Origin of the sequence: Fructilactobacillus lindneri DSM 20690 = JCM 11027 (assembly GCF_002907375.1) — a bacterium.
GTDB lineage: Bacteria > Bacillota > Bacilli > Lactobacillales > Lactobacillaceae > Fructilactobacillus > Fructilactobacillus lindneri.
Genome location: NZ_MIYK01000001.1, coordinates 461372 through 519042, shown reverse-complemented (window position 1 = coordinate 519042; position 57671 = coordinate 461372). Strand labels below are relative to the sequence as shown.

The 57671-nt window shown below is 32.5% G+C and carries 55 protein-coding genes, 1 tRNA gene, 1 riboswitch and 1 other annotated feature (2 of these 58 running past the window's edge); of the genes, 46 read left to right on the top strand and 10 right to left on the bottom strand.

Annotation, left to right across the window (positions count from 1 at the left end):
• From BHU33_RS02690 to BHU33_RS02640, 11 genes are all read left to right on the top strand, one after another.
• Positions 1-2392, top strand: the 3' portion of a protein-coding gene (locus BHU33_RS02690) for a tape measure protein (protein WP_056997534.1). 2045 nt of this gene lie to the left of the window's left edge; 2392 of the gene's 4437 nt are visible here — the last part of the coding sequence; its start codon lies beyond the left edge, outside the window; its stop codon occupies positions 2390-2392.
• Positions 2392-3228, top strand: a complete 837-nt coding sequence (locus BHU33_RS02685; protein ID WP_054646924.1) for a phage tail domain-containing protein — start codon at positions 2392-2394, stop codon at positions 3226-3228. Before BHU33_RS02690 ends, BHU33_RS02685 begins: the two co-directional genes overlap by 1 nt.
• Positions 3229-3239: 11 nt before the next feature.
• Positions 3240-4469, top strand: coding sequence for a hypothetical protein (locus tag BHU33_RS02680; protein ID WP_054646923.1), 1230 nt, complete (start codon positions 3240-3242; stop codon positions 4467-4469).
• Entirely contained in the window at positions 4469-6220 is a 1752-nt protein-coding gene (locus BHU33_RS02675) for a phage tail protein (RefSeq protein ID WP_056997535.1), read from the top strand. The genes BHU33_RS02680 and BHU33_RS02675 overlap by 1 nt, the downstream gene beginning before the upstream one ends.
• A 13-nt stretch (positions 6221-6233) precedes the next feature.
• Entirely contained in the window at positions 6234-6767 is a 534-nt protein-coding gene (locus BHU33_RS02670; protein WP_054646919.1) for a hypothetical protein, read from the top strand.
• A gap of 2 nt (positions 6768-6769) precedes the next feature.
• A complete protein-coding gene (locus tag BHU33_RS02665) occupies positions 6770-7354 on the top strand; it encodes a pyocin knob domain-containing protein (protein ID WP_054646918.1) in 585 nt (194 codons plus the stop codon).
• Positions 7355-7371: 17 nt separating this feature from the next.
• Positions 7372-7809, top strand: coding sequence for a hypothetical protein (locus tag BHU33_RS02660; protein ID WP_054646917.1), 438 nt, complete (start codon positions 7372-7374; stop codon positions 7807-7809).
• A gap of 10 nt (positions 7810-7819) precedes the next feature.
• Positions 7820-8275, top strand: coding sequence for a hypothetical protein (locus tag BHU33_RS02655; protein WP_054646916.1), 456 nt, complete (start codon positions 7820-7822; stop codon positions 8273-8275).
• Positions 8276-8456: 181 nt separating this feature from the next.
• Entirely contained in the window at positions 8457-8750 is a 294-nt protein-coding gene (locus tag BHU33_RS02650) for a hypothetical protein (protein ID WP_054646915.1), read from the top strand.
• Positions 8725-8976: a phage holin gene (locus tag BHU33_RS02645; RefSeq protein WP_054646914.1), complete on the top strand. Its 252-nt coding sequence runs from the start codon at positions 8725-8727 to the stop codon at positions 8974-8976. Before BHU33_RS02650 ends, BHU33_RS02645 begins: the two co-directional genes overlap by 26 nt.
• A gap of 16 nt (positions 8977-8992) precedes the next feature.
• Complete coding sequence (locus BHU33_RS02640) at positions 8993-10117, top strand: GH25 family lysozyme (RefSeq protein WP_054646913.1); 1125 nt, start codon at positions 8993-8995, stop codon at positions 10115-10117.
• A 63-nt stretch (positions 10118-10180) separates the two neighbouring features.
• Here the strand turns inward: BHU33_RS02640 and BHU33_RS07695 are convergent, their stop codons facing one another.
• Positions 10181-10306, bottom strand: coding sequence for a hypothetical protein (locus tag BHU33_RS07695; RefSeq protein ID WP_263850552.1), 126 nt, complete (start codon positions 10304-10306; stop codon positions 10181-10183).
• 194 nt (positions 10307-10500) lie between these two features.
• Here BHU33_RS07695 and BHU33_RS02635 point away from each other — a divergent pair, with 194 nt between their 5' ends.
• Both BHU33_RS02635 and holA read left to right on the top strand, forming a co-directional pair.
• On the top strand, positions 10501-11076 hold the full coding sequence (locus BHU33_RS02635) for a ComEC/Rec2 family competence protein (protein WP_056997536.1): 576 nt from the start codon (positions 10501-10503) through the stop codon (positions 11074-11076).
• Entirely contained in the window at positions 11063-12091 is a 1029-nt protein-coding gene (gene holA, locus BHU33_RS02630) for a DNA polymerase III subunit delta (protein WP_054646864.1), read from the top strand. The genes BHU33_RS02635 and holA overlap by 14 nt, the downstream gene beginning before the upstream one ends.
• A gap of 19 nt (positions 12092-12110) precedes the next feature.
• Here the strand turns inward: holA and rpsT are convergent, their stop codons facing one another.
• Entirely contained in the window at positions 12111-12368 is a 258-nt protein-coding gene (rpsT, locus tag BHU33_RS02625; RefSeq protein ID WP_054646865.1) for a 30S ribosomal protein S20, read from the bottom strand.
• 230 nt (positions 12369-12598) lie between these two features.
• On the opposite strand from rpsT, the gene rpsO reads away from it, so the two are divergent.
• From rpsO to yihA, 7 genes are all read left to right on the top strand, one after another.
• Positions 12599-12868 (top strand): 30S ribosomal protein S15, encoded by a 270-nt coding sequence (rpsO, locus tag BHU33_RS02620; RefSeq protein ID WP_054646866.1) that lies wholly within the window; start codon positions 12599-12601, stop codon positions 12866-12868.
• Between the two features lie 157 nt (positions 12869-13025).
• Entirely contained in the window at positions 13026-14735 is a 1710-nt protein-coding gene (locus BHU33_RS02615) for a ribonuclease J (protein ID WP_056997537.1), read from the top strand.
• A gap of 55 nt (positions 14736-14790) precedes the next feature.
• Positions 14791-15696, top strand: coding sequence for a hypothetical protein (locus tag BHU33_RS02610; protein ID WP_054646867.1), 906 nt, complete (start codon positions 14791-14793; stop codon positions 15694-15696).
• 172 nt (positions 15697-15868) lie between these two features.
• Entirely contained in the window at positions 15869-17056 is a 1188-nt protein-coding gene (gene tuf, locus BHU33_RS02605) for an elongation factor Tu (RefSeq protein ID WP_054646868.1), read from the top strand.
• Between the two features lie 154 nt (positions 17057-17210).
• The gene (gene tig / locus BHU33_RS02600; RefSeq protein WP_054646869.1) at positions 17211-18533 is read left to right on the top strand and encodes a trigger factor; all 1323 of its coding nucleotides are present in this window, start codon (positions 17211-17213) and stop codon (positions 18531-18533) included.
• 151 nt (positions 18534-18684) lie between these two features.
• A complete protein-coding gene (clpX, locus tag BHU33_RS02595; RefSeq protein WP_054646870.1) occupies positions 18685-19974 on the top strand; it encodes an ATP-dependent Clp protease ATP-binding subunit ClpX in 1290 nt (429 codons plus the stop codon).
• A 20-nt stretch (positions 19975-19994) separates the two neighbouring features.
• Entirely contained in the window at positions 19995-20582 is a 588-nt protein-coding gene (gene yihA / locus BHU33_RS02590) for a ribosome biogenesis GTP-binding protein YihA/YsxC (RefSeq protein ID WP_054646871.1), read from the top strand.
• A gap of 34 nt (positions 20583-20616) precedes the next feature.
• On the opposite strand, the gene BHU33_RS07500 is transcribed toward yihA, so the two are convergent.
• Positions 20617-20790, bottom strand: coding sequence for an SPJ_0845 family protein (locus tag BHU33_RS07500; protein ID WP_156405620.1), 174 nt, complete (start codon positions 20788-20790; stop codon positions 20617-20619).
• Between the two features lie 122 nt (positions 20791-20912).
• Between BHU33_RS07500 and uvrC the strand changes: the two genes are divergently transcribed.
• Positions 20913-22721: an excinuclease ABC subunit UvrC gene (uvrC, locus tag BHU33_RS02585; RefSeq protein WP_054646872.1), complete on the top strand. Its 1809-nt coding sequence runs from the start codon at positions 20913-20915 to the stop codon at positions 22719-22721.
• A gap of 20 nt (positions 22722-22741) precedes the next feature.
• A complete protein-coding gene (gene obgE, locus BHU33_RS02580) occupies positions 22742-24049 on the top strand; it encodes a GTPase ObgE (protein WP_054646873.1) in 1308 nt (435 codons plus the stop codon).
• A gap of 33 nt (positions 24050-24082) precedes the next feature.
• Here obgE and BHU33_RS02575 read toward each other — a convergent pair whose 3' ends face one another.
• The gene (locus BHU33_RS02575) at positions 24083-24370 is read right to left on the bottom strand and encodes a hypothetical protein (RefSeq protein WP_054646874.1); all 288 of its coding nucleotides are present in this window, start codon (positions 24368-24370) and stop codon (positions 24083-24085) included.
• A gap of 95 nt (positions 24371-24465) precedes the next feature.
• Here BHU33_RS02575 and rnz point away from each other — a divergent pair, with 95 nt between their 5' ends.
• The 6 genes from rnz to BHU33_RS02545 all read left to right on the top strand — a co-directional run bounded on the left by rnz (position 24466) and on the right by BHU33_RS02545 (position 29242).
• On the top strand, positions 24466-25407 hold the full coding sequence (rnz, locus tag BHU33_RS02570) for a ribonuclease Z (RefSeq protein WP_054646875.1): 942 nt from the start codon (positions 24466-24468) through the stop codon (positions 25405-25407).
• Between the two features lies 1 nt (position 25408).
• The gene (locus tag BHU33_RS02565; protein ID WP_054646876.1) at positions 25409-25777 is read left to right on the top strand and encodes a lipopolysaccharide assembly protein LapA domain-containing protein; all 369 of its coding nucleotides are present in this window, start codon (positions 25409-25411) and stop codon (positions 25775-25777) included.
• A gap of 21 nt (positions 25778-25798) precedes the next feature.
• The gene (gene recJ / locus BHU33_RS02560; RefSeq protein ID WP_056997538.1) at positions 25799-28114 is read left to right on the top strand and encodes a single-stranded-DNA-specific exonuclease RecJ; all 2316 of its coding nucleotides are present in this window, start codon (positions 25799-25801) and stop codon (positions 28112-28114) included.
• A gap of 17 nt (positions 28115-28131) precedes the next feature.
• The gene (locus tag BHU33_RS02555) at positions 28132-28650 is read left to right on the top strand and encodes an adenine phosphoribosyltransferase (RefSeq protein ID WP_054646877.1); all 519 of its coding nucleotides are present in this window, start codon (positions 28132-28134) and stop codon (positions 28648-28650) included.
• Between the two features lie 65 nt (positions 28651-28715).
• Positions 28716-28805: transfer RNA gene (locus tag BHU33_RS02550), tRNA-Ser, on the top strand.
• Positions 28806-29041: 236 nt separating this feature from the next.
• Positions 29042-29242: a hypothetical protein gene (locus tag BHU33_RS02545; protein WP_054646878.1), complete on the top strand. Its 201-nt coding sequence runs from the start codon at positions 29042-29044 to the stop codon at positions 29240-29242.
• 85 nt (positions 29243-29327) lie between these two features.
• On the opposite strand, the gene BHU33_RS02540 is transcribed toward BHU33_RS02545, so the two are convergent.
• The gene (locus BHU33_RS02540) at positions 29328-29978 is read right to left on the bottom strand and encodes a helix-turn-helix domain-containing protein (protein ID WP_054646879.1); all 651 of its coding nucleotides are present in this window, start codon (positions 29976-29978) and stop codon (positions 29328-29330) included.
• Positions 29979-30117: 139 nt separating this feature from the next.
• On the opposite strand from BHU33_RS02540, the gene BHU33_RS02535 reads away from it, so the two are divergent.
• On the top strand, positions 30118-30327 hold the full coding sequence (locus BHU33_RS02535; protein ID WP_054646880.1) for a helix-turn-helix transcriptional regulator: 210 nt from the start codon (positions 30118-30120) through the stop codon (positions 30325-30327).
• A 275-nt stretch (positions 30328-30602) separates the two neighbouring features.
• Positions 30603-31916, top strand: coding sequence for a 2-hydroxycarboxylate transporter family protein (locus BHU33_RS02530; protein ID WP_054646881.1), 1314 nt, complete (start codon positions 30603-30605; stop codon positions 31914-31916).
• A 415-nt stretch (positions 31917-32331) separates the two neighbouring features.
• On the opposite strand, the gene BHU33_RS02520 is transcribed toward BHU33_RS02530, so the two are convergent.
• Complete coding sequence (locus tag BHU33_RS02520) at positions 32332-32898, bottom strand: DUF5067 domain-containing protein (RefSeq protein ID WP_054646883.1); 567 nt, start codon at positions 32896-32898, stop codon at positions 32332-32334.
• A gap of 179 nt (positions 32899-33077) precedes the next feature.
• On the opposite strand from BHU33_RS02520, the gene BHU33_RS02515 reads away from it, so the two are divergent.
• Together BHU33_RS02515 and BHU33_RS02510 are read left to right on the top strand one after the other, a co-directional pair.
• Entirely contained in the window at positions 33078-34439 is a 1362-nt protein-coding gene (locus BHU33_RS02515; RefSeq protein ID WP_054646884.1) for an FAD-dependent oxidoreductase, read from the top strand.
• A gap of 158 nt (positions 34440-34597) precedes the next feature.
• Positions 34598-35779: an aminotransferase class I/II-fold pyridoxal phosphate-dependent enzyme gene (locus tag BHU33_RS02510; protein WP_054646885.1), complete on the top strand. Its 1182-nt coding sequence runs from the start codon at positions 34598-34600 to the stop codon at positions 35777-35779.
• Between the two features lie 41 nt (positions 35780-35820).
• Here the strand turns inward: BHU33_RS02510 and BHU33_RS02505 are convergent, their stop codons facing one another.
• Positions 35821-36078 (bottom strand): hypothetical protein, encoded by a 258-nt coding sequence (locus BHU33_RS02505; protein ID WP_054646886.1) that lies wholly within the window; start codon positions 36076-36078, stop codon positions 35821-35823.
• 119 nt (positions 36079-36197) lie between these two features.
• On the opposite strand from BHU33_RS02505, the gene BHU33_RS02500 reads away from it, so the two are divergent.
• From BHU33_RS02500 to BHU33_RS02480, 5 genes are all read left to right on the top strand, one after another.
• Positions 36198-37367, top strand: coding sequence for a hydroxymethylglutaryl-CoA synthase (locus BHU33_RS02500; RefSeq protein WP_065866208.1), 1170 nt, complete (start codon positions 36198-36200; stop codon positions 37365-37367).
• A gap of 156 nt (positions 37368-37523) precedes the next feature.
• On the top strand, positions 37524-38837 hold the full coding sequence (locus BHU33_RS02495; RefSeq protein WP_054646956.1) for a uracil-xanthine permease family protein: 1314 nt from the start codon (positions 37524-37526) through the stop codon (positions 38835-38837).
• Positions 38838-39005: 168 nt separating this feature from the next.
• The gene (locus BHU33_RS02490) at positions 39006-39779 is read left to right on the top strand and encodes a transporter substrate-binding domain-containing protein (protein WP_054646957.1); all 774 of its coding nucleotides are present in this window, start codon (positions 39006-39008) and stop codon (positions 39777-39779) included.
• 13 nt (positions 39780-39792) lie between these two features.
• Entirely contained in the window at positions 39793-40488 is a 696-nt protein-coding gene (locus BHU33_RS02485; protein ID WP_054646958.1) for an amino acid ABC transporter permease, read from the top strand.
• On the top strand, positions 40488-41225 hold the full coding sequence (locus tag BHU33_RS02480) for an amino acid ABC transporter ATP-binding protein (RefSeq protein ID WP_054646959.1): 738 nt from the start codon (positions 40488-40490) through the stop codon (positions 41223-41225). Before BHU33_RS02485 ends, BHU33_RS02480 begins: the two co-directional genes overlap by 1 nt.
• 45 nt (positions 41226-41270) lie before the next feature.
• On the opposite strand, the gene BHU33_RS02475 is transcribed toward BHU33_RS02480, so the two are convergent.
• Positions 41271-41963, bottom strand: coding sequence for a hypothetical protein (locus tag BHU33_RS02475; RefSeq protein ID WP_054646960.1), 693 nt, complete (start codon positions 41961-41963; stop codon positions 41271-41273).
• A gap of 82 nt (positions 41964-42045) precedes the next feature.
• Positions 42046-42129, top strand: a riboswitch (SMK box riboswitch).
• On the opposite strand from BHU33_RS02475, the gene metK reads away from it, so the two are divergent.
• Together metK and BHU33_RS02465 are read left to right on the top strand one after the other, a co-directional pair.
• The gene (gene metK / locus BHU33_RS02470) at positions 42127-43314 is read left to right on the top strand and encodes a methionine adenosyltransferase (RefSeq protein ID WP_054646961.1); all 1188 of its coding nucleotides are present in this window, start codon (positions 42127-42129) and stop codon (positions 43312-43314) included. It overlaps the preceding riboswitch by 3 nt.
• Positions 43315-43367: 53 nt before the next feature.
• Positions 43368-44834, top strand: a complete 1467-nt coding sequence (locus BHU33_RS02465; protein ID WP_056997526.1) for an MDR family MFS transporter — start codon at positions 43368-43370, stop codon at positions 44832-44834.
• On the opposite strand, the gene BHU33_RS02460 is transcribed toward BHU33_RS02465, so the two are convergent.
• Positions 44831-45391: a tRNA (mnm(5)s(2)U34)-methyltransferase gene (locus BHU33_RS02460; protein ID WP_054646962.1), complete on the bottom strand. Its 561-nt coding sequence runs from the start codon at positions 45389-45391 to the stop codon at positions 44831-44833. The genes BHU33_RS02465 and BHU33_RS02460 overlap by 4 nt on opposite strands.
• 106 nt (positions 45392-45497) lie before the next feature.
• Positions 45498-45701, top strand: a binding site (T-box leader).
• Between the two features lie 54 nt (positions 45702-45755).
• Here BHU33_RS02460 and leuS point away from each other — a divergent pair.
• Complete coding sequence (gene leuS, locus BHU33_RS02455) at positions 45756-48176, top strand: leucine--tRNA ligase (RefSeq protein WP_065866209.1); 2421 nt, start codon at positions 45756-45758, stop codon at positions 48174-48176.
• 115 nt (positions 48177-48291) lie between these two features.
• Positions 48292-49899 carry a putative polysaccharide biosynthesis protein gene (locus tag BHU33_RS02450; RefSeq protein WP_054646357.1) on the top strand — a complete coding sequence of 536 codons (1608 nt, stop codon included), beginning with the start codon at positions 48292-48294 and terminating at the stop codon, positions 49897-49899.
• 43 nt (positions 49900-49942) lie between these two features.
• On the opposite strand, the gene BHU33_RS02445 is transcribed toward BHU33_RS02450, so the two are convergent.
• Entirely contained in the window at positions 49943-50773 is an 831-nt protein-coding gene (locus BHU33_RS02445; RefSeq protein ID WP_180993511.1) for an NAD(P)H-hydrate dehydratase, read from the bottom strand.
• Between the two features lie 70 nt (positions 50774-50843).
• Here BHU33_RS02445 and pepV point away from each other — a divergent pair, with 70 nt between their 5' ends.
• The 5 genes from pepV to carB all read left to right on the top strand — a co-directional run.
• Positions 50844-52253, top strand: a complete 1410-nt coding sequence (gene pepV / locus BHU33_RS02440) for a dipeptidase PepV (protein WP_054646095.1) — start codon at positions 50844-50846, stop codon at positions 52251-52253.
• Positions 52254-52602: 349 nt separating this feature from the next.
• Positions 52603-53445, top strand: coding sequence for a MetQ/NlpA family ABC transporter substrate-binding protein (locus BHU33_RS02435; RefSeq protein ID WP_054646096.1), 843 nt, complete (start codon positions 52603-52605; stop codon positions 53443-53445).
• Between the two features lie 13 nt (positions 53446-53458).
• Entirely contained in the window at positions 53459-54613 is a 1155-nt protein-coding gene (locus BHU33_RS02430; protein ID WP_054646097.1) for an ArgE/DapE family deacylase, read from the top strand.
• Between the two features lie 337 nt (positions 54614-54950).
• Positions 54951-56048 carry a carbamoyl phosphate synthase small subunit gene (locus tag BHU33_RS02425; RefSeq protein ID WP_054646098.1) on the top strand — a complete coding sequence of 366 codons (1098 nt, stop codon included), beginning with the start codon at positions 54951-54953 and terminating at the stop codon, positions 56046-56048.
• A protein-coding gene (gene carB / locus BHU33_RS02420) for a carbamoyl-phosphate synthase large subunit (protein ID WP_056997589.1) crosses the window boundary here: on the top strand, positions 56048-57671 show its 5' portion. Its footprint extends 1550 nt past the window's final position; 1624 of the gene's 3174 nt are visible here — the first part of the coding sequence; the start codon lies at positions 56048-56050; its stop codon lies off the right edge, out of view. Before BHU33_RS02425 ends, carB begins: the two co-directional genes overlap by 1 nt.

The window sequence follows — 57671 nt, the reverse complement described above, 5'->3', positions numbered from 1 at the left end:
ACTTGCAATTACAGCAGTAACTGCTGGGTTAATTGAACTTTACAACCATAGTAAAACTGCTAGAGATATTATGAACGCTATTGGTAAGACTACTAAAGATGTATTTAATAGTTTGGTAAAAGGTGCTGGTAGTGCAATTGGAAATATCACTAAAACATTTGGCCAATTTTTTAGTGGGATTGGTAAATTGTTAGGTCAAGCTACTAAAGCATTTGGAAGTTTTATTGGTGGTGTAGTTAATTTATTTAAAAATAATTGGAAACAGATTGGTCTATTTATTCTTAATCCATTTGCTGGTATTTCAGCAATGCTTTATAAAAACGTTAAACCATTTCGAGATTTTGTTAATACTGTTCGAGATGTTATTTTTAAAGGATTTGGAGCAATTGGAAACTTCTTTGGTAGTTTCTGGAACGGCGTAAAAAATGTGTTCAATACATCATTAGGGTTCATTACTAAAAACTGGTCTAGCGGTTGGAATAGTTTGAAAAACATTGTTACTTCTATTTTTGGTGGTATTTCAAATTTCTTTGGTGGTGTATGGAATGGAATTAAGAATCTATTTAGTAGTTCACTTAATTTTGTTGCTAAAATTTGGTCTGCTGAATGGAATGGTATTTCAAATGTAGGGAAATCAATTTGGAATGGAATCAATGGATTTTTAGGTGGTTTCTGGAACGGTATTAAATCAATGTTTAATAGTTCGTTAAACTTCATTTTGAACATTTGGAACAATGTTTGGAATACTGTTGCTAACGTCGGAAAAGGAATTTGGAATGGTATTACTAATTTCTTAGGTGGATTTTGGAACGGAATAAAAAATACTTTCACAAGCGCACTTAATGTAGTTACGAATGTTTGGGGTAGTTCTTGGACCACTGTTTCTAATGTTGGTAAAGGGATTTGGAATGGTATCACTAATGTATTTAATGGTTTCGTTGGTGGCATTAAAAACATCTGGAATGATGTAACTAGTTTTGTCGGCAGAATGTGGTCTGATATGTGGAATGGAGTAATTAATGCTGCTAAAAGCGCAGTAAGCACGGTTGGCCATGTTGTAGCTGAAATTGCTAATGGTGTTATTAGGCCAATTGATTCAATGCTTGGTAAATTAAAAGACGGTATTAACTGGATTTTAGACAAAGTCGGAGCACACAAAATTGATGGCTTTCATATTCCTTTAGTCAGTTATGCTAATGGTACTAAAGATACACACCAAGGCGGACTAGCTATTGTTAACGATGCGCCAGGAAGCAATTTCCGTGAAATGTATCAATTACCAAATGGACAAGTTGGGATGTTCCCGAATAAAAGAAATATGATTATTCCATTGCCAAAAGGGACTTCAGTTCTCGATGGTGAACGTTCTGCTTCAATGGCGAAAATGATGGGCCTACCTGCTTATAAGAATGGTATTGGTGATTTCTTTGGTGGACTTTGGAACGGAGCTAAAGATATTTTTAGTGACGTTGAAAATATCTTAAAGAATCCAGCTAAGTTCATGGAATCAACATTCAGTCACTTCTTAGGTGGATTCAGTTCAAACATTAAATTAGCAAGTAGTATTATTACTAGCTTCCCTAAGAAACTAGCTGCTGAATCTATAAACTGGGTAAAGAAACAATTTGAAAGTATGGAAGCTCCAGCTGGTTCTGGTCCAGCTGGTTCTGGTGCAGCTCGTTGGCGTCCTTACATCGTTCGAGCATTTAAGCAATTAGGCGTAGCTCCTGCTGATTGGAAGGTTGCTAAGCTACTTAGGCAAATTCAGACTGAATCTGGCGGTAATCCTCGTATAATGCAACAAATTCATGATGTTAACTCTGGCGGTAATGAATCCCGTGGGTTACTTCAATTTTCTGGTTCAACTTGGGCTGCCGATGCTTTACCTGGTCACACTGACTGGAAAAATGGTTACGACGAAATCTTAGCCGCAATCCACGTCTTGGAGCGTGGTGGTGAAGGTGGCTGGGGCGGCGTTGGTAATGGTCACGGATGGGAAAACGGTGGATTTCTTAATCATCATCAAATGATTGAAGTTGGCGAACACAACATGAATGAAGTTGTGATTCCATTAGATTCTTCTAAGCGTAGCCGGACAACCGAATTAATGCACCAAGTCTTGGATATGTTAGCTGGAAATTCAGATGTAAATCTTGATACTAAATTTAACAGTAAACAAGATGATAAAGTAGCAGCCTTAATTAATGAAGTTAGTGAGTTAAAAGATACTGTTAAAGATTTAGTTAATTTACAGATTGAAACAATTAAAGCTCAAAACGGAACTACTAATGCAGTTATTAATACCGCTCAAACTCCACAAGATAGATATAAGCAAGACGCCCAAAATGGTCAATTACTTGGATATCAACAACTTAATGGAGGTATTGCATAATGAAGCCTAAAATTTGGATATCAATTGATGCACAACCAGAAATAGACTTAACTGAGTTATTTCCTTTTGTAAAATTCGATGGGATTGACAATAATAGTCCAGTATTAACTAATAGTTATCAAGATAGCAATGTTAGCGATGGAAATATATTTAACTATGGTAACTTTGGTAAAAATACAGTTAACGTTAATTTAGACATGAATTTTGGAACTTACTACGATTACCAGGCTAAACGTCAACAGCTTTATGACTTCTTTATGCAAAAGAAACTTTTTAGAATTAGAACAGATGCTGATCCAATGTTTGTTTATTTCTTGCGTCCGGTCGGCTTTGATATTAAGCCATTTCAAGAAGGCGGATGGGATTGTTTTATTAATATTCCTTTTGAAAATCCAAGTGGATATAAATTTAGTCGCTATGATTCACTTAATCAATTAGATTTGTGGGATGATTTTCCACTTGGTTGGGATATTCCAGTAGTTGATAAAGAAGATTTTCATATCATTAAACAACCAGATTTTGATTTAATCAACCCAAGCTCTATTCCAATAGATCCATATTTACAGAAATGTGATTTTAAAATAGTGATTAGTTATGTAGGTTCAAGAATATCAATTATTAATACTGACAATGATAGCGTGTTTACTTTCACTGGCGAAAACAATTTCAATCGAACGATTGTTCTTGATGGTGTTAATGCTTATGAAAATGAAAATAATGTAAATGACAACACTAATTTTGGCTATATTAAATTAGAAAAAGGCATTAATCATATTAGTGTACGTGGCTGTGAAAAATTTGATATTAAGTTTGTGTTCCCATTTATTTATGTTTAGGGGGTGTTTATGTGGTATTTAGTACCAAAGCTGATCTAGTTGCAAATCGACCGTTATCTGAAAAAATGTTAATCAATTCTTGGAAGTATCGTAAATATTTTGAAAAATCAATAGCTGCAATGAGTAAAGTTGGATTTAAATATGTAAATATTGGGACTTGGTTTTATTTAACAAAAAGCGATGGTGATCCAATTTTTGACAATGAAATCGAAAAAACACAAGTTGCTTTGGATATTTGTAAAAAATATGGAATGAAGCCAATGATAAATTTTAATGGCCAAAACAATGGATATTTGAACACTGAAACATGGTGCAATTTCAACCAAAATCAACTTGAACAAATTAAACAATATTTTAGTAAATTTGTTCAAACGTTTTCTAATCAAGGAATTATTTGGGCTAATCTTAATGAACCAGATAATGTTTTTTGGGCACCTTTCAATGAAAGACACAATCCAAGAGTAATTAGTTCATGGGTAAATTTTTCGAAATGGTTTATTGATGAAACTTTCGAATTTGATAAAAATCCTTTGAATGTTCCTTATTCTTGTATAACAAGTGTTGCTGACGAGGGGTCAGATATCACACGTCAAGCTATTCGACAAGGTCTTTTTAGAAGAGCTTTAGGTGGCATTTCTCATCCTTATGTTTATCACAATCATAATAATGGACAGCCAGAAATCATGCTTGAATTACATGAAGGAACAGTAGCTGGTCTTCCATTAGTATCTAATGAATATGGATATTCAAGAGATACTTCAAGTGGTGACCATAATCAAGGATATTTCAGTATGGCAGAAGCTGCTAAATATACAGCCCGTCAAACTATCATTCAAGATTATTTAGGTTTTTCAATCATTGGAATTTATTGCGATTTGGGTGATAGTTATTCAATCGAAAACGATGATTGTAGTTTGAATTTGGTTGGTAAAATGACTATGGACCTAGTCAATGAATTAAATGGATATACTATTCAAGAAAAGATTGAAGTTGACTCTCATGATAACGTTTATGATGACATCTACGCATTCAGATATAGTAAAGACAATTGTGTTGATAAAATCGTTTATTGGGCACCTGAAAAAGTTGGCCTACGTCAATTATCTGTAAATAATAAGATTATTAAATTAAACATTACTGATTATCCACAGGTAGTTGATTATGATGGAGTACCCAATCCCAAAGAATATTTTCTACCAATTAAATCAAATACATCACTTGGAACTGAGGTGATGTATTAGTGGACACAGAAATGATTTTTAAAGGAAATTTTCCAAATGAAAAAGATAGAGCTACTATTGAACGTTCAAGCGTTATAGCTAGCTCTTTTTATATACAATGGGAAGAAAATTCAACTTATCAAATACAATTTGTAATGCTAGATTACGGGACTGAAGCATATAATCTTCTGACTCCAAGTTCAATAATTACTTTTCAAGGACAACAATTTTTAGTCAATTCAGCAGTTGAAGATCACCCAATTGGTCGAGCTAATAAGACTGTGGTTGCTACTCACATATTCAACGAATGCCAATGGTTTAGGCAAAGGGAAGTTAAAAATGGGGTACTTACTTATACTCCACAGTCAATTATGGACTTTGTCTTTAAAGACAATCCATATAACTTTACTTGGGAAGTTGTTGGAGATTTTCAAGGACAACAAATAGAAAATTTAGGAAATATGAGCGGTCGAGATACTTTGTCTAAGATTGTTGAAATATGGCCAGATGCAATTGTTTTCCCAAACAATAAGCACATTGTAATTTATCAACATGACAAATTTGTACAATCACACGGTAATCGTTTGGGACATATGTATAATTCATCTGAAGTTAAGTTAACTTACGATGTTAGTGCAGTGACTAACCAAGTTTATTGCATTGGTAAAGCTAAAGATAAGCCTGATGGTGCCGATGATAACACTCCAACTGAATATTATTTTCCACCATTTTTATATACAGATAACGCATCTGTTGAAAAATGGACACATGGAATACCAAGAGAAATTGCAACAATTAGTGATGATCGTTTCACTGATGTGGAAGCGATGAAACGTTATGTAATTACTCAATTAGTTACTGATCCACCGTTAACAATTGAAATTACAACTACTTTTAATCAATCTCCTATTCCTGGTGATAAAGTTCATTTGGATATTCACGAAAATGGACTATCTACAGATGTTGAAGTAGTTTCCTATACGTGGTACCCATGGGATAAAAACACACCAAATCAAGTTACTTTAAATAGTGTGGCAAAGACTATTTTTGATTACAACAACAGCATTAGAAATAAATTGTATGCTGATTTAGCTAAGCGAAATCAATTAATTAGTGATAGTTTAGCTGCCAAAATTAAAGACCAAAATGTTTCCGTTGACCCAAGCAAGAAAAAAGGTGACGAATCAACCCTTGACTGGCAACCAGGTAATCTATTCGTTGATACATCAAGTAACAATGGTGATATTAGTGTTAACCAGTTCAAAGATTACTTAAATCAAGGCGTTAAAGGCATTATCTGTAAGCTTACCGAAGGAACTGGATACACTAATCCATTGTTTGGAAGCCACAAAGAAAACGCAATTAATGCTGGGCTGAAGTTTATTGGTACTTATCATCTGTTCCATGGTGATCCAGTTAATGAAGCTAACTATTTCTTGAAAAATCTACAAGCTAATAATGTTGATAAAAATGTTCTGGTAATTGCTGACATTGAAAATACTAGCAATAGCACATTAACTACTAATAAAGCAGAGTTAACTAATCAACTGAAGCAATTCTATGATGTTTTGATCGCAGCTGGCTACACGAATACTTGTGACTATGCTTCTTCGAGTTGGTTTACTAGTAGCTTTGATAGCCAAGGTAAATACAGGTGGATAGCTAATTATAGTAATGCTAAACCCGCTAATGCTGACGCATGGCAATTTACTGACAGTTGGAATGGAAATAAAATTGATGCTAGTTATTCTTACAATGAAATTTTTGTTTAAAAGGAGGAAATAAATGGCAAATTATGATTACTCACACATTAAAGAATCAGATCCAAATGACTTGTCGATGGTCGATGGATTAATTTTAGAATTTGCTAAATGGGTTCGTACTAAAGGCTATGGTCTTGATGTTCGTGAAGGAATTGCACGATTTGGCGAAAGAATTGGCGTAATTTTGAACGAATATTCCGCTGAAGTGAACTTAACCAAAAACCAAATGGAAACATTAAGCAATGAATTAAATCAAACCATCAGCGGACTAACTCAAGATTCTGAAGTTAAGAATGCCAGAATGAGTTTAGACGGGATTATATTTACCACATTAAAAGAACGGTTAGACAATTTGGAAGAGAATGCTGGGACTGTTGGTAATGTAGTTGGATCTGTTGATTTAGATGGTAGTTCATTGTTTATTGAAGGCTTAGATAGTCCAAATAGTCCCATTTCTATTGATGTTGAACATAATGTTGAAGATGATGAAATTCCGTTTGGAATTGAAACAATTGATGTCAAAAATATTGGAATTGAAAAAGTTGGGAGTGATTAAAAATGAGTCTTTTTGATATAAGCCCATGGATAGTTAAGAAAAAAGATGGAACAAAAAAGCAAGTTTTTCCACAAACCTCTATTAAAGGAGTAATTGGTTTAGAAAAAGAGTTAACATCCATCAAAGCAGTTGTTGAAAACTTAACTGGGAAAAAATTTGATAAAAATTATCAAAATAATTTCTTAACCAAAAAAGATTTAGAAGATTATGTGACTACCAATCAATTAACTCAATCAACAACTAATTCAAAAGCTTATGCAGATTCAATTGTTGCAACGTTAAAAGAAAGTTTACCAACTTTTAATCAACAACTCCTAGATACTGATGACCTTAATAACTTTAAAAAGAACGGTACTTATTATCGTAAGTATAGTGATACTATTCTTAAAAATGCACCAACAAATGATACTGATAGTAAAGTAGGAACATTAATAGTTCTCAATAGCGGTAACGGACAAACTGATATTACTCAAATCTTTATCACAACGGTTGATAACTCGAAAGTTTATATAAGAGGTCTTAGTGGAGTCCCCGCTACTTGGTCAGAATGGAGAATTTTGAGCGACCCAAAGGAATTGAGCAAGTAAAATAAAGGAGAAAATAAATGGCAATTGATTATGTAACTGCAAGAAATACGGATACGGGAAATGCACTTTACTTTAGAACTGCATGGAAGATGATTGACGATACACCAAACTTTGTAACTAGCGATGATTTGAATGGCGCAACATCAAGCTGGAGCGGAGTTACTACTAACATTCAGTTGGGACCGGGTTCTTCAATTAAGTGGCGGATTCAAAATAACATTCTTTACATCGTCGGAGGCGGTACTTTAGCCGAAGATCCAAAAAACGATATCTTTTTTACAATTCCAGGAATTGCTGGGAGAGTTGCTGAAACCATTCTTTATGCTTGGAATGCTACCGATAGTACATGGAACCGTTTATTGTCATTAGGAACTGATGGAAATGTTACCCAATGGAATTGCGTCAACAAAATGGTCTTTTCAATTAACGCAGCTATTCCACTAGATGGAGAATAGGAGGATACAAATGGAACTGTATATTTACGTACAAGAAGATGGAAGTATTGCTGGATTTTCAAGATTCCAGCCATCAGGTTATAATTTTCCAAAATTAGAAATTAGCGATGAAGATATTGAAAACTTCAGAGCTAATTTTTTTGACTACAAATATTTAAACGGAGAGTTAGTTAAGCCGCAAGAACAGGCATCTAAAGACGATGATGGGGAACTACAAAAACAACTTGCTATGCAGCAACAAATATCCGCTAAAACAATTCAAGCGGTTGCGATGTATGGAGCTTCAATTAATGAGTTACAAGCTCAAATGCAAGAAATTAAAAAAAGCAATGATCAGTCAACTTCTAGTTCACAAAGTCCAATTGACAGTAATCCATTAACTAGTCAATCACAATCTCAATCAGTTTCAGAAAGTGTTTCTACTTCTGAAAGCAATTCAAATACTGAAAGTGGGGTAACTAAATAATGCAATTTCCTACGTACGACATCATTAAGTATTACCACGATTTAGGCATTAACCAAGATTATTACTGGTACTTAAATAATGGCAATCTAACGCAAGAGCAATATAACGAATTAACATCACCGATAACAACAACTAATAATTAGCTGTTGTTTTTATTTTGGAAAGAAAGGAGAGCGATGAAATGACATTTGCTGGCTTCAGTATTGAAGACTGGGGAGCGTTAGTAGCTCTTATAGCAGTTATTGCTGGTGGAATTCTAACGATGTTCCGCTACATCATCTTAAAGCCACTTAACGACGCAATCAAAGACTTGGGACATAAGATTTCAAGTTTAGGCGAACGCGCAAGACATGATTCACGTGAGAATGCTCAAGAAATTGACGGTTTGGGTGCTCGTCTTACTGATCAAGATAAACGATTAACTTCATTAGAAGTTTGGAAGGATACGCGTGAAAAATATGTTAAAAGCAATTAAAAATTTTTTGAAAAAGACAGCTTTAATCAATGAAGATGGAAAAGTTAACGGCGGACTAGTTGTTAGTGTTTCTATGCTAGCAATCGTTCTAATTCAACAAGTTCTAGCCATTTTCAACGTTAATATTTCAGTACATTCTGACCAACTTATGGGAGTAATTAATACTCTGTTAACAATTGGAGCGATGCTAGGTCTTGTATATGATTTCAATTCTGATAACAAATAAGGAGATAACTAATTAAATGGACGCTAAAAAAGCACTCAAAGATAGTTTTCTGCCGTTAGCAATTGTTGCTGGAATGGTTGGAGTTGGTTTAGCAATTAATCAACCAGTGCATGCTGCTAAAGGAGATCTGGGAACTGACGTCGCTAAGTACCAACCGCAATTAACTAATAATTCTGGCGATGATAAGTTTTCATTTGCTCAAGTAGGCGGTTCTGTTCATGGTTGGACATACGAGCAAGCTCCTTATAGCAATCAGATTTATCAAGGTCAAGCAATGAATTATCACATGCATAATTACATTTGGCTTGAAACTGGAGCTAATCAAACTCAAACTAAAGCAGCACTTGATCACTTTTTAAGTGAAATTAAAACTCCATATGGTTCAATTGTGGCTATTGATTACGAAGCTGGTGCAACTGGAGATAAGGAAGCTAACACTGCTAACGTCATCTATGCTATGCAGTTGGTTAAACAAGCAGGATTTACTCCTATGCTTTATTCTTATAAACCATACCTTCAAGCTCACATCAATGTAGATGAGGTTCTTAAAGAATTTCCTAACTCACTTTGGATTGCTGGGTATCAACGTTCGGGTAATCAGCCAGATTATAATTGCTTCCCTAGCATGAACGGTGTAGCAATGTGGCAATTCAATGATAGCCCACGAGACTTAGATGTTGATTTAACTGGCATTACTGATAATGGATATACCAAAAACACCAATGACAATCCAGCAAATGAACCAATTGCTGAACCACAACCAGTTAAAACTGATAATAAACCAGTTGCTAACAAATGGAATCCAATAACATACACAGTTCAAAGCGGAGATACCTTAACCAGTATTAGTCGTAAAACTGGTGATAAAGATTGGACCATCGTATTAAACAATCCTAATGTTTTTGGTGGTAATCTAAACCACACCATTTATCCTGGTCAGAAGTTACTAGTTAATAACAACCATGTATCTAATAAGCTGAAGCAGTATAATTACGTAATTAAGTCTGGTGATACTTTGAGTGGAATTAGTTCTAAACTAGGTGACCGAATGGCTACCATAATTGCTAACAATACATCTGTGTTCAAACATGGAATGAACACTCGTATTTATCCTGGTCAAGTTATTCATTATTATCGTTAATACAAATTAAGCCTCACTATCTAATTAAAGATAGTGGGGCTTTTTGTTTTGCATTTTTTATTGTTATAAATATTTATGTTCTCCGGTTGCTTCTTCACGTACATCAATCGTGCAATTTTCTTTTTTAACGATGAAATCTTTGGTATCTGTTACAATTACATAAAAGTCCTTAAAATCTTTTATAATCATTTTCTCACCTCCATATATAGATATATACGTAAAAATTCCCATATTTTTTTAATTACCACAAAAACTACCACACTTTGCGATAAAATATAAACGTCTATAAAAATATAAATTACATAAATAGTTCTATTCTATGGAAGAGAAAGACTATAAAAACTTATAAAAATGTTAGTCTAAACGCCGATCATATTGGTGATTTGCCGGCTTATTTAAAAGATATGCAAGTTGATAATGTATATATTCCCTGGGGAATGAGTCATAATCAACACTTTATGAAAAAAATCAAACCATTTATGCACAAATTTAAATTAATTGAAGTGAAAGATGGCAATAATATTTTCAACACACCGCTTCAAGTTGTTCATCCTTTTATAAAAGGATTGGGTAAAAATGAAGACTCAATGGTTTTATTTGGTAGAATTAACGAAAAAAACTGGCTTTTTACAGGGGATTTGACCCGAGATGAAGAGTTGAAAGTTTTAAAAAAATTTCCCCACATGAAAGTAGATATAATAAAATTGGGTCATCATGGGAGTAAAACTGCTTCTGACCCTAACTTCATTGCAGCAATTAAACCAAAAATTGGAATTATTTCTGCAGGAAGAAACAATCGTTATGGTCATCCTAATGATGAAACCTTAGAAACAATGAAAAATAATAAAATCAAAACAATTAGTACCCAAAAGAATGGAATGATAACGTATAAATATTCATCAAATGATAACGGTGAATTCAATACCAAATGGAAGGATCAAAAAAATGTCAATAGTTGATGAAGTCGAGTCTATTTCTAAAAATCCAAGTTCTGTTTATTTAGTAGTTGGGGGAAATGATTATTGGGAAAATCAAATTATCAATCAACTTAAAGAAATCATTCCACAAGAAGAACGAACTATGAATTTTGCTACTTATGACATGGATGATGTTCCATTATCAGAAGCAATTAATGATGCCTCATCAATGCCATTTTTTGGTAATCGTCGTGTGGTGATTATTAAGAATGCGTTTTTTTTAACTGGAATGCGTAATAAAAGTAAAATAAAGCATAACATTAATGAACTAGAACGATATTTAGATAATATTTCTAATAATACTGTTTTGTTAATTTTTGCACCTTATTCCAAATTGGATGGTCGAAAAAAAATTACTAAAAAATTAAAAAAAAATAGTACTGTGATTAACTTGAATGATTTTTCCGAACGAGAAATTATTAACTTTGTAAAACAATATATTGACAATAAACATTATCAAATTAGTAATGATGCACTTAATGAGCTGTTTTCAAGAACTCAAGGTGACCTTTCTAAAATGATTAATGAATTAAATAAAGTCATGATTTATTCTAATAAAGAAAAGAAAATTGATTTAAATATTGTTGATCTGTTAGTTGCTAAATCAATTAATCAAAATGTTTTTTCATTGGTTAATTATTTGATGAAAGGCAAGACAACCCAAGCAATTCAGTTTTATCATGAACTACTTGAACAAAAACAAGATTCAATTAAAATTAATGCAATTTTAGAAAGTCAGTTTAGGTTGTTATTGCAGGTTAAGATTCTAAAAGACCATGGATATAGTGCAACTATGATTGCTAAGTCTTTAAAAATTCATCCATATCGGGTAAAACTTGCATATCAATCTGTTGAATCATTTACAGTAGATTATTTGCAAGCTGCATATTTAGAATTAGTTCAAATTGAATGCAAACTAAAAAGCAGTCAAGAGAATCCAGAACTGCTTTTTGAAATGTTTTCAATTAAATTTAGTCAAAAAAAGAACTCGATTTAAAATCGAGTTCTTTTTATTTTTATAATGTGTTCTTAATCTTAGCTAAGTGTGACTTTTTACGGTTAGCACTGTTGGTTTTGATTAGACCTTTTGATTTAGAGTGGTCAATTGCATCAATTGCATCACGATAAATCTTTTCAACATCTTTAGCACCATCTGCACTAGCTTTTTCAAATCTCTTAATAGCACTTCTCATTTCATTTTTTTCAGAAGCGTTTCTTTTACGAACGATTTCATTTGTCTTCATACGTTCGATAGCTGATTTAATAACTGGCATAATATGTTCACCTCCACGTAGTGAAATAAATTCAATAATTCCACAGTTTTAACGGTCTTAATTATACAAAAGAGCCACTCTAATTGCAATACTAACTAGATATATCATTTAGACTTGTTAAACGAGGTCAAATAAGGTATATTAAATGTTGTACCTTAATCTTGGTTTTGCGAGTCACTGACGCAGTACCCAGATTGGGGAATAAATAAGAATAGAAAGGTGGAATAATAATGGCATTAACTAAAGAACAAAAAACAGACATTATTAATAAATACGCTAAGCATGAAGGTGACACTGGTTCTACAGAAGTACAAATTGCTGTATTAACTGCAGATATCAATGAAATCAATGATCACATGAAGACTCACAAGAAGGATTTTCATTCTCAACGTGGACTCATGAAAAAAATTGGTCACCGTCGTAATTTATTAGGGTATCTTCGTAAAAAAGATGTTCAAAGTTACCGTGAATTAATTAAAGAATTAGGCTTACGTCGTTAAGATTAAATAAAAAAGATGAGACAATTTTAATTGTTTCATCTTTTTTTGAAACAAATTATTCGATAATTATGTTACACTTAGTTACAAGTTATATTGGGACGGATTGAAGATTAATCTTCATAAAGAAAAATAATTTGTAATTTTGAGGTGTATTAAAATGAAAAAAAATGTAAAAGTCATTCCTCTAGGAGGAGTGCGAGAAGAAGGTAAAGATTTATTTGCTATTGAGATTAATAATAATAGCATCTTTATTTTAGACTGTGGTTCTAAATTTCCATTAGATGAAATGCTAGGAATTGATTATGTTATTCCAGATTTTTCTTATTTAAGAGAAAATCAAAACAAAATTGTTGGAGTTTTTTTAACCTCTGGTCATTTAGATTCCATTGGAGCACTTCCATACTTTCTAAGTGAATTTAATGTTCCTGTTTTTGGAACCCAGTTAACTATTAAATTAGCAAAGCAGATAGCAGCAAAAGATAAAAAATCTGCTAAATTTGATGATTTCCATGTTATTAATGATGAAAGTGAAATTGTCTTTGATGATGGAACTGTCAGTTTCTTTGGTGTAACTCATTCCATTCCTGATGCTGTCGGTATTTCTATCAGCACGGAGTTGGGGAGTGTAGTTTATACTGGTGATTTTAGATTTGATCAAACGGTCCCCAAACAATATCAGACTGATTACGCTGGAATTTCAGCGATTGGTAAAAATAAAGTTTTAGCATTGCTTTGTGATTCACGTAATGCTGAAAATATTGGAAAAATTGATGAAGAACAAAAGGTTCGTAACTATTTAGTGGATACTTTTGATTTTCAAAATGGAAGAATGATTGTAACTTGTCTTTCAGACCATATTTTGCGATTACAAGAAATTATTAATGCCGCCAATCAGACAGGTCGAAGAATTTTCTTTGCTAATGATAAGTCTAAGGATATAATTGATGCATCAATTAAAGATGGTAAAATCACACTCCCTGATGATAATGTGTTTGTAAATTCAACTGCTGATTTAAAAAAATTAGATCCTTCTCAAGTGATTATTTTACATGTTGGTCAACCAGGGGATGCTATGAGATCTTTGAAACGAATGGCTAGTAAAAAGAACCCACAAGTTAAAATTGAGAGTGGTGATTTAGTATTATTGGCTACTGCTCCGATGCGTTCAATGGATAATGCCTGGGCTAAAACTAGAGATTCAGTTTATAAAGCTGATGGAACAGTAGTAAGTTTAGACAGTGCTCTTAATTTATCTAGTGATGCGAGTCGTAGTGACATCCAATTGATGCTTAGTTTGTTAACCCCTGAATACTTAATTCCGGTTCAGGGAGAATATCGACAACTACAAGCTACCAAAGATGCTGCAATTGCCACTGGTTTCCCATCTACTAATATTATTATTCCTGCAAAGGGTGATGTGATTGAATTTAGCGGTGATGATATGTTGCTTGCCCAATCTGTTTCGGCTTCTGATACTATGATAGATGGTATTGGGGTTGGAGATATTGGAAATATTGTGTTGCGGGATAGAAGTGTTCTATCACAAGATGGCGTATTTATTGCTGTGGTAACGATTGATCGTAAGAAAAAGAAGATTATTGAAAAGCCTAAAGTTACTTCCCGTGGTTTTGTTTATGATGAATCAAATAAACCTTTATTAAAAGAGGCTTCTGATTTAGTCGAAAAAACAGTACAAAATAATTTAGATAATAAGGATTTTGATTGGGGACATTTAAAGCAAGATGTGCGTGAAAAATTAAGCACATTTTTGTACAAAAAGACTGATCGTCGTCCAGTTATTCTTCCGGTTATCATGGAAGTGAATCAGCATCATCGAAAATTTAAAAATAATAAAAAGAAAAATTAAGCTGTCAAAAGAATTGAGTTAAGCTCAGTTCTTTTATTGTTTCAAGGTGAAAATAATGAATGAAAATCAATTAGAGGAATTCAAAAAAGCACAAAATGCAATTGAATCCCAAAATTTCAAATTATCTACTGATATTTTATTGAACTTGTATGATGAAGTGGATCAAGCAAATGTGGTTAGGTTATTAGGTAAATCTTTATATAATGAAAAAAAGTATGTTGAAGCTGGTCGTTTGATTGATGATAATTTTGACTTTTTTTTAGTTAATGATCCTAATTTTTTATGTAAAGTATTATTGAAGAATCATCGTTATATTGATTTGCGGATAATTGCAAATGGATTATCAAAACAAGAACAGAATGATTTTTTACAACGAATTAAAGCTGATGAAACTAAATATCAGCAAAATCAGTCAGACACAATTCATGAAAATTCACGTGAATTTATGCATCTTGGCGCCTTTACTCCACAAAAACAGCAACAAATCATTCAACACGCCGAGCAGTTACCGTATCATGAATATGTAAAAGGTACGATAGTTAATATAGTTGATGAAGATGTTCATCCGATTTGGCGAATTCAACTTTTAAATAATTTAATGAGATTAAGATATCAACAATCAGTTAAGTTTCTTTGGATTGATAATAAGATATATAAAATAAATCCTGTTGAAACAACTGATACACAAGATACTGTTAGTTATCAAAAAATGATGAAATTATTAAAAAGTAAATATGAACAAACTGATCCAATTAAGTTTGAACAATTAAAATTAATTATAAATTTGGATTTGCAAAATTTGTATCCATTTATTGACAAGACAATTGATAATGTTCATTTGTGGCTAAAAGAAATTGAAAATGGTGTTTTGGGTGTAAATAAAACAGAAAATGCAAATGATACTAATGCTTCTATTTGGTTGACTAAAGTTAATGAAATGATGGCTTCTATAATGAATTAATAAAAATAGGGCTTAAGTATTTACAAATTAAAATTCAATATATATAATAAATTAGTGAATTCTTTGGATGGAACGTATTTTATATTTTAAAGAAATGTAGTATAATAATTTATAAAGATACTTTGGTATTCCACCAAAGAACGTCTTACGAAAATAATAGGAGGGTTTCATAATGGCAAAAGAACATTACGAAAGAACAAAGCCCCACGTTAATATTGGTACAATTGGCCATATTGACCACGGGAAGACTACTTTAACTGCAGCAATTACAAAGGTTTTATCAGAAAAGGGTTTGGCAAAAGCTGAAGACTTCGCTGATATCGATGCTGCTCCAGAAGAAAAAGAACGTGGTATTACTATCAACACTGCTCACGTTGAATACGAAACAGAAAAACGTCACTACGCACATATTGATGCTCCAGGACATGCTGATTACGTTAAAAACATGATTACTGGTGCCGCTCAAATGGATGGTGCTATCTTAGTTGTTGCCGCAACTGATGGTCCTATGCCACAAACTCGTGAACACATTTTGTTAGCTAAACAAGTTGGTGTTGATCATATCGTTGTTTTCTTAAACAAGACTGATATGGTTGATGATGATGAATTAATTGATTTAGTTGAAATGGAAGTTCGTGATTTATTATCAGAATATGGTTACGATGGTGATAATATTCCTGTTATTCGTGGTTCAGCTTTAAAAGCACTTCAAGGTGATAAAGATGCTGAAGACCAAATCATGAAGTTGATGGATACAGTTGATGAATACATTCCAACTCCAGAACGTGACGAAAACAAACCATTCTTGATGCCTATCGAAGACGTATTTACGATTACTGGTCGTGGTACTGTTGCTTCTGGACGTATCGATCGTGGTACTGTTACTGTTGGTGATGAAGTTGAAGTAGTTGGATTAGTTCCTGATGTTTTGAAGACTACTGTTACTGGTCTTGAAATGTTCAGAAAAACTCTTGATAAGGGTGAAGCTGGAGATAACGTTGGTGCATTACTTCGTGGACTTAACCGTGAACAAGTTGTTCGTGGACAAGTTCTTGCAGCTCCTGGTTCAGTTGAAACTCACAAGAAGTTCACTGCTGAAGTTTATATCATGACTAAAGAAGAAGGTGGACGTCATACTCCATTCTTCTCAAATTACCGTCCACAATTCTACTTCCATACTACCGATGTTACTGGTGTTATTGAATTAGATAAAGGTACTGAAATGGTTATGCCTGGTGATAACGTTACATTCCACGTTGAATTAACTAAACCAGTTGCCATCGAAAAAGGTACTAAATTCACTATTCGTGAAGGTGGTCACACTGTTGGTGCCGGTACTGTTACTGAAATCGACGATTAATAATTTAAAAAAAGGATTGAAGACTTTGTCTTCGATTCTTTTTTGTTTTGCTTTTAATTCAAAATGTTTACATTTTATTAATCATACGTTAAAATAAGTTAAGTATATTATTACTTGAAAAAGTTTTAGTCTTTTTCATGTTGGAGGAATTAAAATGTCAGATTGGGTAAAAAAAGATTTAAATAAAGGTGAATTAAAATTTGAAATTGACCTTGATAAAATTAAAGAAGGTTTAGATAAAGCCTTTAATAAGAATAAGAAAAACATTAAAGTTCCTGGCTTCCGTAAAGGAAAAGTTTCTAGACAAGTGTTTGATCAAATGTATGGTGAAGAAGCATTATACCAAGATGCATTAAATATTCTACTTCCAGAAGCTTATGCTGCTGCAGTGGCAGATTCTAAAATTGAACCAGTGGGTCAACCACAAATTAGTGTTGAGTCTATGGAAAAAGGTAAGCCATGGGTATTAAAAGCTGATGTTAGTGTTAAACCTGATGTAAAATTAGGTAAATACAAAGGTGTTACTGTTCCAAAGCAAAACACACGAGTTTACAAAAAAGATGTTGATGCAAAGTTAGATTCAATGCGTCAATCTCAAGCTGAATTGGTATTAGTTGATCGTCCTGCTAAAAAGGGTGATACAGTAATTATTGATTTTGATGGTTCTGTTGATGGCAAACATTTTGATGGTGGTAAAGCTACTAACTATTCTCTTGAATTAGGATCAGGGTCATTTATCCCAGGTTTTGAAGATCAATTAATTGGTCATAAAGCTGGTGATGATGTAGATGTTAAAGTTACTTTCCCGAAGGATTACCAACAAAAAGATTTAGCTGGTAAAGAAGCCCTTTTTGAAACAAAAATTCATGAAGTTAAAGAAAAACAATTACCAAAACTTGATGATGACTTCGCTAAGGATGTTGATGAAGATGTTGATACCCTTGATGAATTAAAAGATAAGATTAAAAAAGAACTTAAAGAACAAAAGGAAGCAACAGCTAACGATACTATTCAAACTGATGCGATTGAAGAAGCTACTAACAATGCAACAGTTAAAGATATTCCACAAGCTATGCTTGATGAAGATATCCAACGTCAAATGGATCAATACCTTGCTGGTATTCAACAACAAGGTATTCCAGCCGATATGTACTTTAAAATGACTGGAACTTCAGAAGATGATTTGAAGAAACAATTTGCAGCTGGTGCTGATAATCGTGTTAAAACTAGCTTAGTACTTGAAGCAATTGTTAAAGCTGAAAAAACTGATCCTTCAGAAGATGAAGTTAACCAAGAAGTTAAAAATCTTGCTGACCAATATGGCATGAAAGAAGAAGCTGTTCGTGGGGCTTTGTCTGATGATATGTTGAAACATGATATTGGAATTCGCAAAGCTGTTGATGTTGTTGTTGACAATGCCAAACAAGTCGCAAAATCGACATCTAATTCAGATAATGAAGAAAAAGAAGATAAATAAAACTTAATTAAGTTTTAGAAAAGGGTCTATTCAACGTTGATTGTTGTAGACCCTTTTTGTGTCAAACTAACTCTTTTGAAACATTTTTTCTTTATGTTATAGTTTTGGAAGGCAAAAAGCGGCTTAGATAAAGAAAGAGGAGAATTTTTAAATGTTTGATGATAACGATACAAATGAAGTGGTGACATGTTCGTTTTGTGGCAAATCACAAGATCAAGTAAAAAAAATTGTGGCTGGTCCAGGAGTTTACATTTGTAATGAATGTATTGATTTATGTAAACAAATTATTGAGGATGAAATAAAAAAACAAGATGTTACTGGTGAAATCAATGTGTTAACTCCTAAAGAAATAGTCGACCGTCTTAACCAATATGTAATTGGGCAAGACGAAGCTAAAAAAACTTTAGCAGTTGCTGTTTATAATCATTATATGAGAATCAAAGAGTTGGCTAATCACGAAAAAGAAGATACTAATGGCGATGAAAAAGCTTATAACGATTTAGAAGCAGAAACAGAGATTCAAAAAAGTAATATCTGTATGATTGGATCAACTGGTTCTGGTAAAACATATATCGCACAAACTTTAGCTAAGATTATTAATGTGCCTTTTGCAATTGCTGATGCTACTACTTTAACGGAAGCAGGATATGTTGGTGAAGATGTTGAAAATATTCTGTTGAAATTGTTGCAAAATGCTGATTACGATGTTAATCGAGCTGAAAAGGGAATTATTTACATCGATGAAATTGATAAAATTGCTAAAAAAAGTGAAAATGTATCAATTACGCGTGACGTTTCTGGAGAAGGTGTCCAGCAATCATTGCTTAAAATTTTAGAAGGAACGATTGCTAATGTACCTCCAAAGGGTGGTCGCAAGAATCCCCAACAAGATTTTATTAAAATTGATACAAAGAATATTTTGTTTATTGTTGGTGGAGCCTTTCCTGGCATTCAAGATATTGTTAAACAACGGTTAGGTGATCAAACAATTGGATTTGGATCAAAGCACCATGATACCGTTAAAATAAATGAAGAGAACCTGATGCAACAAGTAATTCCAGAAGATTTGATGAAGTTTGGTTTAATTCCTGAATTTATTGGGAGATTACCTATCTTGACTGCATTAAACAAATTGGATGAAGAAGACTTAGTCAAAATTTTAACAGAACCTAAAAATGCTCTGGTTAAACAATATCAAAAATTATTGGCTCTTGAAGGGGTTAAATTAACTTTTGACAAAGAAGCATTACGAATGATGGCTAAAGAAGCAATTAGTAGAAACACTGGTGCTCGTGGTTTGCGTTCAATCATTGAAAACGTAATGCGAGACACTATGTATCAACTTCCTAGTCGTGGTGATGTTTCTGAAGTCATAATTACTAAAGATACAGTGGAAAATCATAGCGAACCACGTTTAATCTTAAAAAAAGAAGTTAAATAGTCCTTGAACGGAGAATAAAAATGAAAGTAAATGATGTCGAATTAGTGATGAGTGCAGTTGATCCTAAACAATACCCTAACACTGGTTATCCTGAAATTGGTTTTTTGGGACGTTCAAATGTTGGTAAGTCTTCTTTAACAAATGTACTTTTTAATCGAAGAGATTATGCTCACACATCTGGACAGCCAGGAAAAACCCAAACTTTGAATTTTTACGATGTTAATCACCAATTATATTTTGTAGATGTTCCTGGATATGGATATGCTCGTGTTTCAAAACAGGAACGTGAAAAATGGGCTGAAATGATTGAAACATATTTAACACAACGAACCAAACTTCGTGGAGTTGTTAATTTAATTGATGGTCGTCACGAACCAAGTGATTATGACATTCAAATGCGAGATTGGTTAGATTATTATAATATTCCTGTTCTTTATGTTGCTACAAAAGTAGATAAGTTGCCCAAGAGTAAATTGAAACAACAAAAAGAAATGTTACAGAATAAGTTAGAACTGCAAGATAATGAAAAATTAGTAATGTTTTCTGCTAAAACAAAAGTTGGTAAAGATGAAATTTGGAATTGGATTGAAGATAAAATTAAAGCATAAAAAAATCAGCTGTTAATAACAGCTGATTTTGTGTTTACTTTTTTTCATTTCGTTTCAAAAATTTATTTCTTTTTTTAGTTTCTATATCTTGATCATCAATATTATCTTTTTTCATAAAATCACTGCGTTGATTATTTTTTGGATTGATTTTAGCAAATTTGTTGAGCATTTCATCTAAATCAGCTTGCTTATTAATGTGTAATCCCATTATATTCACTCCTTTGTTTCTCATCATAGCAAAAAATTATTTGAATGTCATTTGGTTATACAATAATGCGTAAATTAATTATAATTTAAATAGTGGAATATTAGAAAGGAGGGGACTTGATAATGGCATCTAAACATATCGAAGATAAATTAAAACTTTTACCTGAAAAACCAGGCGTTTACATTATGAAAGATGATAAAGGTAAAGTCATTTATGTTGGTAAATCTAAAAACTTGAAAAATCGGGTTCGATCTTATTTTAAAAGTAAACAATATGGTCGAAGAGCTAAATTAGTTAAAAATATTGCTGATTACGAAACTATTATTACAGCTACTGATAAAGAAGCGTTTTTACTTGAAATTACCTTAATTCAAAAATATCGACCTTATTATAATGTACGTTTAAAAAATGGAAATGGTGGATATCCATACATTAAAATCACTAATGAAAAAGATCCACAAATGATGGTTACGAGTTATGTTAAAAAGGATGGTGCTTTTTATTATGGTCCTTATCCTAATGTTTATGCAGCTGATGAGACATTAAAATTCTTACAAAAAATGTATCCTCTACGCAGATGTCATGGTTATCAAGGGCGAGCCTGTCTTTATTACCATATGAATCAATGCCTGGGTGCTTGTTTTAAAGAGGTTCCCAAGTCTGAATACGATGAGCAAATAAAAAAGATAAAATCATTTTTAAATGGGAACGTCTCAGCTGCAAAGAAACTAATTAAAGAGCGAATGAATGTGGCTTCTGATAATATGGAGTATGAAAGAGCTGCTGAGCTTCGCGATCAATTAAATTATATTCAGGCAACTGTGGAAAAACAAAAAATCATCTCACATGATTATACTCAACGAGATGTTTTTAATTTTTATGCAGACAAAGGTTGGTTGTCAATTCAGGTTTTTTATATTCGTCAAGCACGCTTGATGAAACGAGTTAAAAGACTATTTCCCATTTTGAGTACCCCTGAAGAAGAAATGACAAATTTTATTGTGCAGTTTTATGATCAAAAAGATCAAATCAAGCCACGAGAGATATTAGTGCCAGAATCCATTGATGCTAGTGTGATAACTGAACTTACTGGTATCCCAGCAAGGACTCCAATTAGAGGACAAAAAAAAGCATTGTTAAAAATGGCAAAAGAAAATGCCCAATATGTTCTTGATGAGAAGTTCAGATTGATTGAAATGAATCACAGAAAAACTGTTGGAGCAATGGATGAGCTTAGTAAAGCATTAAATTTGAAAAAGTTGAATCGGATAGAAGCATTTGATCATTCTCATATTGATGGTGCTGATTTAGTTTCAGCAATGGTAGTTTTTGAAGATGGTAAGCCAAACAACAAAAAATATCGTAAATATAAGTTAAAAACAGTTGATCATGCAGATGAGGCTGCTAGTACTAGAGAAGTAATTCGCAGACGCTATACACGATTATTAAAAGAGCATGCTGAAATGCCCGATTTAATTTTAATGGATGGTGGAGAAATCCAAATGAATGCTGTCAAAGATGTACTTGAAAATGAATTGGGTTTGGATATCCCAGTTGCTGGAATGGTAAAAAATAATAAACATAAAACGGCTGATTTATTGTTCGGTGATAATGATAATCATGTTGATTTAAATCCACAAAGTCAGTCGTTTTATCTTGTGCAAAGAATTCAGGATGAAGTCCATCGTTTTGCAATTAGTTTTCACCATGATTTGCACAGCAAAAATTCTATGACATCTAGATTGGATAGTATTAAAGGAGTTGGACCTAAAACTCGTAATAAATTGTTGCGAAGCTTTGGGTCAATGAAAAATATTGAGGAAGCAAAAGTGGAAGAAATTCAAGAACTTGGCATTCCTAAAAATGTTGCTCAAACAATTAAATATACTTTTCAAAACTCCAAACCAGTAGCTAGGATGAGAAAAATGTAGTAAATTAGAACGGAGAAAATATGTTTGTAGATCAAGTAAAATTTAAAGTTAAAGCCGGTAAAGGTGGAGACGGAATGGTAGGATTTCGGCGAGAAAAATACGTTCCTAATGGGGGCCCATCAGGTGGTGATGGTGGTCGTGGAGGTAATGTAGTTTTTAAAGTTGATTCTGGTATGAGTACATTGATGGATTTTAAATATAAAAAGTTATTTAAAGCCGAAAATGGTGGTAATGGTGGTAACAAAAAAATGACAGGAGCAAGTGCTGACGATTTAGTTATTAATGTTCCAGAAGGTACTACAATTTTAAATAATGAAACTAATCAACCAATCGCAGATTTAACTAAACCAGGTGATACGGTTGTGATTGCCAAAGGTGGACGTGGAGGACGTGGGAATGTCCATTTTGCGACTGCTAAAAACTCAGCTCCTGAAATTGCTGAAAATGGGGAACCAGGCGGTGAATTAGAAGTTAATTTACAATTACGTTTGTTAGCAGATGTTGGGTTAGTTGGATTTCCTTCTGCAGGAAAATCAACATTATTAAGTACAATTACTAGTTCAAAACCTAAAGTTGCCCAATATCATTTTACGACTTTGGTACCAAACTTGGGAATTGTTAGAAATGATGATGGAAATGATTTTGTGATTGCTGATCTTCCTGGATTAATCGAAGGGGCCTCTCAAGGAGTTGGATTGGGATTCGAATTTCTTCGTCATATTCAAAGAACAAGGGTAATTTTACATTTAGTTGATATGAGCGGAATAGAAGGAAAAGATCCTTATGAAGATTATCAAAAAATAAATAAAGAATTAGAAAACTTTGATGAATCTTTATTGGAAAGACCTCAAATAATTGTAGCTACAAAGATGGATATGCCAGATTCAGAGGCAAATTTAGCTTTATTCAAAAAAGAATTAGCCAAACATGATGATCAGCTTGCCATTAAAATTGACCCAATTTCTTCGGTTACTCATCAAGGTTTGGACCAATTAATTCACGATACTAGTGACTTATTGGAAAAAACACCAAAATTCCCATTGGTTGATGATAAATTGGATATTAAAGGTCAAGATGGTGTTGTTTATGATGCTGATGAAATAGAAAAACCATTTAGTATCAATCGTGATGAAGATGGGACTTGGATTATATCTGGTCAACGAATTGAACGATTATTTCAAATGACAAACACTGAACATACCCAGAGTATGATGCGTTTTGCTCGACAAATGAGAGGGATGGGCATTGATGATGCTTTAAGAGAAGCTGGTGCTAAAGATGGAGATTTAGTTCAAATTTTGGACTTTACTTTTAACTATGTAAATTAACAAAAAAGTAGTTAACAATTGTTAACTACTTTTTTAACCAAAAATAATCCTATTTTTATTAATACGATAACCAAAAATTTTAGTAATATGTGGATTTTCTATAAAAAATGAATGATTTTCGTTTATGTCTTTAGTTATGGCAATAAATTCTTGAAGATTTAAGGAGTTTTTATCTTTTTGGCTAATAAGAATTATTTTGTCTGAATTGATTTTAATGTTAGTTATTGGCTTTATTTTTTCAGCGAATTCAAAGAATAATAAATTTTTATGATTTAAATCTGCTGAAGAAACCTTAAATTCATTTAGTTTAATGTTAATCACCTGCTTTTCTATGTTTGTGATATGCTACAATTAATTATATAGTAGGTTGTACGATTAAAATAATTTAAAGCTTCCTAAAAGGAACGGTAAATAATATGCAATTAGAGTTTTTTGGAACCGGAGCAGGAGTTCCCGGTAAGTTTAGAAATGTTTCCAGTGTGGCATTGAGACTATTAGATGAGATTAATCAAGTTTGGCTTTTTGATTGTGGTGAAGGTACCCAGCAACAAATTTTACGATCAACGCTAAAACCACGTAAAATTGATAAGATATTTATTACTCATTTGCATGGTGATCATATTTTTGGACTGCCTGGTTTATTGTCCAGCCGGTCATTTCAAGGTGGAAATGACCAATTGACAATTTATGGTCCAAAAGGAATCAAGGATTTTGTGCAAACATCATTGCGGGTATCGCAAACCAAACTTTCCTATAAAATAAATTATGTTGAATTAACTAATCCTGGCATTATTTATAAAGGAAAAAAATTTACGGTAATTGCTGACCGACTTGATCATCAAATTGAATGCTGGGGTTATCGAGTTATTGAACATGATCATCCTGGTGAGTTAATGGTTGAAAAGTTAAAAGAGGATAATATTCCAGCTGGGCCAATTTACGGTCAATTAAAGCAAGAAAAAGAAGTTACTTTACCTGACGGAAGGCATATTTTAGGTAAGAATTATATTGGTTCGCCGCAAAAAGGACGCGTTGTAACTGTTTTGGGTGATACTAGAAAAACTGCTAGTATTAAAGAATTAGCAAAACATGCCGATGTATTGGTTCATGAAAGTACTTTTGGAAAGGGAGAATCTAAGTTAGCCCGAAATTATTATCATTCTACTAATGTACAGGCAGCTAATTTAGCTAATGCTGCTGATATACAAAAATTATTGTTGACTCACATTTCTGCCCGTTATACTGCTAAAATGGCTCGTGAATTACAAAAACAGGCTCGTGAAATTTTTCCTAATACAAAAGTAGTAAAAGATTTTGATTTGATTGATATTCCATTTAAAAAAGAAGAGGAGAAATAAAATGAAAAAACAATTTACAATAATTACAGGGATTATTCTTGTAATTATCATGACTATCTTTGTATTGTTAAATATGGAAGATACTGCTATTAACTTTGGTTTTGCAACAGTTAAATTACCGTTGATTTTAGTACTTCTAATTATGATGTTATTAGGTGCTTTAATTATCTTCTTATTTTCCTCAGTTAATTCTGTTAAAGCTAATCGTAAAATGAAAGAAAGTCAAAAAAAGATTGATAGCTTGCAAGGTGAAATTCAAGAATTAAACAATAAGTTAAAGAATATTGCTGTTAGTGGTGAAAAACAACATCTTGACCAGGAACAAAATATTTCACAAAAGAATGATACAGACCATAAAACTCAAAATTAAAACTTGAAAGAAGGATATTGAGTGTTTTCTTCAAAATTTAATTGGAAGTTAAAACCTAATCTTGCCAAAACAGATCAAGTTGACAAGTTATCTTCTGAATTAGGAATTACTCCGTTAGTAGCACAATTACTAATAAATCGCGGCTATACAAATGAAGACGAAATTAGACATTTTCTTAGTCCGGACACTTCAGATTTGCTTGAGCCTTTTTTGCTTCATGATATGGAAAAAACCATCACAAGGATTCAAAAAGCAATTGAAAATGGTGAGCAAATAACGATTTATGGTGATTATGATGCTGATGGTTTAACTAGTACCTCTATTCTTTATGAAACATTGCTTGAAATTGGTGCCAATGTTAATTACTATATCCCTAATAGATTTAAGGATGGTTATGGTCCAAATGTGAATGCCTTTAAAAAAATAATTGCTAATGGAACTTCTTTGATAGTAACGGTTGATAATGGGGTTTCTGGTTTCGAAGCAATTGAAAAGGCTAATGAGTTAAAGTGTGACGTGATTGTTACAGATCATCATGAATTACCTAAACAATTACCAAATGCTTATGCAATTGTTCATGCTGAATTAAGCCCTGATTATCCCTTTAAATATTTATCTGGAGCTGGGATTGCATTTAAAGTAGCAACAGCTTTGAATGATGAGATTCCACAAGAACAGCTTGATTTAGCTGCAATTGGGACTGTTGCTGACTTAGTTTCTCTTACAGGCGAAAATCGAGCCTTAGTACAATTTGGCTTAAATGTAATTCATTTGACCGAACGTCCTGGATTAAAGTCGCTTATTAAACGTGCTAAAATAAAGTTGGATAATGTGAGTGAAGAAGATATTGGATTTAAAATTGCTCCTGAACTTAACGCAATTGGACGAATGGGCGATGCTAATCCTGGGGTTGAGCTTTTAACAACTACCGATGAGGTAGCAGCAGATAAGTTAGCTAAAATAACTGAAAAGAAAAATGAACAACGAAAAGAATTAGTTACTCAGATTATGTCACAAGCTGAAATTCAGGTTCAAAATACAACTAACCAAAATCGTAAGACGCTTTTGATAGTTGGTAAGGATTGGAATGCAGGAGCGCTTGGAATTGTCGCTAGCCGAATTAAAGATAAATATAATAAACCGACAATCGTTTTAACTGAAGATAGTGAAGGGAAATTTGCTAAAGGTTCTGGAAGAAGTATTGAAGGTTTCGATTTGTTCAAGTCATTATCGACTGAGCAGGAATTAATGACAGCATTTGGTGGACATGAAATGGCGATTGGAATGACCATACCAGTGGCTAATCTAGCTAAAATCGCTGCTGTTTTTGAAAATGCTGCCGATAAACAAAAGTTGGCATTTGATAAAAAACCAACTTTGTTGATTAATTATCAAATATCGGCTGATGATATCACTTCAGAATTATACGATGATATTAATGTTTTAAGTCCTTTTGGAAGAGATAACGAAAAGCCTGAATTTTCAATTAAACCCAATTCTCTAAGTGATGTTAAGGCAATTGGTCAGGATAAAAATCATTTAAAATTCTCTTTATTAGGTAATCGACAAAAAATAGCAGCAATTGATTTTGGAATTGGAAATCAATTACAAGAAATTAATTATCTTTCAAACAATTTAAAAGTGGCAGGTACACTGAGCAAAAATGAGTTTCGGGGACGAACATCATTACAAATCATGGTGGATGATTTAGCAATTGATGGGCGTATCATTGAAGATCGACGTACTTCAAAATTAGTTCAGCCCATGTTTTCTGAAATAGGAACTTACGTATTTTTTAATCCCGCCAACAAAGAAAAACTTGAAAAATATTTAGGAAATGATTCACAAGCAATTTTGGCTAGTCAAGTTACTGAAAACAGTCATTATGAAAAAGTTTTTGTAGTTGATTGTCCTAAAAAAATAACTGATTTGAAAAAAATGCTTGAAAATATTGATACTGAATTATTAATATTATATTTGTATAAAAAAAATGTTATAAAAAAAATAGGAATGCCAACTCGAGCACAATATGCTAAATTATTTAAATTTATTCAACTACGCCCAGAAGTTATGTTGCGCAAGCAGCTTGATAAAATTTCTCATACTTTAAAAATCAATAAAAATATGTTGGTATTTATGTTTCAAGTTTTTGATGAATTGGGTTTTGTAGAAATTAAAAATGGAGTTATGAAAAAGGTTCTTAATCCCTTGCATCAAGATTTAAATAGTGCTCAGATTTATCAAAAGCGTCAACAAGAATTAGAAATTGAAAAACAATTATTAGATCTTAGTCATGATGAATTTATTAAATTAATTCAAAATATTAATGATAAGTAACGAAAGGAAGTTTTTGTATGGTGCTCAATTTGAAGGACTATGTTGCTAGTTATCCTAATTTTCCTGAACCGGGAATTTTATTTCGTGATATTTCTCCATTATTAGAAAATGGACCAGCATATCATCAAGCTACTAATGAAATTGTTGATTATGCTAAAAAATTAAATGTTGATGTAGTTGTAGGCCCAGAAGCCCGAGGTTTTATTGTAGGCTGTCCGGTTGCTTATGATTTAGATATTGGGTTTGCTCCAGCACGTAAAAAGGGTAAACTGCCCGGTAAGACTGTCAAAGCAACTTATGGATTAGAATATGGTCAGTCAGCTTTATATTTACATGCAGATGCCATTAAACCAGGACAACGAGTTTTAGTTACTGATGATTTATTAGCAACTGGGGGAACAATTGCTGCTACCATTAAACTAGTTGAAGATTTAGGCGGGATTGTAGTCGGTACAGCTTTCTTAGTTGAGCTAATGGATCTTAAAGGACGTGACAAAATTAAAGGCTATGATGTCTTTAGTTTGATGAAATATTGAGTAAAATAATACTATTCAACTTGCAAATTATTTTCATTAAAATTATAATTGAATAGTATTACTTTGGAGAGTTGGCAGAGTGGTAATGCACCGGACTCGAAATCCGGCGAACCGAGCTTATACTCGGCGCGCAGGTTCAAATCCTGTACTCTCCTTAATTATCATTTTTATTCTTTGTTATTTCTGCTGAAAACGTTGATTTAACGGCATTCATTAAAATTGAATAGGGAGTAAAAAGGAATAAAACTGAATTAAATGTGTACAAATTGTGTACGTGAAGATACTAATTAATTTTAGTGTCTTTTTTTGTTTTATTTTATATCTCTTGATAATTGTTTAATTAGTATTTTTATGGCATAATAATAGACAATAAATGAAGGAGGTGAATAATATGAATAACTATACAGGATTACTTGAAACTGGTGATGGTAGAATTGTAAACCTTAATAATGCTAACTCAATTACTCCACGTGAAAAAGAAGGTAAAATTGTTTCATACCATGTACATTTTACTAACAACACTACTGAAGAAATTGATTTAGAAGCATTTGCAGATTTACGTAAACATGCACTTAACAGTGATAACAAATAATCATTATGTTTTCAAAAAGTATAAAAACACTCTCTGATTAGTAGATAATGCTATTAATTAGAGAGTGTTTTTGTATTGTTAACATTTAAAAATATACTTGCATTTGAATTACTTTACCAATTATTTTTCCAGGATTATCTTCATTTAAAATGATGGGATGATATTTAGGATCGTGATTATCAGGTATTAAAATAATTTCATCACCTTGATACTGAATGCGTTTTAAAGTTGTTTCATTATCATTTAGTAAAACTGCAGCAAGACTACCATTTTCGACTTCATATTGTTGGTGGATCAAAACATAAGCACCGTTTGGAATCGTTGGCAACATGGAATTACCTCTGCATTTTAAATAAAAATTAATCCCATTTGGAATTGATTTTTTAATTGTCGGAAGATACTCTTCAATGTTTTCTTGAGCTACAATTGGGGTTCCACAAGCGATTTCGCCAATTACAGGAATATTAATCATTTTTTCATCATTATATACTTTAAGTTCATGAGAATAATTATTATCTAATCCTGCTAATTTAAAAATCTCTGTTTTTGAGATTCGAAGGCCATTAGCTAGTTTTAGTAGAGTAGTGGGTTTAGGAATATTAACTAAACCATTTTCAATTTGGGATAAATATGAACTTGACATCTTAGCTTGTAAAGCAGTTTGTCTGACTGAAAAACCTTTCTTATTTCTAATTGATTTTATTTTTATTCCAAAATCATTATTTTTTGAATTCATTATTATACAAACCTTTCTTTCAACTTAGTATAACAGTAATGAATTAAAATTATTATGAAAATAGAAACAAAAAAATAAATTTGATTGAAAAACAGAAACGTTATGCTATAGTTATTCTTATAATGAAAGGGGAATCCTAATGATTAGTTTAAAATTAAAAGATCCGGAAAAAGTAAGAAAGGCTGTTTCTTTAGAAGGGTATTCGATCAATGGATTTGCACGAAAAATAAACTCTAATCCTGGGTATATTGGGAAAATATTGTATGGTAAAAAAGATCCTTATCCACCTTTAGCTAAAAAAATTGCTGATGGATTAGGAGTAGAAATTAAAGACATATTTTTTTGTTAAAAATGTTCAAAAAACAGAAACAAGTTTTTGCTTTTTGAATCATATTCAACTTAATAAATAATAAATATTTTATCTTTTTCATTTAATTAAGATTTTCACATTAAAACTACTGATTTTTGAAGATAATCTTATGAAATAAAAATCCGGTATCATTACCGATGTTTAGCAATTCTATAGATGAAATTCAAAAAAATATAGTAAAAACAATTGAAATTTGTGAAAAATATCATATACTTAATAATGTTTAATTCAATGAAAAGGAGTTGTAAAAGTATATGAAAGATAAAAAAGGTGGTTTACGCAATATTTTAAATCGATTAGAAGAATTTAAAATCGATGGATTTGGATTAGTTATTTATGCTATCTTAGTTATCATTCTTATTATGGTAATGTATCTTGGCATTTTACCTGAAGATAATACTAGTAATATTTTTGCTGCTTTATTTATAATGGTAGTTTTAGGAAATGTATTTTATTGGCTAGGATCACATTTACCAATTTTCAAAAGTTATTTAGGTGGTGGAGCCGTATTTGCATTATTTGCACCAGCATTAATGGCGATTACTGGTTTAATTCCGAAATCTACTATTAATGTTGTAGATAAGTTTGTTTCTGGTGCTGGATTTGTTGATTTCTTTATCATTTCACTGATTGTTGGTGCAATTTTAGGAATGAATCGAAAAATGCTGTTAAAAGCATCTGTCCGTTTTTTGCCAGTAGCATTTTTATCAATGGCAATTGCCTTCCTTGCAGTTGGGATAGTTTCAACTGTAATTGGTAAAGGATTCAATTATGGAGCACTATTCGTTGCTTTCCCTGTTATGGGTGGAGGTATTGGTGCAGGAGCGATCCCACTTTCAAGAATCTATCATCAAGCTTTTGGTGGATCAACTGATTATTTATCAATGTTAATGCCTGCTGTTATTTTAGGTAACGTTTTTGCTATTATTGGAGCAGGTTTAGTAAGCAAACTTTTTGCTAATAGTAAAGGTAACGGTCATGGAAAAATGATGCCTGGAAACTATGATAGTATTGCTAAAGAAGATATTAAAATTACATACCAAAAAATGGGTGTAGGTTTGATGGTAGCTACAGCTTTTTATATGGTTGCATTAACATTAAATCACTTTATTCCTATGATTAATGAATATGCTTTTATTATTTTATTGGTTATTATTTTCAAGGCTGGCGGTTTGATTCCTAAGTACTATGAAGAATCAGCTGTTACATTTAGTAATTCAATTACAAAGAACTTAACCCATGCATTATTGGCTGGTGTAGGTTTAACTAAGTTAGATTTACCTGTTTTGGGTCATTCACTGACTTGGCAATTTGTAATTCTAGTATTGACTAGTGTAGTTGTTATCACTATTGCTGCTGGATTGATCGGAAAGTTATTCGGTCTTTATTCAGTAGAATCTGCTATTACTGCAGGATTAGTTAATAATTCAATGGGTGGAACTGGAAATATTTCTGTATTAGCAGCTTCTAATCGAATGAATTTAATCGGATTTGCTCAAATGGGTAATCGTTTAGGTGGGGCAATTATGTTAGTTGCCGCCGGGATTTATATTTCAGTATTCGGTTAACTAATTAAATTAATGATGTAAAAACACTTTTATTCCAATTTGAATAAAAGTGTTTTTATATTTTATTGTATAAATTTATTACGAAAGGTTTTATGTATGGTTCAAAAAATTGGAAATCATATTTTTACACCAGACGAGTGTTTTAAAATGAATCAAGGTAAAACGATTAGTTATTTATCAAATTCAATAAAATGTCCTTATACTATTTATCACTACCAAGTGCACCAAATAAATAACAGGATTCAGTTATTACATAAACCCGTAAAAGTATTTAATGTTAAAGATTCTTCAAATAGAAGAGTTGAATTCAATGAAATATTGATTTCAGAAGGAATTAACAGTGAACAAACAAAATTATTTTAAATAAAAAACCACCAATTTATACTTGGTGGTTTTAATAAGTGGTAGTTATTGCTTAATTTTTAATGTTGTAGACTTGTGAGCCTAAATTAGTGCCATCAATATTCTGTGAAGTTGAGGCAGTAATATTATTGTTATTAATTCCTTCACTAGCGTTAACTGAAATTGGATCACTACTATTCTTCAAAACATATACCATGGAATTTTTAACAGTTTGATTTTTACCGATATTTTCTTGCGGATTTGATGGAATGGATTTATCAGTAAAATTTGATTTACTTAATTTTTGCTTGTTTTGAGAAACTTTGAAGGTTGTATTCCAAGCTTCCTCGGGAGTCATATTTTTATTAGACGTATTTTTGGTGGTATAAAGAAAAACAACTAACGGATTAGGATTATTTTGACTTTTCTTAACGGTTTTAACACCAGTAATTTTAAGCGTTTTATCACTCAATTTTGCTTCGTTATTTCTAAAAAATGACTCTGATGGCATTTTAGCTTTTTTAGAACTTTTTGTATTATTTGAATCTGATGCATTTTTATGATAACTTCCATCTAAAGAACAAGCTGTTAATGCAAAAGTACTAACAATTATAAAACTTCCCACTAATAATTTTTTCAATGAAAACGCTCCTTATTTATATTTGACTTAATTGTACAACATAAAACGTAATTAATAAATGTAGCAAATATTTGGATTTTATTGTTTATTAGTTTACAATTAGTATAAAAGATATGGTTGATTACAACTTGTATGTACACAATATCTTTAAGTAGAATAAATATAGGAGGCTTAATTATATGAAAGTAGCAGTAGTTGGTTCATCTCATGGTGGTTTTGAAGCTGTTAGAGGAGTTTTACATGACTTCCCAGATGCAGAAATTGATTGGTATGAAAAAGGAGACTTCATTTCATTTTTGTCATGTGGGATGGAATTGTATCTCCAAGGAATTGTTAAAGACGTCAATTCTGTAAGTTATGCTACCATTCCAGGAATGGAAGAAAAAGGTGTTCACGTTAGAATTAATTCAGATGTTACTAATATTAATCCTAAGTCACATACTATTACAGTAGTAGATGTAAATAATGGTAAAGAAAAAACAGAAAATTACGACAAATTAATTTTGAGTATTGGTGCTGTTCCATTTCAGTTACCAGTTCCAGGTAAAGATTTACAAAATATTTATGCAATGCGTGGACGTGATTGGGCAATTTTACTTAAAGAAGCAGAAGTAAAACCAGATATTAAGAATGTAACAGTAGTTGGTTCTGGTTATATTGGGATTGAAGCTGCCGAATCATTTGCAAAAGCTGGAATGCATGTAACAATTATTGATTTAAATCCTAGTATTTTGGGAACTTATCTTGATCCTGAATTTACTGATATCCTAGCAGATAAACTTAAAAATGAGGGTATTGACATCCGATTAGATCAATCAGTTAAAGAATACATTGGCAATTCGGATAAAAAAGTTACTAGTGTTGTTTCAACCAATGGTGACTCATGGGACGCTGATTTAGTGATTGAAACGGCTGGAATTCGTCCTGCAACAAAGTGGTTAGATGGAATTGTTGATTTAAATGAACGTGGTTTGATTAAAACTGATGAATATCAACAAACTAACCAAACAGATATTTTTGCTGCTGGAGATGCTACCGAAGTAGAATTTGCACCAACCGGTAAAAAGCAGCAAATTGCTTTAGCAACTAATGCTCGTCGTCAAGGACGTTCTGCCGCTCATAATTTGAATGAAAAGCTTAGAAAGACAACTGCAGTTTCTGGATCATCAGCATTGCATGTTTATGATTATAAATTTGCATCTACAGGAGTTAAGGATGTTACCGCAGCTAAATGTGGTGTTAAAGTTGACTCAGTATTTGTAAAAGATACAAAGGTTCCACCATTTGTACCTGCTGATCATAATGCTGAGGTCTATTTTAAATTAACTTATAACCCTGAAAATCGCGAGATAATGGGTGCTCAGATTATGTCAAAAATGGATACTACTGCTAATATTAATACGATCTCTCTTGCAATCCAACAACATTTGACAGTTGATGATTTAGCTTATGCAGATTTCTTTTTCCAACCAGGTTTTGACCGTCCTTGGAATATTATGAATGTGGCTGCTCAAAAAGCTCAAGATAAATTAGATAAATAAAATAATCAATTAAAAAAACTTCAAGTTTACCTTGAAGTTTTTTATTTTTCCTTTAAACTGGTGAATAAGTTAATGTTAAATCATTCATTGAATTTAGTAGTCGAATATTTAAGGATTAACGGATATAAATTTAATTGCGCTGTATTGGGGGAATAATTATGCCAAAATTAGACGAGAGACTAAGTAACACATATAACCACGTCTTAACTAGTATTACACCATCACAAATCAGATCTTTTTCAAAAGAGATTAGTAATGTTCCTGATTTAATTAGCTTAAACGTTGGGGAGCCGGGGTTTAACACACCAGAACATGTTAAAGACGCCGCAATTAAAAGTATTGCTGAAAATAAATCACATTATTCACCACAAAATGGGTGGAAAGAGTTACGAGAAGTTATTAGTAATTTTTTATCACAACGTTATGGAATTAATTATGATGCAGAAACTGAAATTACTGTAACTGATGGTGCCGCCGAAGCTTTATCAAGTACTTTTCTTGCTACGGTTAATCCAGGTGACAAAGTATTGGTTCCGATGCCAGCTTATCCTGCCTATACATCTGTAATTGAAATGGCTGGAGGTGTTGTGGTTCCAGTTGATACTTCTGATGATCAATTTAAGTTAACTAGTGAAAAATTAACCCAAGTTTTGGATGAAAATCCAGATATCAGCGAAATTATTCTTAATTATCCAAATAATCCAACCGGTGTTGAATATACCGATGAAGAGTTAAAAGCATTAGCTAAAATTTTGCGAGATCGTGGAATTTTGGTAATTGCTGATGAAATATATAGTGAATTAACTTATGAGCTTAACCATACTTCAATTGCTGAATTTATTCCAAACAGCACAATTGTCATTAATGGAGTTTCAAAATCACATGCTATGACTGGTTATCGTTTAGGATATGTAGCAGGTCCTGCTGAAGCAGTTACTAACGTCAATAAGGTTCATGGATATTTAGTTACTTCTCCGTCTAATCCAGCTCAATATGGAGCAGTAGAAGCACTTGAAAATGGTGTTGATGATACTAAACCAATGTTGAAAGAATACCGCAAACGTCGTGATTTGGTAACAAAAGAACTCAGAAAACTTGGATTTAAAGTTACCAGTCCTGATGGTGCATTTTATATCTTTGCTAAAATACCTGATAAATACAATGAAAATTCACGTGAATTTGCACTTCGTTTAGCTAAAGAAGCTCATGTCGGAGTTACACCCGGTAGTGCTTTTGGTAAGAGTGGAGAGGATTATTTGAGACTATCTTATGCCGCTGACATGGATCAGATCGAAGAAGCAATGAAAAGAATTAATCAATTTGTAAATGAAAAAGCATAAAAAATAATCCCCTGAAAATTTAACTTCAGAGGATTATTTTATTATTTTGGTGCCTTAGCAATTAACAGGTCACCATTTGATAATTCTAAACTGGAATTGAATCCATCCAAAAATTCAGTGGTATTTCTTTCTGGGAAGTCTTCGCTAGTTCCATCAAGGAATTTAATTTCTAAAGCATATCCATCAGGACCTTGGTTGTTTAGAGTGATTAATTCAACTTGAATCTGACCCTCGGTAACTGGGATGGTTTTTTCAATCGAAGTACCTGGTTTAGGAAATTCAATATTAATTCTTTTCATAATTTTCACCTCATTTTTTAGTACTAGTTAAATTTTAACAGGGAAGTAAATGATTTGCTAAAATAATAAACAAATGTAAAATTAAAATATTAGATTTTTCAAATAAATGGAGTGAGGAAATGAATGTAGGAATTGACAAAATAGGATTTTTTACTCCTAATTATTACGTTGATATGGTAGATTTAGCTCGCGCTAGAAACGAAGATCCTAATAAATATTTAATTGGGATTGGCCAAACTAATCAGGCAGTTATTCCGCCAACTCAAGATTCTGTAACCATGGCTGCAAATGCTGCATTGCAGATTATTGATGATGACAATCGTTCGAAGATTAGTCTGATAATTTTAGGGACTGAGAGTGGAGTCGATAATTCTAAATCAGGAGCAATCTATTTACAAAACTTATTGAGCTTAAATAAGCAGGCTCGTGCTTTTGAAATTAAACAAGCTTGCTATGGAGCGACTGCCGGGATTCAAATGGCAAAAGACTTTGTTAATTTGCATCCTGATCAACAAGCTTTAGTGGTTGGATCAGATGTGGCGCGCTATGGAATTAATACTCCTGGGGAAGTGACTCAAGGAGGAGGAGCAGTTGCGATGACAATTGCTGCTGATCCACAAATTATGTCAATTAGCAAAAATAGCAGTGTTTATTCAGATGATATTATGGATTTTTGGCGACCAATTAACCAAACTAATGCTTTGGTTGATGGACATTATTCAAATGATATTTATCAAAAGTTTTTTAATATTACTATTCATGATTATTTAAAAGAAAATAAGTTGCAACTTGATGATTTAAAAGCAATTGTATTTCATTTGCCCTATACAAAAATGGGATTAAAAGGTTTGCGAGAGATTTTACCAGAATTGTCAGATGCAAAACAAGCTGACTTATTACAAGAATTTGAAGCTAGTCGAGTTTACAATAAACAAGTTGGAAACTTGTACACTGGATCATTGTATTTAAGTTTATTATCATTACTGGATAATGCAATCGATTTAAAGGTAAATGATAAAGTTGGAATTTTTAGTTATGGATCAGGAGCACAAGGAGAATTTTACACAGGCACTTTAAAGTCTGATTTTAAAAATAATTTAAGAAAACAACATGTTGAATCATTATTGAAGCAACGTAAACAGTTAAATGTTTCGCAATATGAAGAGTTATTTTTGCGATGGCCTAAAATTGATGCTGGCGATTTTGTATTAGATGTCACAAACGACAATGCTGAAGTAGTATTTTCTGGAGTAAGTGGTAGTAAAAGACAGTATAAAATCCAAAGATGAGATTGACAGTTTTGTTTAAAACAACTATCTTATAAGTAATAATAATCTTTAAAAGCGTCCAGAGAGACGGTAAGATTTTAGTCGATTTAAAAATTTAATTAGGCTAAAAGGCTGTCATCTCTGGATGACGGTCTTTTTTATTAGGAGGGAAACAGATTGCAAAAAAATGATGATATTGTTTTAGATGTCAATGAAAAACCCAGCGGAATAAAATGGATTGGATTGTCGCTGCAACATATGTTCTCAATGTTTGGTAGCACTGTGATTGTTCCATTACTAGTTGGATTAAGTCCTAGTATTGCATTGTTTGCTTCTGGAATCGGCACTTTGCTCCATATTTTAATCACGAAAGGTAAAATTCCAGCATATATGGGATCAAGTTTTGCTTTCATCACCCCCATGATAGCATTGATGAAGACGACTGGTATTTCTGGCGTTCAACAAGGTGTCATTTCTGTAGGAATTGTTTATTTATTGGTGGCAATGCTAGTATGGATGTTAGGAACAAAATGGATTGATAAATTGTTACCAGCGATTGTAGTTGGGCCAATCGTGATTGTTATTGGTTTATCATTAGCTGGGAGTGCTGCTCAAGATGCAATGATGAAAAATGGAAGTTATAACTTAATGTATTTTTTGATTGCTTTAGCAACACTATTTTTAGCTATCTTTTTTAATATGAAATTAAAAGGATTCTTGGGTATGATTCCGGTTTTATTAGCAATTATTGCGGGATATTTAATTTCAATGGCTTGTGGATTAGTTAATATTCATGCTATTGCAACTGCTCCATGGTTTAAAGTTCCTAATTTTCAAATTTTTGGAACTGAAAAAGGATTTCATTTTGATTTTAATGCCATTTTAATCATGGCACCAATTGCTTTTGTGACGATGACAGAACATATGGGTCATTTGATGGTGCTTGGAGAATTAACTCATCGAAACTTCTTTAAAGATCCTGGATTGAATAGGACACTAGCAGGTGATGGAATGGCTTCACTAGTAGCCGGCATTCTAGGTGGTCCTGCAGTTACTAGCTACGGTGAAAACATTGGTGTAATGGCAATTACTAAAGTTTATAGTGTGTACGTAATTGCTGGAGCAGCATTGTTTGCAATGGCTTTTGCTTTTGTTAATAAGTTAAATGTTTTAATTATGCAAATGCCTCTCCCTGTAATTGGTGGAATAAGTTTCCTCTTGTTTGGAACCATCGCATCTAGTGGAATTAAAATTATGATTGATAATCATCTTGATATGAATAAAAAGCGCAATTTAATGATTGTTTCTGTAATATTGGTAATTGGAGTCGGAAATGCTTATCTTCAATTAGGCCATTTTCAATTTACTGGGGTTGCATTAGCAACTGTAATTGGGATTATTTTAAATTTGGTTTTGCCAAAGGAAAATAATAATTCTCCCAAAGCTAAAGAAATTGATGCAATTGATGCTGACACAACTGATACTCTTTAAAAAATAATTTCACACAATTTAATTTCTTGAAACGCCTAATAATAATGGGATTAGGCGTTTTTAATTATTCAATTTTGGCTATATTTATGTAGTGTTGATGGAAAATGAATAAATGTTTAGTTATAATGATAATACGTACAAAAAATAAGTGAATTGGGAGATGCAATTGTGAAGAAAAAATGGTCGTTATTATTAATATTGGGGTTAGCAACGATTGTCTTAGCTGCCTGTGGTAAGTCGCAGAGTGAAACAAAAACTCCAGGGACTTTGACGATTGGTCTTGAAGGAACATATGCACCATACGCTTATCGAAAAGACGGTAAGCTAACTGGTTTTGAAGTTGAATTAGCTAAAGATACTGCTAAGAAAATGGGAATGAAGCCTAAGTTTGTAACAACTGGCTGGGATTCGTTAATTGCTGGATTAAATTCAAATAGTTATGATGTTATTTTCAATAATATGGCAGAAAATTCAAAACGTAAAAAACAATTTAGATTTTCAAAGCCGTATGTTTATTCTAAATCTGTGATTATTACCAAAAAAGATTCAAAAATAAAAAATTATAAAGATTTAAAAGGCCAAGAAGTTGCTGCTGGAACAGGAACAGATAATTGGAATAACGCTAAAAAAATGGGAAGTACTCCTGTTTCTTCTCCTGATTTTCAAACTTCAATGAATATGATTAATCAAGGACGAGTTAGTGCTGCAGTTAATTCTCGTGAAGCTTTTGAATATTGGAAGAAGAGTCATAAAGATACCGATTTAACTTATAAAACTATTCCTAACAACGTGATTAAACCAGATGCTATTGCACCAATGATGAATAAAAACTCAAGTGCTTTGAACAAAAAGATGAACAAAGCTCTTGATGAAGAACGTCGTGATGGTACGATTAAGCGTTTATCTATCAAGTATTTTGGAACCGATATTACAAACAAATAGGAGCTGAATTGATATGTGGGAAATCATCATTTCATCATTACCTAGTTTGATTGAAGCAATGCTTAAATATACTATTCCACTGGCATTGATTTCTTTTGCATTTGGGATGATTATTGCAATTGGAGTAGCATTAATTAAATTTTTAAATCCTAAAATTAATGGGTTACTCTCAATTTTTTGGAAGTTATTGCGATTAGTAGCTAACTTTTATGTATGGATTTTTCGTTCTACTCCATTGTTAGTTCAGTTATTTATAATCTTTTTTGGACTTCCATCAATTGGAATTAAATTACCACCTTTTACAGCTGCGGTAATTGGATTTTCATTAAATACTGGTGCTTATGGATCAGAAACAATTCGTTCAGCCTTAATGTCTGTGAGTAAAGATCAGTGGGATGCTGCTTATACACTAGGTTTTAGTACACCACAAACCTTATGGCGAATTATTATGCCCCAAGCCTTTCGAATTGTTTTACCACCTTTGTCTAATGAATTTATCGGATTGGTTAAAGACACTTCATTGGCAAGTACAATTACGATTGCAGAAATGTTTCAGGTAAGTCAACAGATTGCTGCTCAAAATTTTCAACCGTTATTGATGTATGTAGAAGTAGCAGCATTATATGCTTTCTTATGTACAATATTGAGTGTGCTACAGCATTATCTTGAAAATCGTTCTTCAAAGTTTATTAAAGGGGACGGAAATTAATGTTAAAAATTAAAGATATTAAAAAAAGCTTTGGTAAAAAAGAAGTCTTAAAAGGAATTAGCACTATTTTTCCAGAAAAAAAGACAACTGTGATTGTTGGTCCTTCTGGATCAGGTAAAACAACCTTATTACGTTCTTTGGATTTACTGGTTAAACCTGATTTTGGAATAATTGAATTTGATGATTTGAAAATTAATTTTTCTGAACCTTTTACTAATAAAACTGCCAATGCCTTGCGCGATAAGACCAGTATGGTATTTCAAAATTGGAATTTATTTCCCAATCTGACTATTTTACAAAATATTACTGAAGCTCCAATTTATGTTCAAAAAGTTAATAAAACAACTGCTAATAAGCAAGCTCATGAATTGTTAACAGAAGTTGGTCTAGATGAATATGCAGATGCTTATCCGAGTGAGTTGTCCGGTGGACAACAACAAAGAATTTCAATTTGTCGTGCTTTGGCAGTTAAGCCAGAGTATATTTTACTTGATGAACCAACTAGTGCTCTTGATCCAGAAATGGAAACGCAAGTCCTGGAAATGCTGGAACGTTTATCTGATCAAGGACAATCAATGATTATGGTTACTCATAATATGCAATTTGCTAAAAATGCCGCTGATAAAATTTTATTTATTGAAAATGGTAAAGCAGATTTTGATGGTACTAAAGATGAGTTTTTTAGTACTTCTTCCCCTAGGGTTAAAGAGTTTTTGCATGGTATTTCATTAAACTAACTAAAAAAACTACCTAATTAGGTAGTTTTTTTAGTTCACTTATTTCTAACCAAAAGCAATAAGTGAAATTACTATAAACGAAATCAAGCAGTAAAGTGGTTTTTCTTGTCGTAAAAATATTTGTGCTCCATATGATATTAGAACTAATGCAATTAATAAAATATCTTTAATCAATGGGAAATTAGCTAAAACTAATCCAGCAAACATAATAATAAAGAATATGTTAATTAAATTTGCCAATTCAGGATGAAAAGATAAGTTAAAAAATAAAAAATAAAGCGTACATAAAATACCCACATTTAAAACAACGTTTTGATCTAAATATTGATGGTTTAAAAAATTAATCGCTGAAGTCGGAATTACAGAATTAACAATTGAAAAACAAAATAACCCATAATAACTTTTTAAATTCATTTTTGGCATCATGAGACAAATGTTTACAATTCCAATTAAAACGAAAGAACCAATTAATGTTATAGGAAACCAGCCAATTATTGCTAAAAAAATCGGAATTATATTTACACTAATTAAAGCGATTGGATTTAATTCTTTCATAATACAAATTGATGATATTGACCAACATATTTCACAAATTAACATTAAAATAGATTTAAAAGAATTAAGCTGAAATAAATTATTATTGGCAGCGATATTCCAAATATAAATATTGAAAAAGATGAAGAAAATTGCTTTAATTATTAATTGGAACTTTTGAAAATAAACTAAATAACTTTTCATATTTTTACCTCAATTATTTTAATATTAGAATATTTTACGTAGTTATTCAACTATTTATTTTTTGTTAAATATGATAGTATAGAGTAGTTATGAGTGTGTTCCCGATAGGCTTCACATACTTTGTGAAGGTGCCTTGTAACCAAAAATATTAGGGGGAATGAAGATGTCTGAAAAACATTTATTTACTTCTGAATCAGTTTCAGAAGGACATCCTGATAAGATTGCTGACCATATTAGTGACGCAATTTTAGATGCGATGTTAAAGGAAGATCCAAATGCAAGAGTTGCTTGTGAAACTTCAGTAACGACTGGTTTAGTACTAGTTTTTGGAGAAATTTCAACCACGGCTGATATTAATATTAGAGAAATTGTTCGTAATGTGATTAGAAAAGTAGGATATGATAATCCTGCCTATGGTTTTGACGCTGACAACGTCGCTGTCTTGGTTTCAATCGATGAACAATCTCCAGATATTGCTCAAGGAGTTGATGAATCAGAAGAAACCAGAAGTGGTGCAAATGATCCATTAGATCAAATCGGAGCCGGTGATCAGGGAATTATGTTTGGTTATGCAATTGATGAAACACCTGAACTAATGCCATTGCCAATTTCTTTAGCACATCATTTGATGCAAAAAATTGCTAACCTGCGCAAAGATGGAACTATTTCATACCTTAGACCCGATGCTAAAGCTGAAGTTACCGTAGAATATGATGAAAATAATAAACCATTGCGAGTAGATACAGTTGTATTGAGTACGCAGCATGATCCAGACGTTTCGCAGGAACAAATTAAGCAAGATGTGATTGAAAAGGTTATTAAGACAACTATTCCGGATAAGTATTTAGATGATAAGACTAAATATTTGATTAATCCAACTGGAAAATTTGTTATTGGCGGTCCTAATGGTGACGCTGGATTGACCGGACGTAAAATTATTGTTGATACATATGGCGGTGCTGCCCATCATGGTGGAGGAGCATTTTCTGGTAAAGATGCTACTAAGGTTGATCGTTCTGCAAGTTATGCTGCTCGCTATATTGCTAAGAATATCGTAGCTGCAGGATTAGCGCATCGACTTGAAATCCAATTGGCATATGCAATTGGGGTTGCCGAACCGGTATCAATTGAAGTAAATACGTTTGGAACATCAAAATATTCCGATGAGACTTTAATTAAAGTAATTAGAAAGACTTTTGATCTACGTCCAGCTGGAATTATTAAAATGCTTGACTTAAAACGACCAATATATGAACAAACTTCAACATATGGCCATTTTGGAAGAACGGATGTTAATCTACCTTGGGAAAAAACAGACAAAGTTGAGACATTAAAGGAAAATGTTAAATAAAAGACGACCTTATTAGGTCGCTTTTTTAGTCTGAATGGTTAGGGGATAATTGAATGACGAAAAAAAGGAAAACAAACGTGCAGGTTGTGACATTTGCCTTATTTATTGCCACTTTTATGAGTGCAGTAGAAGGAACAATTGTTTCAACGGCTATGCCAACTATTGTTGGTGATCTTCATGGAGTTTCTTTAATGAATTGGGTATTTTCCATTTTTTTGTTAACGAATGCAATTGCTACTCCAATTTATGGTAAATTGGCAGACCAATTAGGTCGAAAAAAAGTGTTTATTTTTGGTGTTTTGGTATTTACCATTGGTTCTATGTTTTCTGGATTATCCGATAGTATGGGAATTCTAATTATTTGGCGAGCTGTACAGGGGATAGGAGCAGGAGTGATTATGCCCGTTTCTTTTACAATTGTCGCTGATATGTATTCATTTGAAAAACGAGCAGGAATAGTTGGTTTGTTAGGATCAGCTTGGGGGATTGCTTCAATCGTTGCTCCATTATTGGGAGGATTTATTGTAGACAACCTTTCCTGGCACTGGATTTTCTTTGTAAATGTTCCAATTGGATTATTGACCATTTTTTTGATTAGTGTTTTTTTGGTTGAGCCTAAACAAAAACGCACTGGAAAAATTGACTATGGCGGTGTAATCTTAATTGCTATTTTTTTATTATCTGTAATGTATATGTTTCAGATCATGGGTGAGAGTTCACTTAATTTATGGTTAATTAGTTTGTGTTTAATCACGGCAATTATAACTGGAATTTTGTTTGTTAAACAAGAACAAAAAACAAACGATCCCATTATTCCAATGGATATGTTTAAAAATCGAACTTTTATAACACAGAATTTAATTGCTGCTTTAATTAGTGGTTTCATTTTTGGATATGAAGTTTATCTACCTGATTGGACTCAAGGAATTTTAGGCTTGAAAGCTACAATGGCTGGCTTTGCTATTACCCCTAGTTCAGTTTTATGGATGTTAGGCTCATTTTTGACTGGTAAATTAATTGTTAAATATCGACCTCAAACAATTACTAATGCTAGTTTGATTTTGATTGCAATTGGTGCTGTTATATTAACAATCCTACCAATTTCAACACCGTTTTTTGCTTTCTTTATTATTTCAGGAATTATGGGAATTGGGTTTGGGATTTGTATTACAGTATCTTCAGTTACAGTCCAAAATGAAGTTTCAAAAGATCGGATTGGAGTTGCTTCATCGTTTAACACCCTAAGTCGAACTTTAGGTCAAACTTTAATGATTTCAGTTTTTGGAATCGTGATGAATAGCACAATGGCAGGTGGAGTTTCAAAACACCATGGAACTAGCATGAGATTAATGGATCAGTTAATTAATCCCCAAACTGCTGTTGGAATCAATAAACATTTATTACCAGTTCTTAGAAACATTTTGTATACTGCAATTCACCATGTTTTTGAAGTAGCATTGTTACTTGTTATTGCAGCATTTGTAGTCAATTATTTTGATAAGCCCAAAGATAAACTTTAGCGTTTTTGAATAGCCAGTAAAATTGGGGGCTCATGAATTTGATTAATGAATTGATATTGTAAAACATTGTATTCGGATTGATTAATGTTTTTCACAAAATCAATCACCTGTTCTTTTTCTTGTTTTCCACCAGGATGTCCATAGTATATTACAATTACAATCAAACCATTTTTTTGTAGTAGTTTCATACTACTTTGAATGGCAGCAATGGTAGTTTGACCTTTAGTAATAACCGAATGGTCTCCAGTTGGAAGATAACCAAGATTGAAAATGGCTGCTGCAATGGGTTTAGCAACATATTTTTCAATATTTTCATGACCATCATGAATTACATTGGTTTGCAAACCGCAATTATTTTTGTTAATTAAATTTTGTGTTGTTTTAACTGCATCATTTTGGATATCAAAACTATAAACATGTCCTTTTTTACCAACTAAATTAGCAAGAAATAAAGTATCATTTCCTTTGCCTGCGGTTGCATCAATCACGGTATCATTTGGCTGGATGATTTCTTCTAATAAAAAATGACTAAAATTTAATGCTGATTTTAATTTCATAGCGAACTACCTTTCATAATAACCACATTATTTAACAAAGCTATTATACCAGTAAAAGCGCTTGTTATTTTTTCAAAAGTTTGATAAAGTTACTTCTAATGAAATATATAAATTGTAGAGACGAATTAGTAGATATTACACTGTTTAACAGAGACTAAGTGGCTGGTGTAAACTTGGAAACAGATGATTTTGAACTTCTCGTTGAATTTTAACAGAATTTAGTATGTTAAACGTTTTCCGCGTTAAGGATCATTGAGAGTCTCTTTATTAAAGAGAAATTTAGGTGGTACCGCGGAACTTCGTCCTATAGAATTATGTAATTTTATGGGATTTTTTTATTGATTACGTTAAGGGGTGGAAAGTTATGGCTTATAATCATGAAAAAGTAGAACAAAAATGGCAAAAATATTGGGAAGAAAACAAGACTTTTCGAACTAGTGATAAACAAGAAAAAGAAAAGTATTATGTATTAGATATGTTCCCTTATCCTTCTGGTCAAGGGTTACACGTTGGACATCCTGAAGGATATACAGCAACTGATATTATGGCTCGGTTTAAACGGATGCAAAATAAAAACGTACTTCACCCAATTGGATGGGATGCCTTTGGGCTTCCGGCTGAACAATATGCCATGAAAACTGGTCACAATCCTAGAGAATTTACACAAGAAAATATTGCTAATTTCAAACGTCAAATCAAATCACTTGGTTTCTCATACGATTGGGACCGTGAAGTAAATACCACAGATCCTAAATACTATAAATGGACCCAGTGGATTTTTGAGCAGTTATATAAGAAAGGTTTGGCTTACGAAGACGAGATTGAGGTAAACTGGGCTCCTGACTTGATGGGTGGAACAGTTGTCGCTAACGAAGAAGTTGTGAATGGTAAAACAGAACGGGGAGGTTACCCTGTTTATCGGAAACCTATGAAACAGTGGGTTCTAAAAATCACTGCATATGCTGATCGTTTGTTAGATGATTTGGACGATTTGGATTGGCCTGAAAGTATTAAACAGATGCAACGTAATTGGATTGGGCGCTCAGTCGGCGCAAGTGTTAAATTTAAGGTTGCTGAAAATGATAATCAAGAGATTGAGGTTTTCTCAACTAGAGCAGATACTTTATTTGGTGCTTCATACTTGGTACTGGCTCCTGAAAATCCAATTGTTGATCAAATTATGACCGAAGAACAAAAAGAAGCGGTTGAAAAATATCGTGCTAAGATTGCTTCTAAATCAGATTTGGAAAGAACAGATTTAAACAAAGATAAATCTGGAGTTTTCACAGGTGCTTATGCAATTAACCCAGTAAATGGCAAACAAATTCCAATTTGGATTGGTGATTACGTTCTTTCTTCTTATGGAACAGGTGCGATTATGGCAGTTCCAGCCCATGACCAACGAGATTATGAATTTGCTAAAAAATTTGATTTGCCAATTATTCCTGTAATTAAGGGTGGGGATATTAGCAAAGAAGCATATACTGGCGATGGTGTTCATATTAATTCTGGGTTTCTTGATGGACTTGGTAAACAAGACGCAATTGATACCATTATTAAATGGCTTCAAAATCATCATGCGGGCGATAAAAAAGTTAATTATAAATTGCGAGATTGGATTTTTTCTCGCCAACGTTATTGGGGAGAACCAATTCCTGTTATTAACTGGGATGATGGAACTAAATCATTAGTTCCAGAAAAAGATCTACCACTTAGATTACCTAAAACTGATAATTTAAAGCCCTCTGGAACTGGTGAGAGTCCATTGGCTAATTTGGATGATTGGGTAAATGTAACCGATAAAAATGGACGTCACGGAAAAAGAGAAACCAATACGATGCCTCAATGGGCAGGTAGTTCTTGGTATTATTTGCGTTACATTGACCCAGATAATGATAAAATGATTGCTGATCCTAAAAAATTAGACTATTGGCTTCCAATTGATTTGTATGTTGGTGGAGCCGAGCATGCTGTTTTGCATCTGCTTTACGCACGTTTCTGGCATAAATTCTTATATGATCTGGGCGTGGTTCCCACAAAAGAACCATTTAAGCAATTAGTTAATCAAGGAATGATTTTAGGTACTAACCATGAAAAAATGTCAAAATCAAAAGGGAATGTAGTTAATCCTGATGATATTGTTAATGAATATGGTGCTGATACACTTCGTCTGTATGAGATGTTTATGGGTCCATTGACTGAGTCAAAACCATGGAGTACTGATGGAATTGTTGGAGCTAATCGTTGGATTAAACGTGTTTGGCGGATGTTTTTAAATGATGATGATACTTTGAGTGATCTGATTGTTGCAGATAATGATGGGGCACTTGATAAAATTTATAACCAAACCGTAAAAAAAGTTACTAATGATATTGAAAATATGCGGTTTAATACGGCTATTTCTCAAATGATGGTATTTGTTAATGAAGTTTATAAAGTTCAAAAACTACCTAAAAAGTATGCTGAAGGATTTATTAAACTATTGTCACCAATTACCCCTCATATTGGAGAAGAGATTTGGCAAAAATTAGGACATGAACATCCAATTGATTATACTGAATGGCCTAAGTATGATGAAAACAAACTACAAGACACTAGTTTTGAAGTAGCAGTTCAAGTTAACGGTAAAGTGCGGGCTCATTTAACGGTTGGTGTTGATGCATCAAAAGAAGATGTTCAGACTCTGGCACTTGAAAATGAAACTGTAAAAGATAATTTGCAAGATAAGACAGTTAAAAAAGTAATTGTAGTTCCAAATAAATTGGTTAATATTGTTGCTAAGTAGATATGTTTTATGAATTTTGAGGTGAAAGTAGGTTAGATTTTTGGATAACAATTTTGAAGATAATGAAATTGAAGAAGAAACCGAGTTTGCAGATTCTGAAAGAGCTAAGGGCCAAATGCTAAAAGGTTCTGCCTGGATGACGGTTGGAAGTATTTTATCTCGGATTCTTGGCGCTTTATACATTATTCCTTGGCGTTTGATTTTCGGAGTATCATTATTTCCGATAGCTAATTCGCTTTATACTCAAGGATATAATATTTATAGTTTCGTTCTAATTGTTGCAATTGCAGGTATTCCATCCGCCATTGCTAAACAAGTTGCTCATTATAATGCGCTAAATGAATATGGAGTTGGGGTCAAATTATATAAACGTGGTTTAGTTCTAGCAATCGCAATGGGAATTCTTAGTGCTTTGATCCTTTGGTTTGCAGCTCCATTTTTAACTAATGGTGATGATAATGTTATTCCTGTGATTCATTCATTGTCATTAGCCGTTTTGATTATTCCGACGATGAGTTTAACGAGAGGTTATTTTCAAGGCTATCAAGATATGTCACCTTCAGCCATTTCACAATTTGTTGAACAACTAGCACGAGTTGTATATATGTTTGTCTCGGCATTTGTGATTTTGGATATTATGCATGGTAATTGGGTTACTGCAGTTTCTCAATCAACGTTTGCTGCTTGTGTGGGAGCAATTTTTGGTTTCTTAATTTTAGGTTGGTATTATTGGCGACGTCGTTCATACTATCGTGGCTTAGTTGCAAATAGTAATAATAAATTAAATGTGCCAACTAACCAATTGTATAAAGAGATTATTAGTCAAGCGACTCCATTTGTAATTTTAGGTGCTGGAGTAACTATTTTTTCCTTAATTGACCAGTTTACTTTTTTTAATATTATGCGAATAGCTACTAATTTTTCTGAAAGTACATTACAAGTTAATTATGCAATCTTTGCTGGGAACGCTAACAAATTGACTATGATTGTAGTTTCCTTGGCTTCTTCTTTAGCGATTGCAGTTGTTCCTTTACTTTCAGAAGCATATACTAAGAAAAATAAAAAAGGGATGCGTGATCAATTTTCAAATACACTAATATTATTTGAATTTATTATGATTCCGGCTGCTTTAGGAATGGCCGCCATTGCTGGTCCTTTAAACCGTACTTTTTATGGAACATCAAACATGGATTTCAGTAGTAATATATTGGCATTTTCTGCCATTGAATCAATTCCAATTGGACTATTTGTAGTTGTTTCAGCTGTTATGCAAGGTGTTTCCCAAAATAAAAAAGCAGTTAAGTATTTTGTGATTGGTGTTATTGTTAAATTAATTACTCAATTTCCATTGGTTTATGCTTTTGGTTCATTTGGAACTTTAATTTCAACTATGGCTGGATTCATTGTTGCCAACGAATTAATCATTCATTCTTTAAAAAAATCTTTTGGAATTGAAGAAGAGAAAATTGGTAATTTTACGGCTAAGATTTTATTTTATTCACTAGTTATGTATTTTGTAGCATTAGTCGCGGTTTACGGGCTGAATTTCTTACTTGGTTTCATTGTTAATCCATTTAGTTCAATCATGAGCTTGATTGTAACTGTACTTGCCGCTTCAATAGGTGGTTTTGTTTATATGTATTTATCACTAAGAAGTCGAATAGCCGATGAAGTTTTAGGTAAACGAGTACAAAAAATTAGAGATTTATTGCATATTAGTTAAAGTTATAATAAAAAGAGTTGAAACCAATTGGTTTCAACTCTTTTTAAGCTTCATTATCTTTCATAAATTTGGGTAAAAATTCTGAAATCTGATGTGGTAATACAACATATTGTTTTTTTGCTAAAATATCAGCAATTGCACTATGAGTATAAACAGCCGCTAAAACTGCATTTTCTGTATCTTTAAATTGTGCAACGAATCCACCAATGATTCCTGCTAATGTATCTCCCATTCCACCAGTTGCTTGGGCAGGGGTACCAGTAGTATTTTGATATACCCCATTTTTAGTATAAATTTGAGTTCGATGAGATTTGACTATTACAATTGAATTTTTAAATAATTTTTTATAGGCAATCAAATTATTTTTTTCTGTTTGATCTTTAATTTTAATACCAGATAAACGTTGCCATTCCATTTGATGTGGTGTGAAAATTAATTTTGCTTTTGGAAGTTGTAGCTGATATTTTGCAATTAAATCAATTGCAGAACCATCAATAATTAAAATTTGATTTGGTTTCACAGTTTTAAGAACTGTTTTTAGAATCGTCAAACCATTTTCATCTGTTCCTAATCCGGTACCAATTGTAATTACATCCATGTTCTCAAGCAATTTAATCATTTCAGTAGTATTTTTATAATCAGCAAACATGGCTTCCGGAAGCCAGGAATGCAAACTTGATTGATTATTTTTGTCAGTTAGTGTAGTTGTTAATCCAGCACCTGAATATACTGAACCTAATGAGCTCATGATGATTGCACCGCCAAAGTTTTGGTTTCCGCCAACTAGAGCAATTTTTCCATATGTTCCTTTAAAACTATTATTTGATCTGACCTTAATTGTTTCTTTTAAAATTGATTGTTCGATTTCTTTCATTATTCGTCACCTCGAGGTCATTATATCATGCTCTGAAATTCATTTATGCTAAAATTGATGTATTGAAAGGATGAGATTAATGATTGATTGGAAAAATGAAGCAAAAAAATATGAAAAAGATTATTTAGCAGATTTAAAAGATTTAGTAGCAATTGACAGTTCTAGAGATATTGAACATAGCACTGACGATTTTCCTTTAGGTCCAGGGCCTGCTAAAGCTTTAGAAAAGTTTTTGGCAATTGCTAAAAGAGATGGTTTTGTAACTAAAAATATTGATAATATTGTGGGTTATATTGAATTTGGGACTGGTGATAAATATTTTGCAATGTTAGGTCATGCAGATACAGTTCCTGCTGGAAAAGGTTGGGATACTAATCCATTTCAAATGACCATTGAAGATGGAAATGTAGTTGGCAGAGGGACTTCTGATGATAAAGGTCCAGCATTGGCCGCTTATTATGGGTTAAAAATGTTAAAAGACAATAATATCGTTCCTAATTTGAAAATTAGATTAATCATTGGAACTGATGAAGAAACCAATTGGACCGGTATGAAACGTTATTTTGAAGTAGAGCCAGCGCCTGAACTTGGATTTTCACCAGATGCTGAATTTCCTTTGATAAATGGTGAAAAAGGGAATGTAACTTTTGAAACTGAATTTAAGGGTCAAGAGCTACCCGGGAAAAACACTTTAATATCATTTAATTCTGGTATCAAAGAAAACATGGTACCTCGTGATGCTGAGGCAATTATTGATACTAAAAACGGCAAACAAATTGCTTCTGATTTTGAAAAATTTCTGTTAAGCGTCCCAGTAACTGGAACTTACGAAATTAATGGTCAACAACTTAAGTTAGAAATGGTTGGTAAAGCTGCTCATGGGATGGAACCTAAAAATGGAATTAATGCCGGAACTTATCTTGCATCATTTTTGCATCAATATGAATTAGATGAAAGTGGAGAAAATTTTATTGGTTTCATTGCTGATAAGTTGCAAGATGATTCTAGAGCAAATAAACTTGGGTTAAAATATACTGATGATATTATGGGTGATTTAACTATGAATGTTGGTATTATGAGATATGATGTTCAAGATGGTGGAATGGTAAATACTAATTTTAGATATCCTAAAGGTGTTACAGTCGAAAAAATCCAGCAACAGTTACAAGATAATACTGCTTATTATGGTGGCAGGGTTGAATTAATTGATGATATGGTTCCCAATTTTGTTAGTCCAACAGATCCCTTAGTTACAACATTAATGAACATTTATAAATCACAAACTGATCAACAAGCAGCCGAACCAGAAGTTGTTGGTGGAGGAACATATGCAAGAATGATGAAGCATGGAGTTGCATTTGGAGCATTATTTCCTGGAGCAGAAGATACTATGCATCAGGCTAATGAGTTTCAATCAATTAATGATTTATTATTGGCAATGTCGATCTATGGTCAATCTATTTTTGAATTAACAAAATAAATTTTTGTTGACAGCTTTTTTAAATAGTTATATATTAATTTCAAATAAGAAATAAACAGTTAAATAAAATAAACGGAAAAGTTGAGTATAAATTGGAATGTCTTAGAGAGTCTCAATATGGTGAAAAGAGATGGCTGGAAGATTTAGAAGATGGGCTTGGAGTTTTTATTAGTGAAGATTGAGCTAATAACGGATTTGTAGCCGTTACTACTGCAAGGTTATATATTTATTTGTGTAACTTACTGAGATTAATTTAGTGATAAATTAATGAATTTAGGTGGTAACGCGGAAACATCCGTCCTTTTATAAAGGGCGGGTGTTTTTTTATAGAACGAAAGCAGGTAAAATTATGAGGATTAAAAAGAAATATGTAATTGGAATTGGATTATTAGTTATTTTAATTTTTTTAGGTTATTTAAGCTTTGGCAAACAAGCAGCTCAAAATAAAAATACGATTACAGTCGGAATTATGGCTGGATCAAAATCAGAACAAGAAATTTGGGACTCAGTTGCTCAAACTGCTAAAAAAAGATATGGCCTTCGAGTTAAATTTCAAAGATTTACTGACTATAGTCAGCCAAATGCTGCATTATCTAGTAATAATATTGATGTAAATGCATTTCAAAATTATCCTTTCCTAGATATCTGGAATCAAAAAAATCATACTAACATTGTTTCAGTTGGTGATACAATCATTGAACCAATGAGAATTTATTCCTATAAAAATCAAAGCATTGCTAAAATTCCTAATGGAGCAACCATTACGGTTCCTAACGATGCTAATAATGAGTCACGAGCTTTATTTTTATTACAAAGTGCTGGGTTGATTAAAATTAAACCACATACAAGTTTAGCAACCACTAAAGATATTATTAAAAATGATAAAAATTTAAAGATTAAAGAAGTTGATGCTAGTCAAACTGCACGATCGTTAAATGACGTAGGAGCAGCAATTGTCAACGGTAATTACGCTCAAACTGTTAATTTGAATCCTAAAAAAGCAATTTTTACCGAACCTTTAAAAAAGGACTCTCATAAATGGATTAATTTTATTGCAGCAAATAAAGAAAATCGTAATGACAAGAATGTCAAAGAGTTGGTAAAAGCATATCAATCACCTGAAACCGCCAAAGTAATCAAACGAGTATCAGGGGTAAATCAGCTTCCAGCTTGGGACTTGAAACTTAAATAGAGGAGGAAATATTTTGGAAAAAACTAAAAAGATAAAAATTTTACAAGATTTAGTTCGAATTAAATCTATTAATGGTAATGAACTTGCAATTGCTAAATATTTTTCCAATTTATTACAAGAGTATGGAATAAAAAGTAAAATTATACCTTTAAATGATAATGATCAAAGAGCTAATTTGATTGTTGAAATTGGTAAAAATAATAATCGAGTTCTTGGATTTACCGGGCATGCAGATACTGTAGCAGTTGTAAATGAGAATGATTGGTATTTTCCACCGTTTTCTGGAACAATTGAAGGTAATCGTTTATATGGACGCGGGGCAGCTGATATGAAAAGTGGTTTAGCTGCTGAAATTATTTCCTTAATCGAACTAGTTGAAACTAATCAAGTGCCTGATGGTAAAGTCAGAATGATTATGACAGTTGGAGAAGAATTTGGTGCACCTGGTGCTTATCAGATCCCAGAAGAGTTAATTAAAGATTTAGATGCTTTGGTAGTTGGTGAGGCAACTGATGGAAATATTACTTATGCACATTCTGGTAGTTTGAATTATCGAATAAAAAGTAGTGGTAAATCAGTTCACAGTTCTACACCAGCATTAGGCTTAAATGCAATTCAGGGATTAGTGACCTTCATCAATACTGAAAAAAATATATTTAATAATGTTGCTAAAGATACTGTTTTAGGTAATGTTCAACATAGTATAACGGTCATTGAAGGTGGCAATCAAATTAATACTATTCCAGCAGAGGCTTCTTTACTTGGAAATGTGCGCCCAACACCTAGTTTTAATAATAAACAGGTAATAGCATTATTGAAGCAACAAATCGCTAAGATTAATAAGCAAACAGATTATCAATTAAAATTTGAACTTTTACACAATTTTTATTCAATTTATACTTCTCAAAGTGATAATTTTATTCAAAGTGCTTTCGCTATTTCTAATGCTGTTTATCAGAATCGAGATATTAAATTAATTGTTGATAATGGAGCTAGTGATGCTAGTGTATTTGTACAAACTAATCCTCAAATGCCTGTGCTTTTACTAGGTCCAGATAAAGAAGGATCATCCCATCAAATAAACGAGCATACTACAATTAGTAGTTATTTAGGTACAATTGAAATTTATAAAAACTTGATTTTGAATTATTTTTCTAAAACAAATTAACTAGTTTTCTGGGATTTTTATAAACTTATTTGATGATTCTTGACATTTTTACTTTGCTTCCTTATTATTAAGAATAGATTAAGCAAAAGCGTACTTTAAATCAATCCTGAGAGATTGACAAGCTTTATAATATGTAAAATATGTGAACTTTATTGTTAATTAACATATTTAAAAATTTACATTTTCAATTAATCGTTTCCAGTGAGGAACCAATTGAGTTAATAAACACATAATCAATTTGGCTACTTACTAGAAACTTTAGTAAGTAGCTTTTATTTTGTTTAAAAATAATTTTGATGGTTAAGATCATTTTTATAATATAAAAAAGGGGTAAATAATGAAGAAAAGATATTTGTTATTAGAAGATGGGAAAATATATACTGGCGAAGCTTTTGGTGGAGACCAAGAATGTATCGGTGAACTTGTATTTAATACTGGAATGTCTGGCTATCAACAATCAATCACAGATCAATCATATAATAATGAGATCTTAATGTTTACTTATCCCCTCATTGGTAATTATGGAATTAACCGAGATAATTTAGAATCGACCAAGCCTACTTGTAAAGGAGTAGTAGTAAGTGAAGTTGCTCGCAGAACCGCCAATTGGCGAATGACAATGTCACTTCCAGAATATTTAGCTCAACAAAATATTCCTGGAATTAGTGGAATAGATACTCGTGCCATTACAAAACATATTCGCGAACATGGGGCTATGAAAGCAGCTATTTTAAATGAAATTAAGTCTGATAGTTTAGAAACATTGAATAAAACAAAATTAGATCCAGAAGTAATTAAAGAAAGTGCAACTAATAATGCTTATACAGCTCCATCAGTTGGCAACCGCGTTGTTGTAATTGATTTTGGATTAAAATACTCTATTTTACGTGAATTATCAAAACGAAATTGTGATGTCGTAGTTTTACCCCCAACTACTACTTTACAAGATGTAAAAGAGGTTGATCCAGATGGAGTAATGCTTACAAATGGTCCTGGTGATCCAATGAACATTTCAGATTCAACATTGAAAATGATTCGCGAAGTTGAACAGGAATATCCCATTTTTGGAATTTGTATGGGCCATCAATTATTTGCACTCGCCAATGGTGCAACTACCACAAAAATGAAATTTGGTCACCGCGGGTTTAATCATCCAGTTCGTAATCTTGAAACTGGACGAATTGATTTTACTTCTCAAAATCATGGTTATACAGTGAACCGTGATTCTGTAGCATCTACAAGGCTGGAAGTAAGTATGGAAGAAATTAATGATCATACGGTTGAAGGCCTAAAGTATCCAGGTAAGCCTGCATTTTCAGTTCAATTTCATCCAGATGCAGCTCCCGGTCCTCATGACGCTGATTATTTGTTTGATGATTTTATGAAATTAATGAATGAAAATAAAACAAAACATTCTCGAAAGGTGATTGAATAATGCCAAAACGGACAGATGTAAAAAAAATTATGGTGATTGGTTCTGGACCCATTATTGTTGGTCAAGCAGCTGAATTTGATTATTCTGGTACTCAAGCTTGTTTGTCTTTAAGAGAGCTAGGTTATGAAGTTGTTTTAGTTAACTCAAATCCAGCTACCATCATGACTGATAAAGAAGTGGCGGATGAAGTTTATATTGAACCATTAACACTACCATTTGTATCTCAAGTGTTAAGAAAAGAACGTCCAGATGCAATTCTCCCTACCTTAGGGGGACAACAAGGCCTAAATATGGCTAAAGAATTATCAGATTCAGGCATTTTAGATGAATTAAATATCAAATTATTAGGAACCGACTTAAAAGCTATTAATAAAGCTGAAGATCGAGAAGAATTTCGTCAATTGATGCGTGATTTAAAACAACCAGTTCCTGAATCTGCGATTGCAAATACTGTTGATCAAGCAGTTGCCTTTGCTAGTAAACATGGTTATCCAGTAATTGTTAGACCTGCATTTACAATGGGGGGAACTGGAGGAGGAATTGCTGATAATGAAAAGGAATTACGTAAAATTGCTGATAATGGTTTATCTTTATCCCCAGTTACTCAAGTCTTAATTGAACAAAGTATTGCGGGGTTAAAAGAAATTGAGTTTGAAGTAATGCGAGATGCTAACGACAATGCCATGGTAGTATGTAATATGGAGAATTTTGATCCAGTTGGTATTCATACTGGTGATTCAATTGTTTTTGCACCAATTCAAACATTATCAGATGATGAGATTCAAATGCTTCGAGATGCAGCATTAAAAATTATTCGTGCTTTAAAAATTGAAGGTGGTTGTAATGTACAACTTGCTTTAGATCCTAATAGTAATAAATATTATGTTATTGAAGTTAATCCCCGTGTTAGTCGTTCTAGTGCCCTTGCTTCTAAAGCAACTGGATATCCAATTGCTCGAATTGCTGCTAAAATTGCAGTTGGGCTAAATTTAGATGAGATTATGAATCCAGTTACTGAAACTACCTATGCAGAATTCGAACCCGCATTAGATTATGTAGTTTGTAAAATACCACGCTGGCCGTTTGATAAATTTGTAAATGCTGATCGTACATTAGGCACACAAATGAAAGCGACTGGAGAAGTGATGGCAATTGACCGAAATGTTGAGGGATCACTTTTAAAAGCAGTTCGATCTTTGGATATTGATATATCTGATTTAGACGATCCTGAACTTGCTGATTTAAGTAAAGATGAGCTTGAAGATGGAATAGTCAAAGCCCAAGATGATCGACTATTTTATTTGTATGAAGCAATTAAGCGTGGTTATAGCATTGATAAGCTGGCTGAAATGACTAACATTCATATTTTCTTTCTAGATAAATTAATGCATATTTATGAAATTGTTCAATCTTTAAAGAATTCGCCTAAAGATGTTGATATTTGGAAAATTGTCAAACGAAATGGTTTTTCGGATGCGACAATTGGTAAGTTTTGGGATATGTCGATTATTGAAGTCAGAGATCTTCGTAAAAATCACGGGATAATTCCAGTATATAAAATGGTTGACACCTGTGCTGGAGAATTTGAATCAGCAACTCCATATTTTTACAGTACTTACGAAA

What these genes read in the sequence shown, in the direction of transcription:
- BHU33_RS02685 (WP_054646924.1), top strand. Translation starts at nt 2,392, where the DNA reads ATGAAGCCTAAAATTTGGATATCAATTGATGCACAACCAGAAATAGAC.
- BHU33_RS02670 (WP_054646919.1), top strand. Translation starts at nt 6,234, where the DNA reads ATGGCAAATTATGATTACTCACACATTAAAGAATCAGATCCAAATGAC.
- BHU33_RS02665 (WP_054646918.1), top strand. Translation starts at nt 6,770, where the DNA reads ATGAGTCTTTTTGATATAAGCCCATGGATAGTTAAGAAAAAAGATGGA.
- BHU33_RS02660 (WP_054646917.1), top strand. Translation starts at nt 7,372, where the DNA reads ATGGCAATTGATTATGTAACTGCAAGAAATACGGATACGGGAAATGCA.
- BHU33_RS02655 (WP_054646916.1), top strand. Translation starts at nt 7,820, where the DNA reads ATGGAACTGTATATTTACGTACAAGAAGATGGAAGTATTGCTGGATTT.
- BHU33_RS02650 (WP_054646915.1), top strand. Translation starts at nt 8,457, where the DNA reads ATGACATTTGCTGGCTTCAGTATTGAAGACTGGGGAGCGTTAGTAGCT.
- BHU33_RS02640 (WP_054646913.1), top strand. Translation starts at nt 8,993, where the DNA reads ATGGACGCTAAAAAAGCACTCAAAGATAGTTTTCTGCCGTTAGCAATT.
- BHU33_RS07695 (WP_263850552.1), bottom strand. Translation starts at nt 10,306, where the DNA reads ATGATTATAAAAGATTTTAAGGACTTTTATGTAATTGTAACAGATACC.
- holA (WP_054646864.1), top strand. Translation starts at nt 11,063, where the DNA reads ATGTCAATAGTTGATGAAGTCGAGTCTATTTCTAAAAATCCAAGTTCT.
- rpsT (WP_054646865.1), bottom strand. Translation starts at nt 12,368, where the DNA reads ATGCCAGTTATTAAATCAGCTATCGAACGTATGAAGACAAATGAAATC.
- rpsO (WP_054646866.1), top strand. Translation starts at nt 12,599, where the DNA reads ATGGCATTAACTAAAGAACAAAAAACAGACATTATTAATAAATACGCT.
- BHU33_RS02615 (WP_056997537.1), top strand. Translation starts at nt 13,026, where the DNA reads ATGAAAAAAAATGTAAAAGTCATTCCTCTAGGAGGAGTGCGAGAAGAA.
- BHU33_RS02610 (WP_054646867.1), top strand. Translation starts at nt 14,791, where the DNA reads ATGAATGAAAATCAATTAGAGGAATTCAAAAAAGCACAAAATGCAATT.
- tuf (WP_054646868.1), top strand. Translation starts at nt 15,869, where the DNA reads ATGGCAAAAGAACATTACGAAAGAACAAAGCCCCACGTTAATATTGGT.
- tig (WP_054646869.1), top strand. Translation starts at nt 17,211, where the DNA reads ATGTCAGATTGGGTAAAAAAAGATTTAAATAAAGGTGAATTAAAATTT.
- clpX (WP_054646870.1), top strand. Translation starts at nt 18,685, where the DNA reads ATGTTTGATGATAACGATACAAATGAAGTGGTGACATGTTCGTTTTGT.
- yihA (WP_054646871.1), top strand. Translation starts at nt 19,995, where the DNA reads ATGAAAGTAAATGATGTCGAATTAGTGATGAGTGCAGTTGATCCTAAA.
- BHU33_RS07500 (WP_156405620.1), bottom strand. Translation starts at nt 20,790, where the DNA reads ATGGGATTACACATTAATAAGCAAGCTGATTTAGATGAAATGCTCAAC.
- uvrC (WP_054646872.1), top strand. Translation starts at nt 20,913, where the DNA reads ATGGCATCTAAACATATCGAAGATAAATTAAAACTTTTACCTGAAAAA.
- obgE (WP_054646873.1), top strand. Translation starts at nt 22,742, where the DNA reads ATGTTTGTAGATCAAGTAAAATTTAAAGTTAAAGCCGGTAAAGGTGGA.
- rnz (WP_054646875.1), top strand. Translation starts at nt 24,466, where the DNA reads ATGCAATTAGAGTTTTTTGGAACCGGAGCAGGAGTTCCCGGTAAGTTT.
- BHU33_RS02565 (WP_054646876.1), top strand. Translation starts at nt 25,409, where the DNA reads ATGAAAAAACAATTTACAATAATTACAGGGATTATTCTTGTAATTATC.
- BHU33_RS02555 (WP_054646877.1), top strand. Translation starts at nt 28,132, where the DNA reads ATGGTGCTCAATTTGAAGGACTATGTTGCTAGTTATCCTAATTTTCCT.
- BHU33_RS02545 (WP_054646878.1), top strand. Translation starts at nt 29,042, where the DNA reads ATGAATAACTATACAGGATTACTTGAAACTGGTGATGGTAGAATTGTA.
- BHU33_RS02540 (WP_054646879.1), bottom strand. Translation starts at nt 29,978, where the DNA reads ATGAATTCAAAAAATAATGATTTTGGAATAAAAATAAAATCAATTAGA.
- BHU33_RS02535 (WP_054646880.1), top strand. Translation starts at nt 30,118, where the DNA reads ATGATTAGTTTAAAATTAAAAGATCCGGAAAAAGTAAGAAAGGCTGTT.
- BHU33_RS02530 (WP_054646881.1), top strand. Translation starts at nt 30,603, where the DNA reads ATGAAAGATAAAAAAGGTGGTTTACGCAATATTTTAAATCGATTAGAA.
- BHU33_RS02515 (WP_054646884.1), top strand. Translation starts at nt 33,078, where the DNA reads ATGAAAGTAGCAGTAGTTGGTTCATCTCATGGTGGTTTTGAAGCTGTT.
- BHU33_RS02510 (WP_054646885.1), top strand. Translation starts at nt 34,598, where the DNA reads ATGCCAAAATTAGACGAGAGACTAAGTAACACATATAACCACGTCTTA.
- BHU33_RS02505 (WP_054646886.1), bottom strand. Translation starts at nt 36,078, where the DNA reads ATGAAAAGAATTAATATTGAATTTCCTAAACCAGGTACTTCGATTGAA.
- BHU33_RS02500 (WP_065866208.1), top strand. Translation starts at nt 36,198, where the DNA reads ATGAATGTAGGAATTGACAAAATAGGATTTTTTACTCCTAATTATTAC.
- BHU33_RS02485 (WP_054646958.1), top strand. Translation starts at nt 39,793, where the DNA reads ATGTGGGAAATCATCATTTCATCATTACCTAGTTTGATTGAAGCAATG.
- BHU33_RS02480 (WP_054646959.1), top strand. Translation starts at nt 40,488, where the DNA reads ATGTTAAAAATTAAAGATATTAAAAAAAGCTTTGGTAAAAAAGAAGTC.
- BHU33_RS02475 (WP_054646960.1), bottom strand. Translation starts at nt 41,963, where the DNA reads ATGAAAAGTTATTTAGTTTATTTTCAAAAGTTCCAATTAATAATTAAA.
- metK (WP_054646961.1), top strand. Translation starts at nt 42,127, where the DNA reads ATGTCTGAAAAACATTTATTTACTTCTGAATCAGTTTCAGAAGGACAT.
- BHU33_RS02465 (WP_056997526.1), top strand. Translation starts at nt 43,368, where the DNA reads ATGACGAAAAAAAGGAAAACAAACGTGCAGGTTGTGACATTTGCCTTA.
- BHU33_RS02460 (WP_054646962.1), bottom strand. Translation starts at nt 45,391, where the DNA reads ATGAAATTAAAATCAGCATTAAATTTTAGTCATTTTTTATTAGAAGAA.
- leuS (WP_065866209.1), top strand. Translation starts at nt 45,756, where the DNA reads ATGGCTTATAATCATGAAAAAGTAGAACAAAAATGGCAAAAATATTGG.
- BHU33_RS02450 (WP_054646357.1), top strand. Translation starts at nt 48,292, where the DNA reads ATGCTAAAAGGTTCTGCCTGGATGACGGTTGGAAGTATTTTATCTCGG.
- BHU33_RS02445 (WP_180993511.1), bottom strand. Translation starts at nt 50,773, where the DNA reads ATGAAAGAAATCGAACAATCAATTTTAAAAGAAACAATTAAGGTCAGA.
- pepV (WP_054646095.1), top strand. Translation starts at nt 50,844, where the DNA reads ATGAGATTAATGATTGATTGGAAAAATGAAGCAAAAAAATATGAAAAA.
- BHU33_RS02435 (WP_054646096.1), top strand. Translation starts at nt 52,603, where the DNA reads ATGAGGATTAAAAAGAAATATGTAATTGGAATTGGATTATTAGTTATT.
- BHU33_RS02425 (WP_054646098.1), top strand. Translation starts at nt 54,951, where the DNA reads ATGAAGAAAAGATATTTGTTATTAGAAGATGGGAAAATATATACTGGC.